Consider the following 57,209-nt stretch of genomic DNA (forward strand, 5'->3'; position numbering starts at 1 on the left):
GCAGTGGGACACCACAGTCGATTTCCTCGTCGTCGGTAGCGGCGGCGGCGGCATGTCCGCCGGCGCCACCGCCGCCGAGCTCGGACTCGACACCCTGATCATCGAGAAAGGCAAGAAGTTCGGCGGCTCGACCGCCATCTCCGGTGGCGGCATCTGGATTCCGAACTCCCCGACCCTGACCCGCAAGGGCGTGGTCGACGATCCCGCCGCGATCCGTCGCTACCTCAAGACGCTGACCGCGGGCACCGTCTCGGACGCCCGGATCGACGCCTACATCGACGCGGGCCCGAAGCTGATGCAGCTGCTCGACCGCAACAAGAACATGAAGCTGTACTGGGTGAAGGGCTACTCGGACTACCACCCCGAGGAGGACGGCGGAAGCGCCCTCGGCCGCACCATCGAGTGCCTCCCGTTCGACACCCGGAAGCTGAAGGAGGACGAGCAGTTCCAGCGTCCGAACAGCATGAAGGGCCCGCTGGGCCTGTGGGTGACGTCGAAGGACTACCACGACCTCGCGATGGTCAAGCGGACCTGGGCCGGACGCCGGGCGTCGATGGTCGCGGCGTGGCGAGTGGCGTCGAACATGGTGCGGCGCAGGCACATGGCGACCGGTGGCCGGGCGCTGGCGGCGCGACTGCGGATGGTCCTCAAGGACGCGGGTGTGCCGCTGTGGCTCCGCACGTCCATGACCGAACTGGTCACCGACAGCCGCGGCACCGTGCTGGGCGTGGTCGCCGAGCGTGAGGGTCAGGCGGTCCGGATCCGGGCGCGGCGCGGTGTGCTGCTCGCGACCGGCGGCTTCGACCACAACCAGCAGATGCGCGACCAGTACCTCCCCGAGCACGGCCGCGCGGACATCAGCGCCGGTGCCCGTGAGCTCAAGGGCGACGGCATCCGCGTCGGGCAGCAGCTCGGTGCGGCGCTCGACCTGATGGATGACGCCTGGTGGATGCCGTCGGTGCTGCACCCGATGGGTGCGGTGATCCCGCTGGTGTCGGAGCGGTGCATCCCGCCGTCGGTGATCGTCAACGCCCAGGGCGAGCGGTTCACCAACGAGTCGTCGCCGTACGTGAACTTCGTGCACGATCAGCTCGAGGGCGGCCACGTCCCGGCCTGGTTCGTGATGGACACCAAGGCCAAGAACCGCTACCCGTTCGCGCAGGTGCTGCCGAACATGCCGTTCCCGCAGGGCTTCTACGACTCCGGCGTCATCCACAAGGCGGACACGCTGCGTGAGCTGGCGGAGAAGATCGGGGTGCCCGCGGACAAGCTGACGGCGACCATCGACCGGTTCAACGGCTTCGCCCGCAACGGCAAGGACGAGGACTTCGGCCGCGGCGACAGTGCCTACGACCGCTACTACGGCGACCCGACCATGAAGAACCCCAACCTCGACGAGATCGTGAAGGGGCCCTTCTACGCGATCCGGTGCGAGGCGGGCGACCTGGGCACCAAGGGTGGTCTGGTCACCGACGAGGACGCGCGGGTGCTCCGGGAGGACGGCAGTGCGATCGCCGGACTGTACGCGACGGGCAACACCACGGCGTCGGTGATGGGCAACGAGTACGCGGGTGCGGGAGCGACGATCGGGCCGTCGATGGTCTTCGGATATCTCGCCGCGCAGCATGCCGCCGCGAATACGCTCCCACTGAGCGAGAGCACGGAGAGCGCGTCCGCCTGACGGCTGGGACGTTCACAACCAACAGGCGGACATCCGCCGGATCATCAGCAGGAGATGAGGGAAGTCATGGGAGAGGTCCTGGACCGGGTCATGCAGTTCGCGGACGAGATCCGCGAGGGCGGTATCGAGGGCGAGAAGCTCATGCGCCTGTCGGACGGCAACGCCAAGCGGCTGCGTGACGCGGGCGTCATCCGCATGCTCCAGCCGAAGGAGTTCGGCGGCCTCGAGTCGCACCCGCGGGAGTTCGCCGAGACCGCGATGGGCATCGGCGCCATCGACGGCTCCACCGGCTGGGTCTCCGGCATCGTCGGCGTGCACCCGTGGGAGATGGCGTTCTTCGATCCCAAGGCCCAGCAGGAGGTGTGGGGCGAGGACGTCGACACCTGGATCGCCTCGCCCTACGCTCCCATGGGCATGGCGGTCCCGGTCGACGGCGGCTACATCCTCAACGGCCGCTGGTCGTTCTCGACCGGCAACGACCACTGCGAGTGGGTGATGATCGGTGCCGCGGTCGGCGACAAGGACGGCAACCGCACCGGCAAGATGCTGCACGTGCTGGTCCCCAAGGCCGACTACACCGTCGACCACGAGAGCTGGGATGTCGTGGGCCTGCGTGGCACCGGCTCGAAGGACTTCACCGTCAAGGGTGCCTTCCTCCCCGAGTACCGCACGATCGACTCCGAGATCGTCCTGCAGGGCAACGGCGCCGCGCACGCGGGTCGCGACGAGACGCTGTACAAGTTCCCGTTCTCGTGCATCTTCCCGCTCGGCATCTCGTCGTCGCTGATCGGTATGGCCGAGGGCGGTCTGGGCCTGTACATCGCCATGCAGAAGGAGCGTGTCGCCGTCACGGGTGTCCCGATCAAGGACGACCCGTACGTCATGTACGCCATCGGCCAGGCCGCCGACGAGATCAACGCGTCGCGGGTGGCGATCCTCGAGACCGTCGACCGCTTCTGGGACAAGACCGAGAAGGGCCAGGAGATCACCTTCGAGGAGCGTGCGATCGGCCGCCGCACCCAGACCAACGCCGCGTGGCGCGCCGTGAGCGCCCTCGACGAGGTCTTCGCCCGCGCGGGCGGTGGTGGAATGAAGATGAAGCTGCCCCTGCAGCGCTTCTGGCGCGACGCGCACGTCGGTCTGACGCATGCGATCCACACGCCCGGTTCGATCAACCATGCGTCGGCCCTGACGCAGCTCGGTGGTGAGCCCCAGGGCATCCACCGCTCGATGATCTGACATTCGAAACAGATTGGTGCAGAACATGACCGACATCCGATCCCTCGGATATCTGCGGGTCCAGTCCCAGGACCTGCCGCGGTGGAAGGAACTGGCGGTCGACGGCCTCGGCATGGCCGTCGGTACCGGCCCCGAGGAGGACGGCCTGTACTTCCGCGTCGACGAACGCACCTCGCGCCTGCAGGTGCTGCCCGGCGACGTCGACAAGGTGCTCGCCGTCGGCTGGGAGGTGCGGGACCAGTTCGCGCTGCAGACGGTCCGTGAGCAGGTCGAGAAGGCCGGCGTCGAGGTCCGCGAGATGACGCAGGACGAGGCGGACTACCGTCGCGTCGAGCGGGCCGTCACGTTCGCGGACCCGTCCGGCACTGCGGTCGAGGTGTTCTTCGGCCCCGTGCTCGACCACAGCCCGGTCGTCACCCCGCACGGCGGCCGGTTCGTCACCGGCGCCGCCGGCCTCGGCCACGTCGTGCTGCCGACGCCGCACTTCCAGGAGACCTACGACTTCTACACGGAGGTCCTCGGGTTCCTGCCGCGCGGCGCGATCCGGCTCGGCGGCCCCGGCGCCCCCGGCCCGGCTCGGCGGGTGCGGTTCCTCGGCGTCAACCAGCGGCACCACAGCCTGGCGATCTGCCCGGCGCCTCCGACCGAGGCGCCCGGCATGGTCCACCTGATGATGGAGGTCGACACCCTCGACGCCGTCGGTCAGGCGCTGGACCGGATCAACAAGCTCGGCTTCTCGCTGTCGTCGACCCTGGGCCGGCACACCAACGACAAGATGGTGTCCTTCTACGTCCGCGCACCCGGCGGCTGGGACCTCGAGTTCGGCACCGAGGGCATGCTGGTGGACGAGAGTCACTTCACCGCGGAGGAGATCACCGCGGACAGCTACTGGGGCCACGACTGGTCGGGCTCCGAGCCGCTGGCGGCGTTCACCCCCGCGGGCTGAGCCGCAACATCCCGAAGCCCCGAATGCGGTGGTCACCGACGAGGTGACCACCGCATTCGTCGTTCTCCGGAACGGAGGGCCGCGGCGTCCGGGTGCTGTGCCCGAGCGCACATGCGCTTCTTGACGCGGGTCAAGGCGCGCCGTGCCCGTGACCGATGGAATGGCTGTGTGTCCAGGACGTCCGGTCCGGACCGGACGAAAGGAGCGACATCATGACCACCACCGCAACTCGAAGGGATGCCGACGCCTCGTGCGCCGACGCCGTCGCCGCGGCCGGCTGCGACGCCGACGCCGTTGCGGCCGTGTGCGCGGTCGACGACGACACCGCTCGCTGTGCCGCCGACGTGGTGCTGGCGCGGCGTCTCGCCGATCACCACGCCCAGATGGTGACTCGGCTCGACTGGCTGAGTGCCGCGTTGGTCGACGCCGCGACAGACGGTGACGCGGCCGCCGCGCACTCCGCACTGCGCGGGTGGGTTCGGGACGAGTTGGTTCCGCATGCCCAGGAGGAGGAGCGGACCCTCTATCCGGCGGCGGCCGAACTCGCCGAGGGTGCCCTGCTGATTCGTTCGATGATCGCGGAGCACGGCCTGATCCGAGCGACGGCGAGCGCCATGTCGGATGCGTCGGACCCGGCGGTCGCCGGTGCATACGGCCGCGCACTGTTCCACATCTTCGACGACCACCAGTGGAAGGAGAACGAGTTGATACTGCCGCTCCTCGTCGAGTCCGCGAGCGTCTCGCTCGTGGAGGTGATGAGTGCGGACGAGTGCGGATGTGGTCACCGGGACCACTGAGGAGTCGGCGCGCCGGCTGGGTTGCTCGGGGCGGAGGGGCCGGTAACGTCGGCGCAAGCGAGTGGAGGAGGCGACGGATGACGGCACGTTCGGACTCGGCTACCGCGCGCGACCACCGGTTCCGGTGCGTCGACACCGTTCCGCTCTTCGCGTCGTTGCCGGTCGGTGACCGGCAACGGATCGCGGCCATCGCCGCCACTCGCCGGCACCGGTCCGGCGAGCGTCTGTACCGGCCGGGTGACGAGGCCGGCCTCTACATCGTCCATTTCGGCCGGGTGCGGGTGTACCGGCAGTCGGCGTCCGGCGCCGAACAGCTGATCCGCATCCTCGTTCCGGGCGAGTTCCTCGGTGAAACCGCAGTGCTCGCTGATGCGCCGGTCGACCACTGTGCGGACGCCCTCGACGATTCCGAAGTGTGCTCCATCGCTCGACGTGACGTCCTCGCCCTGCTCCACGACCGTCCCACGGTGGCGATCAGGATGCTTCAGGAGCTCTCGGAGCGGCTGTCGGACGTCGAACGCAGGGTTGCCGCGCACAGCGCGGCCTCGGTCGAGCGACGACTGGCGGACCAGCTCCTGCAACTGGCCGCGGATGCGGGTTCGTCGCGATTCCTGCTGCCCACCACCAAGAAGGACCTGGCCTCGTACCTGGGCACGACACCGGAGACGCTGAGCCGCAGACTGTCCGCTCTCCAGTCGGACGGCGCGATCCGGCTCGGACCGGGACGCGCGGTGGAAATCGTCGACGCCCGCGCGCTCGGGCCCCACCCGGGCTGGTAGAGGCGGCTGCTCGGCCTGACGGGCGTCGGACACGTTTCGTCGGCCAGCGGGCTGTCGGCGGTGCGCCTATCGTGGATTCTCGGATCCACCACCACCGGAGGTGCCCGATGTCCAGCTCGTCGCTCTCGGCGCCACGGCCCGACTTCACGGGCCTGCTGGCGATGTACGTCAACTGCACGCTCAAGCGCTCACCGGAGCAAAGCAACACCCAGGGCCTGATCGACCGCAGCGTCGAGTTGATGCGTGAGCACGGGGTGGCGGTCGACCAGATCCGCGCCGTCGACCACGACATCGCGCCCGGGGTGTACCCCGACATGACCGAACACGGGTGGCCGAGCGACGAGTGGCCGCGACTGTTCGACCGGATCCTCGCCGCCGACATCCTCGTCCTTGCGGGGCCGATCTGGCTGGGCGACAACAGTTCCGTGATGAAGACGGTGATCGAGCGTCTGTACGGGTGCTCCGCGATCCTGAACGACAAGGGGCAGTACGCGTACTACGGGCGGGTCGGCGGTGCGTTGTTCACCGGCAACGAGGACGGCGTGAAGCACTGCGCGATGAACGTGCTCTACAGCCTGCAGCACCTCGGGTACGTGATTCCGCCGCAGGCAGACGCCGGCTGGATCGGGGAGGCGGGGCCGGGTCCGTCGTACCTCGACGAGGGGTCCGGCGGCCCGGAGAACGACTTCACGAACCGGAACACCACCTTCATGACGTACAACCTGATGCACCTGGCATCGATGATCAAGGGCGCCAGTGGGATTCCCGCCTACGGGAACCAGCGGTCGCAGTGGGACGCGGGCTGCAAGCCCGACTTCCCCAACCCGGACTACCGATAGAACGTTGCGCGTCGGCGCGGATTCGGGCACTCTGTGGCAAGCGTCGCGTGCCGGTGGCGGACCGCGTCAGGCATGGAGGCGCCGTACTCGAAGGAATCCTTCGTGAGCATCTCGTTCAACCACACCATCGTCGCTGCCGAGGACAAGCAGCATTCCGCGTACTTCCTCACCTGGCTGTTCGGCCTGCCCGACCCCGTCCCGGCCGGGCACTTCCTCGCCGTGCAACTCGACCACGGCGCGACACTGGACTTCGCGGAGCCGCCGCCGGGCGCCGAGATCGCGCCGCAGCACTACGCCTTCCTGGTGTCGGAGGACGACTTCGACGCCATATACGGGCGCATCACCGAGCGCGGTATCGAGCACTGGGCGGATCCGCGGCAGTCCGCGCACGGCATCAACCGCAACGACGGTGGCCGGGGAACGTACTTCCTCGACCCGTCGGGGCACTACCTGGAGATCATCACCCGGCCGTACGGGTCCGGCGGGTAGCCGGTCCGCACGGCCGAGGAACGCTGACCGCGTCAGGCAGGCAGGTCGAGCGAGCGGGCGAGCGTCGGCCAGGTGGCCGGCAGCTCGTCCTTCCAGTAGTTCCAGGCGTGGACGCCGGTGGCGTGGTACTTGAACGTCGCGGGAATTCCGAGGCTTCGCAGCTTGGATTGCAGCCGTTCGGTCGACATGCGGGAGACGGCCTCGATGGGTCCGCCGATGACGATGCGGTCGAAGAGGTTCGACTCCGGCGTCTCGTACCGCCCGGGGATGCCGGTCATGGAGGACACGTAGATGTCCATGCCGCGCAACGCCTCCGCGTTGAGGACGGTGTCGTGCGCCGTCCAGCCCGGACCGCCGATCTCGCCCCAGATGTTGGCGGCGTCGCCACCGCGTGACGAGATGGTCTGCTGGACGCACATCCGTCCCACGTCGTCGGTGGTGGAGTAGCAGCCGCTCATCACGGCGATGCCCTGGTACATACCCGGGTGCCGGTGCGCCAGCATCATCGCGCCCTGCGCGCCCATGGACAGGCCGAGCAGCGACTTGACGCCGTTGGTGTTCAGTCGGGCGTCGAGCAGCGGCGGGAGTTCCTGGGTGATGAACGTTTCCCACTTGTGCAGTCCGAGCGTGGGGTCGATGTTGTCCCAGTCGGAGTACAGGCTCGACACGCCGCCGTTGGTCATGACGACGTTGACGTTCTTGTCGGCGAAGAAGTCGGCCGCGCCGCCGCCCTTCGCCCACTCGCTCGACGACTCCGGCGCGTCCACACCCTCGAGCGCGTAGATCGACGGCCGTGGGACCGAGTTGTCCTTGGGAAGCAGGACGTCCACTCCGACCTCGCGGCGGAGGGCGGGGGAGGCGACGGTGAACCGCACCCACTGCGGCGACTTCTGCTTCACGCCGACGATTGCCGGGGTGGTGATGTCGTCGCGCAGTTCGGGGCGCGGAGGCACAGGGTCCTGGGACGAGTTGGGCACCGTCGACCCGGAGGAGACGCTGCCGCCGTCGGCGCTGCCGACGCTCTGCGCGCCGGCGGGTAGGAGCGACATCGTGCTCAGCGCGGCGACGGTCAGGGCCAGCGTCGCCGTGCGCAGGGTGCGGCGGCGGCCGGTGGATGCAGTTCTCGTCACGTGGTACTCCGGGTGTCTCGGTGGGCGCGATGACGCTATCCCGGGCGCGGGACGTTAGGGAAACGAACGAGCAAATTGGACCAAGCGACCGACCCGCCGTGCTCACCCGCCTCACCAGCAGCAGCCGTCCCACCGCGATCGCGGGAGGCGAGGAACGGATGAGGCGCGAGCGCGCTCCCTACGGCAGTCCGGGGGATTCGGGATGGAACGGCGTGGGTTCGCTGACGGGTGCGCCGAGCATGCCCGCTGCCACGTCGGTGAGGAAGTTGCCGAGTGCTTCCCATTGGGGTTCGCGGTCGCCTGCGGCGATGCTCGCCTCGTATTCGGCGCACACGTCTACCACTGTGCGGCCGAGGATCCATGCTCGACCGACGAGGACGTCACGGTCGACGTGGCAGAGGTGAGCGAATGTCCGCGCCCGCAGATCCTCCAGATTCTCGGGGACCGAGGTGGCCCGTTCCGCGAACGCCGCGGCTGCCGTGGGGTTGTGGCGTGCCTGGCTGATGAACCTGGCTCGCCATGACGGAGTCGGGAGCTCCGAAAGAACCTGGACGGCAGGAAGAATCATGCAGCGAAGGTAGTCCGGGAGTGCAGCGTCGGCGCCGATACCTCGGACCATGGCTGTGCGCAGCGCGTCGGTCTGTCGTGCGTGCCGATCGAGCAGGCCTCGAATCAATCCGTCACGGTCGCCGAAGTGATAGGCGACGGCGGAGTGGTTGGAGTTGCCCGCGAACTCCGCGATGCGCCGGCTCGACACCTGGTCGATGCCGTATCGGCCGAACAGTTCCTCCGCGGCGTCCATCAGTGCCGTCCGCGCCAGCTCGCTCTTGCGCGCCATGTCACTCCTTCGTCGTGTCGGAGCCCATCCTCCCGTGTCTCGTGGTGAGACCCACATCATGTTCGACCGCCGTCGTCATTTTAAGTCAACTGGCGTAAATTTGGTGATACGCGGGTTCCTTCCCGCCCATTTCCCGATTCACGTGAAGGAGCGCCCGGTGACGACGGATGTTCAGGCGCCGGCCGAGAAGCCGGACAACGGCGGTGGGGCACCCGACCCCGCACGCGAACGAAAGGAGAGGATCGGTCGTGTCGTCGCGGCGCTGATCTTCCCGTTCCTGATGGTGTCGATGATGGTCGGCGGATACCTGGGTGCCATGCACGCCCCGACGCCGCACGACCTGCCCGTTGCCGTCGTCGGAACGTCCCAGGGCGAGTCCGCACGGCTCGCGGAGGCACTCGAGGCCACGAACCCGTCAGCAGTCGAGGCACGAACCGCTGCCGACGCCGACGCGGCCCGTGCGCTCGTCGAGGGCCGCGACGTCGTCGGCGCGGTCGTGTTCGACGACGCCGGCGACGCGACCGTGCTCACCGCCGGTGCCGCCGGCGCGTCCCAGGCGTCCACGGTCAACCAGCTGCTGGTGCCGTTCGCAGCAGGTCAGGACGCCACGGTTCACACCGAGGACCTGGTGCCCGCCCCCTCACACGACAGCGCCGGTCTCGCGGTCATGTTCATGACGACGGCGCTCATCCTCGCCGGCTACATGCCGTTGAGTCTGGTCCTCTCGGCCGCGCCCGAACTGCTGCGCAAGCGCCGCATCGTGCCGCTGCTCGCCGGGTGGGCGGCGCTGATCGCCGGCGTGGTGTGGCTGGTCGCCGACCCGATCCTCGGGGCAGTGCAGGGACACACCGCGGCGGTCCTGGGTATCGCCTGGCTGGGCGTGTTCGCGGTGTCGATGGTGCAGCTGTTCCTCACCCGCATCGTCGGTCCGCTCGCCGTGCTCGTCGGCATGCTGTTCCTGATGGTTCTCGGGATCCCGGCGTCGAACCTGGGCATGTCCGTGCACACCATGCCCGGAATCTTCTCGTGGCTGTACACCTTCCTGCCGTCACCTGCCATCGGTGAGGCGCTTCGCTCGGTCCTCTACTTCGGTGGTGACGGTCTCGCGGGGCACGTCGTGGTGCTGGTCGTCGGGTTGGCCGCCGGATTCGGCCTGACCGCACTCATCGACACGCTCAAGAAGCGCAGGAACCCGAATCCGGCGGCACCCGAGGCGAACATCGCCTCCTTCACGGCGAAGCCGATGCAGAGCACGCGTTCCAAGTACCTCACGCTGGTGCTGTTCCCGCTCGCGATGGTCGTGATGATGCTGTCGATCATGACGGCATCGATGTACCAGCCGTCACCGCGCGAGATGCCCGCCGCGGTCGCGGCGGCGGACCCGGCGCAGGCCGAGCAGGTGGTCGCGGGGATGGAACGGAACATGCAGGGCATGTTCGACTTCCGGGTCGCGTCGCCGGAAGAGGCGGAGGGTCTGGTCGCCGACCGCAGTGTCGTCGGGGCGTACGTCCTGCCCAGCGCGGAGAGCCCGTCGGCGACGCTGTACACCGCGGGCGCGGCCGGCATGAGCCAGCAGCAGGCCGTCTCGGCGGTGTTCACGCAGACGGCTCAGCAGCAGCAGGTGCCGCTCGTGAAGCAGGACGTCACACCGCTCAGCCCGGACGACTCGATGGGTACCGTCAGCATGTACCTGTCGATCGGCTGGATGATGTCCGGTTTCCTGATCGTCATCGTGATGTCGCAGGCCGCGCCGTTCATGCTGGCGCTGCGAAAACTGTTGCCCGTCATCGCCGGCTGGGCGGTCGTCATGTCCGCGTGGATCTGGACGATCGCCGGACCGATCGTCGGTGCCGTCCACGGCAACGCCTGGCAGCTCATCGGAGTGGGTGCGATCGCCATCGCCGCGATGGCACTGTTCACCACGATGTTCGTGCGCCTGTTCGGGATGCTCGCCATCCTCCCGGTGATCCTCGTGGTCATGTTCCTCGGCGTTCCCGCATCCGGTGGTGGAGTGTCGATCTACATGGCGCCCGCGGTGTTCCGGACGCTTCACGACGTACTGCCGATGCCCGCTGCCGTCGAGTCGGTCCGCTCGATCCTCTACTTCGGAGGTGACGGCGTCGGCGGGCACATCGGCACCTTCCTCGTCTGGGGCGCGATCGCCCTGGCTCTCGTCATCGCCTTCGATGCCGTGACTGCGCGTAGGCGGAGGGCAGCCGAGCCGGTGTCCGAGACAGTCTGAGCATCCTCACCCGACACCGTTCTGCCCGGTCACCGCGTTCGGTGACCGGGCAACCACGTTTCGGGGCGGTGGATACGCGCTCAGTCGAGCGCGACCTCCGCTCGGCGCGACGGCGAACCGTGTTCGGCCGCTTCCGCGTCCGCCGCCCGCAGGAACGCCGGGGTGTCCGAGGCGCAGGCCAGGCAGATCGCCTGATGGCCTGCCGACGGATCACGGTCCATCTCGTAGGCGATGTACGAGTCACCGCACCGATGGCACTGCACGCGCGCCTCCCACGGATCGTCCACCTCGTCGCGCGGATCGAACGGCCGGTCGAGGGTGAACCAGGACGGCTTGGAGAACCCGAGCGCGATCGCGTACAGGACGGCCGCGAGCACACAGCTCACCGGAGGTGCCCACACCGTGCCGGACGTGCCGCCGAAGGCCACCATCGCGATCCCGACGACCGACGAGACACCCCAGGCGAACATTCCGGCGGGGTTCACGGCGGGCACGCGCCCGGGACGGAACTCCGCTGTCGCGAGGGCGTTGCCCTTGCCCGTGGACGTGAGCGCGATGTGCGTCATCGCGATGGCGACCCAGCTGACGATGATCACGCCCTGATAGCTCAGTGCCTGCAGGATCCAGCTCAGGACGTTGGTCAGCATCATCACGTAGACGACGACCGCGACGACCGCGAGCCAGAAGACGCGGGGGAGGGTGAGTTTGAACGCGCGGGCGAAGAAGTTCTGAAGGTTGGTCGAGGCGAGGTAGAAGTTGCCCGTGTTCACCCGCGTCTGGCTCACCACCACCCACAACAGTCCCCAGAAGCCCATCATCGCAACGATTCCCAGGATCGCGGACTCCTCGTTGAGGGCGCCCTCGATCTCGATCGTGTGTGCCAGGAACATGCCGACGACGGCGTTGACCAGAAGCGTCATGACGTAGAACGGGGTTCCGAAGGTGACCCGCCCGTTGAACTGTGCGTCCTCGGGTCGGCCGAATCGCGCGAAGTCCCACGCCATCATCGTCACCACCCACACGCCCATGTAGACAGTGAACGCGAACCACCAGCCCGGCACACCGAAGTCGACGGCCTCCGCCGGCTCGTAGGTGAGCCAGTCGTTGCTGTACCCGTACCGGGCGACGGCCCAGACCACGGAGCCGACCAGTCCGAGCAGATACAGGGGAAGCAGCAGTCCGTTGATCTTGTCGAGCCACGTGGTGACACCGCGCATCGCGAGCGGTGCCTGGTACAGCACCACGATCAGGCCGCACACCGCGATCGGGAGCGCGGGAAGGTAGGCGTGCAGTGCGCTGGCGACGATGGCGCCCTCGGCGACGACGTAGTACGTGATCGTGATGCCGAACAGCGCGGCCGCGAAGGCGGAGCCCGCCCGGCCGAACAGGGCGCGCGAGAAGAGGGACACGCTGGTGCCGGTCCGGGCGGCGTACCGAGCCGCGACGGAGTTGATGGCGCCGTACGTCACTGCGGAGAGTGCGATTCCGATGATGGTGTCCACTGTCCCCACCGAGAGCGTGACGGTGCTTCCGACGACGACCCAGAACATCGCACTCATCAGGCCGAACCAGGCCATGGACACGCCGAGGCGTCCGGTGCGCCAGGAGAGCGGGACGATGTGCAGCGAGTAGTCCTCGGCGGCGGCGCGTTCGAGGACCCTGGGATCGTCGGTGGAGGACAGTACGAGCGGGGGTACCGCGCGGGTACCCGGATGCGGCGAAACTGACATGAGTCTTCCTGTTCGATGATGTCCTTGGCGCCGTTGCCATGTGGAGATTCGGGAGGGGATCTGCACCCGGGTGCCCGCCGACGGGCACCCGGGTGCGAGGGAATCAGACGGCGGCCGGCTCCGACACCGTCAGCGTGCCCTTGACGTAGTCGATCGTCGGGTCGTCTGTCCAGTGCACGATGGTGCGTCGGCGCAGCATCGTCCGGAACTGTTCGGTGGTCTTGACGAGGACCTCACCGCTGCCCCAGTCGAGAATGACGCCGTATTGGCGCACGCAGTCCATCTCGTTGATCAGCCCGGACCGGTACTCGTCCGAGACCTCCTGCGCGTCGCGCTCCATCCAGGAGTGCCGGTTGTCGCGGATGTACGCGCGGGCCTTCTCGGTTGCGGCGAGATCCACCTCGTACTCGAAGATCTCGGGATCGACCTCACGGATGACCACGCCGTAGTCCTTCTCGGCGCGCTCGATCGAGACGTAGCCGTCGATCACGTCCTCCAGGACCGCGTCGACGTCGCGTTGGAGCGCGTCACCGAGGCCGCCTCCGCCGGCGGAGGGCCGGATGAACTCGTCGCCGGCCTTGATCGGCACCGCCGCGAAGATCGACCCGAGGTACTGCTCGTCCTCGGTGCCCTTGTTCAGCCAGACGCCGTGCGGGATCGACGGCAGACCGCCCCACAGGCCCCAGGTCACCGAGCGTTCACGGTCGCAGCAGTACGACATCACCGTGTTGCTGCTGCCCTGGAGGCGGCCGCCCTTCACCGCGCCCAGGCCGCCCCGGTGCTTGCCGGGGCCACCGGAATCGGGGAGGAGATCGTGGCAGGAGGTGAGGACGGGGGCCAGGCGTTCCTGCCCTTCGAAGGGCTGGGTGCCGTACTGGACGCCGAACACCGCGGCGGACGCGTTGTAGCCGTCGGCGCCGTTGCGGGCGCCCCAGCCACCCATCATCCAGTCGTACCACATGAAATTGGGGTTGCCGTTCTCGCGACCGTCGCGGCCACCGACGAGGAGGTACTCGAGGTTGAAGGTGCAGGCCATCGCCCGCTCGGGCAGGATGTCCGACCACACCTCGAACACCGAGCTCATGATCTTCTCGAACGGGCCCGAGCAGAAGCCCGCGCAGGGAGACGGCCAGTCGGCGTTGACGACCGACCCGAGCGGGCCGAGATCCGCTGTGACGACCCGGTAGAAGCCCGAATTCAACGGGATGTCGGGGAATTGCATCTTGGTGCCGGCGACGATACCGGCGAACGAGCCGCCGAAACCGGCGTTGAGCATCGACGAGATCGACGCGTGCGAGTCGCTCAGGTCGTAGTGCACGGTGTCGCCGGAGATCGTCATCTTCATCGTGACGGGGATCAGGCCCTCGCCGAGCGCCGGATCCTGGTCGATGTAGTCCTCGGTGTACCAGACACCGTCGGGCAGTGCGGCGATCTTCGCGCGGGTCAGCTCCTCGACGTAGTCCTGGACCTCCGCCATCGCGGTCTTGATCGTCTCGACGCCGTACTTGTCGCACAGGCGCTGGATCTCGCGTTCGGCGACCCGGGTGGCCTCGGCCTGCGCCTGCATGTCACCGATGATGTCGCGTGGGTTGCGGGTGTTCTTCGCGATGAGATACGCGACGTCCTCGAGGAATTCGTCCTTGCTCCACAACCGGGTCGGCGGGATGCGCAGACCCTCACCCATGTGGTCGAGCGCCTTGACGTTGAACGATCCGGGGGTCGCGCCTCCGACGTCGGCCCAGTGGCCGTTGGCCTGTGCGTAGCCGAGGAGTTCGCCCTGGTAGTAGATGGGCCGGATGATCCGGGTGTCGTTGAAGTGGCTTCCGCCCTCGTAGACGTCGTTGATGACGAAGACGTCTCCGGGGTGGATGTCGCCCTCGAACTGTCGGATCACGGCCTTCGCCGTGTAGTGCAGGGTGCCGACGTGCGCGGCGATGTCGCCCGTGCCCTGCATCACGGTGTTTCCCTCGGGATCGCAGATGGCCGAGGAGAAGTCGCGCGAGTAGATGACGAACGAGTAGCAGGTCCGGAGGATCTGCTCCGCCATCTGGTCGACGGTGTTGATGAACGCGTTCTTGAGGACTTCGAAGGTCACCGGGTCCAGTGATGTGGCCATGTTCCTACCCCTTGTGAATTCAGTTGCAGCCGAACGGGTTGACTTGATCTACGCCTGGTACTGGAGGATGAGATTTCCCCACTCGTCCACTCGCGCCGTGGTCTGCGGCGGGACGACCGTCGTCGAGTCCAGCTGGTCGACGATGCACGGGCCGGACAGCACGGCTCCCGGTGGAAGTTCGCCGCGGTCGTACACCGGGGTGTCGAGCCGGGCGACCTCGTCGGGGAAGAGCACCTGCCGCACCTCGGTGGGCGTGGGTGCGAAATCCGCGGGATCGATCAGCTCCGCGGGCTGTGCGTCGCGGCGGGGCGTCAGGCCGATGGCACGGACCAGGACGCGGTAGATCTCCACACCCGAGTCCTCCGACGCGAAGTTGTGTTCCCGGAGGTGGGTTTCGTGGAAGGTCGCGACGACGTCGTCGAGTGTCGTCAGGTCGGCGGTGACCGGGACCGCGATGGCGCGCCACTGTCCGAGGTACCGCATGTCGAGGTAGTACTCGAAGATCATGTCCGACTCGTCGACGTGCTCCGCCGCGAGGCGTTCGCGTCCCTGCGCCTCGAGTTCGCGGAACGACGCCGTGAGGTGGTCGAGGTCGGCCTCGGCGGAGTCGGCGAGGTACATCTTGGTGAGGTCGTGCTGGATGTCGACGAGCATGCAGCCCATGGCGGAGGTGACGCCCGGATGCGGCGGGATGATCACCGTCGGGATGCCCAGGTCCTTCGCCAGGTACGCCGCGTGCAGCGGTCCGGCGCCGCCGAAGCCCACCAGGGCGAAGTCACGCGGGTCGTGACCCTTCCGGATCGAGATCAGACGGATCGCGTCGGCCATGTTGGCGTTGGCGACCTTGATGATCGACTGCGCGGCGGTCTCGACGTCCAGACCCAGCGGTGCGGCGACCTTTTCGACGGCGGCACGCGCGAGGGTCTCGTCGAGCTCCTTCACGCCACCGGCGAGTTTCTTGCCGACGGTGCCCAGGATGAGGTTGGCGTCGGTGTTGGTCGCCAGGTCGCCGGAGGCGCCGTAGCAGGCGGGGCCCGGCTCCGAGCCGGCGGACTGCGGTCCGTTGCGGAGCGACCCGGCGTCGTCCAGCCAGGCGATGGAGCCACCGCCGGCGCCGATGGTGAGGACCTCGATGCTGGGGAAGCAGATCGGGTATCCGAACTCGACGCTCCACATGTTGGTGGTGCCGAGTACCCCGTTGTCCGTGAGGGACACGTCGGTGGAGGTGCCGCCCATGTCGAAGCCGATGGAGTTCTCGTAGCCACACATACGGGCGATGTGACGGCTGGCGATCGCCCCGGCGGCGATCCCGGACGCGGCGAGTCGTGCGCCGTACTTCTCCGCCATCGCCGGGGTCATCACGCCGCCGCCCGAGTGCAGCAGCAGCACGTCGTTCGCGTAGCCGTTCTCGGCGAGGCGTCCTTCGAGGGTCCGGGCGTACGGGCCGATGATCGGCACCAGCGCCGCGTTGGCGACGGTGGTGGAGAAGCGTTCGTACTCGAAGATCTCGGGATGCACGTCGCTGGAGGTGGTGATCGCGACGCCGGGCAGCTCCTCCGCGAGGATCTCCGCCATCCGGTTCTCGTGATCGGGATTGGTGAACGAGTTCACGAAGCACACGGCGATCGTCTCGACGCCCCGGCGACGCAGGATCCGCGCCACGTCGCGAGCCTGCTCCTCGTCCAGCGGCTCGAGGACGGTGCCGTCGTAGCCGATCCGTTCGCGCACGGTGATCCGGTGACGGCGGGGAACGAACGGCTTCGCCACCTCCTGGTAAGGATCCCAGGTCTCGCGGTCGCCGCGACGGATCTCGATGACGTCGCGGAACCCGTCGGTGGTCACCAGCGCGACCTTGGGGAAGTTGCGCGTGATGAGTGCGTTCGTCGCGATAGTCGTTCCGTGCGAGAAGAACTCGACGTCCTCCCAGCTCACTCCGGCCTGCCTCATCCCGGCCAGGACGCCCTCGATGGGGTCGGCCTGGGTGGGGTACTTCGCGGTGGTGATCCTGCCGTCCTCGTGCTGGACGAACACGTCGGTGAACGTTCCGCCGATGTCGACCGCGGTGCGGATCTTCGCCGGCCTGCTGATGGCTTCTGTCATGTCGGCCTCCTGTCGGTGTGTCGCTGACCTGGTGCCAGACAACCCGGCACGGGGACCGTCGACAATTGGCTCTTCGGACGACGACGCGGGATCGGACATTGGAGACCGATACAGGTCTTCGAGCGGCGATAGACCTCCTAGCAGGGACAACGGCCGTCCGGTCGCTCGTTACCCGGATGTGTCCGACATCCGCACGCAACCGGCGGTCACCGAACCGCAACAGTGTTCCGCGGTACCGACCCGCCGCCGCGGTACCGGCGTGTGAGGCGTTGTGGGCGGACGTAGAGTGACCTCACCGCCACGGGGAACGTCGCAGTCGAGAGGAGCGCACGTGAAGGTCGGCATGCTGTACTCGCTCACCGGCGCACTGGCCGACATGGAGAAGTCCATACTCGACGGCGCACTGGCCGCGGTGCACGAGGTCAACAGGGACGGTGGAATCCACGGCGAGCCGATGACTTTCGCGGTTTTCGACGACCGTTCCGAGGTCGCGTCGACGGCCCGCGGGATCGACCATCTGTGCCGGGAGGAATCGGTGGACGTGATCGTCGGCGGATACACCTCCGCCAGCCGGGTCGCGATGCGGCCGGCAGTCCACGCGAACCGCACGCTGCTGATGTACCCGACGTACTTCGAAGGCGAGGAGTCGGATCCGCGGGTGTTCTACTGCGGCGCATCGCCGAACCAGTACATGGTCGACTACCTGGGGTGGATCGCGCGCACACTGGGCCGCCGGATCTACGTCGTCGGTTCCGACTACATCTATCCCCGGGTCCTCGGGGAATCGATCGACCGGATGGGTGAGCACTGGGGCGTCGAGACCGTCGGGAGCTGGTATGCCCCGCTCGGAGAGACGTCCTTCGGGTCCGTCCTCGCGGACATCGGCCGCAAGAACCCGTCCGTTGTGGTCTGCAACCTGGTCGGGCGCGAGTCGACGACCAGCTTCTACACCCAGTTCCACCAGGCGGGCCACACGGCGGACAGCCTGCCGATCGCCGCGACCGTCACGACCGCGATCGACCTCGCCCACATGCCGGCCGAGGTCAGCGACGGCCACTACATGGTGGGGACGTACTTCTCACGGATCGAGTCGGAGCACAACGCGGCGTACCGACGGTCGCTGCTCGACATCCGTGGACAGGAACGAACGCATGCGGCGCAGGTCGGTGCGTACAACGCCGTCCACGCCCTCGCTCTCGCGGCCGAGCAGTCGCCGTCGCTGGACCCGGACGATCTCGCGGAGGCACTCCTGCGGGTGCGCTTCGACGGGAACCCCGAGGGACTGCCGTTCTACTTCCGGAGCAACCACTACAGCGCCCACCCGTCGTACGTGGGCCGGGCGTCGGGCGGGGACTACGAGGTGATCGCCGAGTTCCCGCCCCGGCTTCCGGAGCCGTGGTGGGAGGGGCGGGTGCCCCTAACGTCGTTCTCCTGACTCGTACAGGGTGAGCGCGAGGTAGAAGTCGGTTCGGTCGGCAGTGGCGTGCACCCCGCGCCCCGTCAGCCGCTCGATGCGGCCCAGGCGGTACCGCAACGTGTTGATGTGGATACCCAGTTCGGACGCCGCCGAACCCCAGTGTCCGTCGAGCGCAAGGAATGTCCGAAGGGTGTGCAGGTACTGCGAACCCTTCTGGGTGTCGTAGTCGATCACCGGCTGGAGCAGCGCCCGCTGCAGGACGGTGACGAGTGTCGGCTCCGAGGCGAGCAGCGTCGCCGCCAGCGGTGCCGGGAGCGGCACGGATCCGTCGTCCCTGGCCGACGTGCGGGCCTGGCGCTCGGCCAGCTGGCGCGCGCTGATCAGCCCGCGAACGAGGTCGTCGCTTCCGTGCAGGACGCACGAACTGGCGCCGACCGCCGGGCGGAACCCGCACTGCCGCTCCACGAGCCCGCGCAGGACGTCGAGGTCGTCCTCGAAGCTGGGGTTCTCGTCCGGATCGCCGGAGATCGTGATGAGCGCGTAGGCGTTCCCGCCGTGCGTTCCCGCGACACAGGGCTGCCCGCTGAGGAGTCCGAGATCGCGTAGTGCCGCGGCGATCTCGTCGAGCTGCGCCCCGACCGAGTCGGGTGGCACCAGGCACACCGCGCGGATGCGGATGCCCGTTGTCAGGCCGAGTGAACTCGCCCAGGGGTCGAGCGCCTCCGACGGGACCGTCGCCGTGATGAGTTCCCGGATCAGTGCGTACTCCGACTGCTGGCGGGCGGTCCGGGCCACCTCGACGGCCTGTGCGTAGGCGTCGAGTTGCTCGGCGAGCGCACGAACCCGACGTGAATCCCACGGTGTCCGCTGTGGATTCACCAGTGCCATCGTGCGCCCCGAGCGCGGGAGGGTCGTGGTGACGACAGCCGGAGCCGCGGCGATCCGGTCCAGTGTGACGGGGTTGCGTGCAAGGACCTTCCGCAGACGATCCGTGGTGGGTGCGGGCCTCCGGGAACCACCGACCACGCATCCCCGCATCACCAGCCAGGCATCGATCTCGCTCGAACCGACGAACGAGTCGACGACGTCGCGTATCCGGCCGGCACCCGCCGATCGCTCGGCCGGGTGTCCGGGTTCCGGTGGCCGGATCACCGCCGCGACGCGGTCCAACCCCTGGTCCGACGGGAGCAGGAAGACGGGAAACGACTGCCGCACACACTCGGAGAGGAATTCCGGTGGGAGATTGACGTCGTTGTTGTCGACGATCACCGCGACACCACCGGCCGACCGCAGGGTGGCCGTCAGCGCCCCTGGCGCGGGGAGCCGCGGCCACGCCGTGGACGGTACGTACAGCGCGCTGTTCTCGGGCAGGTCCGCGGGCGGTCCGCCGTCCACGCGGTGCACGGCGTCGATCCGGGTCCGCCGCGTCCGCACGAGTGCGTCGGGCGTGAGGGAACGCAGGCCCGCGTGATCGGCGAGATCACCTATCGTGGCCAACCGTCACTCCCTCTCGGCGCGGAATCGTGAGCCGATTATGTCGCCCCGCGGGGATCCTCTCGACTCGTGGCGGGAATGCCGGCAACGACAGGAGGGCCGGACCTCGCGGTCCGACCCTCCGGCTTCCGATTCACCTGACGGGTGTCAGCGGTTCATCAGCTTGCGCATCATCTCCGCGGCACCCTTGACCATCTTGTCCCGGGGGAAGCCGCTGCGCTTCTGGGCGCCGACGTAGTTGCCGCCTGCCACCCACACCGGGCCGTCGGCGAGGTGTTCGAGGCCCTCGCGTGCGGCGTCCTCCGGCTCCTGCACGATCATCCCGGGGACGTCGAAGTTCAGGCCTGCGCGGATCATCGCGGGGGTGCGGGTCACACCGAGCACCAGTTCGACGACGTCCACACCGAACGGTGCCAGTTCGAGCCACAGGCTCTCCGCGAACACCCGGCTGAACGCCTTCGACGCGGCGTAGATGCTCTGGTGCTCCGAACCCATGTACCCGGCGAGCGAGCCGAGCAGCATGATGCCGCCGCGCCCGCGGTCGCGCATGAGCGCGCCGAAGTGGTGCGACAGCTCCAGCTGACGGGTGATGTTCAGGTCGATGACGCCGGCGAACCCGGCGAGGTCACCGGTGACGAACTCGTGCCCGTACGAGTTGGCGCCCGCGTTGAAGATGAGCAGGCCCACCTCGACGTCGGCGGTGGCGGTACGGATTCGGTCGACCGCGTCAGTGGCGAGCAGGTCCAGGGCGAGCGTGCGGACCTCCACGCCGTGCGAGCGGACCTTGTCGGCCGTCTCCTCCAGCGGACCCGGCTTGCGGGCTATGAGCACGAGATTGAAACCGGCGGAGGCGAGTTCGTCGGCGAAGGCCGAACCGACGCCCTCGGAGCCGCCTGCGATGACGGCCCACGGACCGTACTTCGCGATGTCGATCACGGGTGTTCCTTTCGATCAGGTCTGCGCAGGTGACGTCAGTGCGCCACTTGCGGTGTCGGGACGGGATCCTCGCTGGTGATGTCGATCCGCCCGTCGAGTGCGGCGCGGTGGATCGACGCGGACAGCGACTCGCAGCGCATCACCGGCGCCCCGGGCCGGCCTTCACGGCCGGTCCAGGTGTCGATCTCCCGGCAGGTCCGCTGCGACGTCTCGTCCCACTGGACGGCCGTGTGTTCCCAACTGTGCTTGAGCACCCGAACACACGCACCGCAGGCGTCACACTCCAGCGGCTGCATTCTCACGCGCCTTCTCGAGGTTGATCTCGACCTCCTTCTGCCAGGCGGCCACGGCCTTGGTGGTGTCCATCTCGTGTTCGAAACGGTCGACCATCTCCGGGGTGACGTCGGCGCGGTCCACGTAGAACTGGTCGTACCAGCGGCGCAGCTGGTAGACCGGGCCGTCCTCCTCGCAGAGCAGCGGGTTCTCGATCCGGGTCTTGTTCTTCCAGATCTCGACGTCCTGCTCGAAGCCCTTGGCGATGAAGGTGCCGAACGCGTTCGCCATCTTCTCGGCGGCGTCACCCTGGAACTGCTCGGACTTCTTGACGATGATCCCGTACATCAGGACGAACTTGTCCGGAGAGACCGGGTAGTGGCAGTTGATCAGCACCGACTCCACGTCGTACCCCTCGTACTGGTAGACGAGGTCGTCGATCATGAACGACGGACCGAAGTACGAGGCGTCGGACCGGCTGCCGAGCATCTTCGGGGTGTTCGAGGCGTGCGGCCGCATGTCCTCGCGGGCCTGGCCGCGCATGAACTGGCTGGCCACCTGACCCTCGAAGACGTTCTTGAAGAACACCGGGAACGAGTAGTGCACGTAGAAGAAGTGCGCCATGTCGACGATGTTGTCGACGATCTCGCGGCAGTTCGTGTCGACCTCGGTGGTGTACCAGACCCAGTCCGACCACTCGTCGGACAGGGCGCCCTCGATGCGCGGGATGTACATGTCCTCCTCGCCCGGCGCGCGACCCTCGGGGTCGTGCCAGACGAACAGCATCCCGTCCTGCTCCAGGGTCGTCCAGGCGCGGGTCCGGGCCAGCGGGGGCACGCGGCGTGCGTAGGGGATGGAGGTGCACTTGCCCTTGCCGCCCCAGCGCCAGTCGTGGAACGGGCAGGCCACCGAGTCGCCCTTGACCGTGCCCTGCGACAGGTCACCGCCCATGTGCCGGCAGTATGCGTCGAGGATGTTGAGCTTGCCCTCGCTGTCCGCGAACACGACCAGCTTGGTGCCGAAGGCCTCGACGCTGTGCGGCGTGCCGTCGCGGAACGGCTCGGAGAGGCCGAGGCAGTGCCAGCCCCGCGCGAACCTCGTGGGCGCGGCGCCCGCCTCGATCACGCGAACTTCGTCCTGGGTGCTGGTCACGGTCGTTCCTTCCCGTCGAACGGTGCCGACACGGGCGGCATGGTTGATGCTTCGGACGCTAACGGCGCAGGTGACGGGCAAGTCCGGTGATCTCACTGGGCGGGACCCTGCGGGGCTACCGGGCCGCCGAGCGCCGCCGATACCATCGGACAGATGAGCAACGAGGTCCTCGGTCGTGTGCGTGAACTGCTGCCGTCCATCGCGGAACGTGCGAAGGAGACCGAGCTGGCCCGCCGGGTCCCGGACGAGACGATCCGCGCGCTCGTCGACACCGGGGTGTTCCGGATGCTGCAGCCGACGCGCCACGGCGGACTCGAATCCGATCCGGTGCACTTCTACGAGACGGTCCGCGCGATCGCCGCGGCCTGCGGTTCCACCGGCTGGGTGACGGCCGTCCTCGGTGTCCATCCGTGGCACCTGGCCCTGTTCGACGACGCCGCCCAGTCCGAGGTCTGGGGAGCGGACCCCGACGTGCTCGTGGCGTCGTCGTACGCCCCGGTCGGGACGATGGTGCGGGTCGAGGGCGGCTACGAGCTGATGGGCGCCTGGCGGTTCTCCTCCGGCGTCGACCACTGCGGCTGGGCACTGCTCGGCGGACTGCTCGTCGACGACCGCGGCGACGCCGTCGACACCACCACCCTCCTCGTTCCCCGTTCCGACTACCAGATCCGTGACGTGTGGGAGAGCGTCGGACTGCGGGGCACCGGCAGCAACGAGATCGTCGTCGAGCGGGCGTTCGTTCCCGACCACCGGGTGATGCGCAACTACGAGTTCTCCCAGTTGCGCGGTCCGGGGCAGAAGGTGAATCCCGGTCCGCTGTACCGGATCCCGTTCGCCACCGTGTTCAGCTCCGCAATCGCTGCCCCGGTCCTCGGCGTCGTCACCGGCTGCTACGAACACTTCCTGGGGCGGATGCGTGACCGCGTCCGCCTCAGCCTCGGCGGCGGACGGTTCGCGGACGACCCGTTCGCGCAAGTGGCCGTCGCGCGGGCGTCGTCGGAGATCGACGCCGCGATCCTGCAGATGGACCGCAACGTGCGGTCGCTGATGGACGTCGCGTCCGAGGGTGCGGAGATTCCGATGCAGATGCGCCTGCGGGCGCGGCGCGACCAGGTTCTGGGTACCGAGCGTGCGCTGGGCGCGATCGACACCCTGTTCAAGATGTCCGGCGGCAATTCCCTCGACGCGGGCAACCCCATCGAGCGCGGGTGGCGTGACGCCCACGCCGGCGGGATGCACGTCGCGAACGACGTGGAGCGTGCCCTCGCCCTCTACGGGCGTGGCGCGTTCGGGTTGCCGGTCGAGGACAACATGATCTGACTCCGGTGACGACCCGGCTGGGGTCAGTCCGCCGCCTGGTTTCCGGTGAACCTGCGGGCCAGGTTCGGTTCGGTGGATGCGCCCGGCTCCCACGACGCGATCCACGGCCCGGTGCCCTCGCTCTGGTCGAGCACCCCGTCCTCGAGCCAGGAGTGCTCGCCGCCGAGCACCTGACCGGCGAGTCGGTGGTCGACGTCGTCGGTGTTCTCCCACAGGGCGGCGAAGTGCCGGTCCACCCGCAGTCGGGCCTGCCTGCTGAAGGCGTCCGCCAGCGCGATCCCGCTGGCGCCGTGGTCGGAGTCGCGCTCGGCGTGGGCGCGCACGCAGGACGCCGCGATCGCGAACAGTTCGGCGCCGATGTCGACGACGTGGCCGAGGAACATCTGGTGCTTCTCCATGCCCGCCTGCCAGCGCGCCATCCCGTAGAACGTGGACCGGGCCAACTTGCGCGAATTGCGTTCGACGAACCTCAGATGTGTTGCCAACGAGCCGAATTCGCCGTACGAGTTCGGGAGCTGCCCCTTGCCCGCGGCGAGGTGCGGCAGCCACCTGGCGTAGAAACCGCTCGCGCCGAGCGCCGCCTTCGCCTTGTGCGCCGCGTCCGCCTTCGGGTCGGCGAGGTCGCCTGCGGCGCTCAGATGCGCGTCGACGGCCTCACGTGCGATGAGCAGTCGCATGATCTCGCTCGACCCTTCGAAGATGCGGTTGATCCGCAGGTCGCGGAGTTGCTGCTCGACGGGCACCGCTCGCTCGCCGCGGGCGGCGAGGGAGTCGGCGGTCTCGTAGCCGCGCCCGCCGCGGATCTGGACCAGGTCGTCGGCAATGCGGCACGCCATCTCACTGGCCCACAGCTTCGCCAGCGCGGCCTCGATGCGGATGTCGTTGCGGTCCTCGTCGGCCATCTGTCCGGACAGTTCCAGGACCGCTTCGAGGGCGTAGGTGGTGGCCGCGATGAACGAGAGCTTCGCGGCGACCGCGCCGTGTTCACCGACCGGGCGGCCCCACTGCACCCGTTCGGCCGACCATTCGCGCGCGATCTTCAGCGACCATTTGCCTGCCGCCGCACACATCGCGGGCAGCGCGAGGCGTCCGGCGTTGAGGGTGGTCAGCGCGATCTTCAGGCCGTCGCCCTCGCGTCCGATCAAGTTCTCGGCGGGGACCCGCACCTGGTGCATGCGGGTGACACCGTTCTCGATGCCGCGCAGACCCATGAACGCGTTGCGCCGTTCGACCGTGATGCCGGGGGAATCCGCCTCGACCACGAAGGCGCTGATGCCGCCGCGGTGCGTATCGCTCTTCGGGACACGTGCCATGACCACGAGGAGCTCGGCGACGACACCGTTGGTGGTCCACAGCTTCACCCCGTCGAGCAGATATGCGCTGCCGTCGTCGGTGGGGACGGCCGTCGACGCCAGGCGTGCCGGGTCGGACCCGACGTCCGGCTCGGTGAGCAGGAACGCCGAGATCGCACCCGCCGCGCAGCGCGGTAGGAATGCGCGTTTCTGCTCGTCCGTCCCGGCGAGCTTGAGCGGTTCGGGGACGCCGATCGACTGGTGCGCCGACAGCAGCGCGCCGAGGCTCGGGCTGACCGACCCGACGAGCATCAGCACCCGGTTGTACGCGACCTGGGACAGTCCGAGACCGCCGTACTCCTCGGGGATCTTGAGGCCGAAGCAGCCGAGTTCGGCGAGTCCGCGAACGTAGTCGTCCGGGATGGTCGCGTCGCGTTCGATCACCGAGCCGTCGAGGGTCGCGCAGTACTCGCGCAGTGTCGCGAGAAACCGCTCGGTGCGCGCGGCGTCCTCGGCGCCGGGCCTCGGGAACGGGTGCACGAGTTCGAGTGGGAACCGCCCGAGGAAGAGCTCCTTCGCGAACGACGGTTTCTCCCAACCGGTTTCGCGGGCCTCCTCGGCGACCGCTCGGGCCTGCTCCTCCGTGACATGGGTCGGTGCAACCATGATCCGCCTCCAGACGGTGCCTCGACGCTGAAGCTACTCGTGAGTATTCGCTTCGGTCACGGCTTCCGAAAGGTCTCGCCCGACTCCGAGACCCGGCTGCAACACTCGAGGGTCTCAGGTCACGGGCGCACGGTGAGGATCTGCGAGGAAGCACCGACCGGGCCGTGCGTGTCGTGGAGGACGCTGTGCGTCAGACCCACTCCGGACTCGCCGATACTCACAGTTGTGTCGAATCCGGTCCAGTCACCGGACGGTTCCCGGAACAGGTGCAGGGTCAGGTCGAGGTTCGGGAAGGCGACCTCGGCGGGCGCGACCCGGACTGTCATCCCGTTGGCGATGTCGATCAGGCCCGCGACCCGCGCCACCTCCCCGATCTTCTCGCCCTCGAGCAGCGGCAGGGGGCTGCGTACCCAGAACCGGGCGCGCCCCGGCTCCTCCTGGGCACGCCGCACCTCGGCACTCGCGATGAATCCGCCTGCCCACACCGTCGTCGGATCCCATTCGGCCAGATCCTCGGGCGCGGGGATCGGGGTGAACGAGGTGCCCTCGATCGAGCCGGTGTCGTAGCCGCGCATCAACCAGGCACGTGCCACCACTGCGTCGCGGCCGCCGTGCCCGAGCCGGGCCTCGACGAGTTCGATGGTCCGGCCCGGCCGCAGTACCTGCACCGATGTCTCCACCTCCCCGATCGGGAGGGTGCCGAGGATGTCGTAGGAGATCCGCCCGACGCGCAGCGCGTCCTGCCCACGCCGGTCCCGATCGGTCTCGACGACGTGGGCGAGGAGGCCGAGCGCGGGTGCGATGTGCTGCTCGGTCGTGTTCCACGCACCGCCGGTGTGCTCGGTGGCGCGGAAGATCGACTCGGAAAGTCGTTCGAAGTAGGGCACGCTCGCTCCTCGCTCGCGATCCGGGTGGCCGGACGGTCGTCAGTAGCGTTCGACGCTACTGACGGGGCGGAGCGTCCGATACCCCCGATGGTGGGTATCCGATCGCACCGCGTGGCGACGGTCACCGAACCTCGCTGCCATCCGGTGCGAGAATCGTGATGGAGGTGGAGATGACGAGCTCGGCGAGACCGCCGGCGTACACCATGCGGCAACTGTTCGTGTTCGTCGCGGTGGCGGAGACCGGCACCATCCGGGCGGCGGCCGATCGACTGCACGTCTCCCAGTCCGCGGTCTCCCTCGCACTCACCGAACTCGAACGCGGCTTGCGAACGCAACTGTGTGTGCGGCGCCGCGCCCACGGCGTCCAGCTCACCCCCACCGGCGAACGGGTGCTGCTGCGGGCCCGGGCACTGCTGGAACAGGCCGGAGACCTCGCCGCGGCAGCGGCCGGTGCGGAAGGCGAACTCACCGGGCCGCTGGCGATCGGCTGCTACTCCTCGCTCGGCCCCACACTGCTGCCCCGGCTGCTCTACGAGTTCAACGAACTGCATCCGCGGGTGACCGTCGGCTTCGTGGAGGACACCCAGGACCGGCTCGAACAGCGGCTCTTGTCGGGCGAGTTGGACCTCGCGATCGTCTACGACCTCGACCTCTCCCCGGAACTGCGGCGCGCCCGGATGGACACCCGCCAGCCGGCCATCCTCCTGCCGCCCGATCACCGGCTCGTCGACGCGCCGGTCGTCGACCTCGCCGAACTCGCGAGCGAACCGATGGTGCTGCTCGACGCCCCTCCCAGCTCCTTCCACGCGTTGCAGATGTGCAGCCAGGCGGGATTCACCCCACACATCCGCTTTCGGCCGCGGAACTTCGAGACGGCCCGCGCCCTGGTGGGTCGGGGGTTCGGCTGGACGTTGCTGATCCAGCGGCCGAGACTCGACGTCACCTACGAGGGCCTCGACGTCGTCGTGCGCACCGAGGTGGAGCCGCCGATCCCGGAGGTCGACATCCTGCTGGTGTGGTCCCAGGACGCGTTCCTCAGCAGGGTGGCTCGCGCGTTCGTCGAGTTCGCGGTGGACGGCGACTCCGTTCCGTTCTGACCCGAGCCCCTGCCAACCACGGAATTCCTGGGTTTCCATCCCGGATTCTTGCGCTTTTCATGCGTTGTGATCCAGGTCAAGATGGCCTGCAAGCCGGTTCTCGGCGCGCGCGCAGGTGGGTCTGCCCTGCTCGCTTCCAGAGTGGAAAGGCACCGAACCATGACGGCAACCATGGCTGCGGCTCCGCCGCAGGAGCTGCACCGCAAGGCCCGCAGGGCCGCACTGGGCAGCTTCGTCGGCACCGCGATCGAGTGGTACGACTTCTTCATCTACGGCACCGCCGCCGCTCTGGTGCTCGGCAAGCAGTTCTTCCCGGGAACGTCGGAGCTGGCCGGAACCCTGGCCGCGTTCGCGACCCTCGCGGTCGGGTTCGTCGCCCGCCCCATCGGTGGCATCGTGATGGGCCACTTCGGCGACCGGGTCGGACGCAAGTCGATGCTCGTCGCGTCGCTGCTTCTCATGGGCTGCGCGACGGTCGGTATCGGCCTGCTGCCGAACTACGACGCGATCGGTGCGCTCGCCCCGATCCTGCTGGTCGCCCTGCGCTTCGTCCAGGGCCTCGGCGTCGGCGGCGAGTGGGGAGGCGCGGTGCTGGTCGCCACCGAGAACGCGCCGGAGGGGCGCAAGGGTCTCTACGGTGCTGCGCCTCAGATCGGTGTCCCCGCAGGTGTTCTCGTCGCGAACCTCGTGTTCCTGCCGCTCACCGCCTTCATGAGTGAGGACGCGTTCACCTCGTGGGGCTGGCGAATCCCGTTCCTGCTCAGCGCAATCCTCGTGCTGGTCGCGATGTGGATTCGACTCGGCCTCGAGGAGAGCGACGAGTTCGAGGCGACCAAGGACCAGGAACAGTCGAACAAGCTGCCGATCGCGGAGGTCCTGACCAAGCACTGGAGGACTGTCCTCCTGGCGGGCGGAACGTTCATCGCCACCAACGGCATCGCGTACGCCTACATGGTCTACGTGCTCAAGTACGGCGAGACCGAGCTCGGGTTCGACAAGACCACCATGCTGTTCCTGCTGATCGGGTCGTGCCCGTTCTGGATGGCAGGCATGGCGCTGGCCGCGTGGAAGTCCGACACCCTCGGGCGCCGCACCGTCTACGTGCGCAGCTCCGTCGCCCTCGTGGTCGTCGCCGCGGTGTTCTTCCCGCTGATGGACACCGCCGTGCTGCCCGTCATGGCCGCGGCGATGATCGCACTCGGCTTCGTCCTCGGCTGCTGCGCGGGGCCGCAGTCGGCACTGTTCGCCGAGCTGTTCCCGCCGGCGATCCGCTACTCGGGCGCCTCCCTCGGCTACCAGGTCGGCGCCATCCTCGGCGGTGGACTGGCCCCGATCGTCGCCACCGCGCTGTACGCGAGGTTCGAGACGTCGCTCGCGATCACCGGCTACTTCGTGTTGATCGCCCTGGTCAGCCTCGCCAGCATCCTCGTGCTGACGGTGCCCGGAACCACGTCCTCCCGTCCGAACGATAAGGAAGCGGTGTAGCTCGTGTCGAACTACTACCAGCCGCCGAAGTACCCGGCGTCGACATTCGAATCGATGTCTGCCACCGAGGACGCCCTCCCGGTCGTCGTCGTGGGAGCCGGGCCCGTCGGCATGGCCGTGGCCCTCGGTCTCGCGCACCGGGGGATCCCGGTCACCGTTCTCGAAGCGGCGGATCAGGTGTCATTCGGCAGCCGCGCGATCTGCATCTCGCGGCACAGCCTCGAGGTCGCGGCCCGTCTCGGATTCGGCGCCGACCTGGAGAAGATCGTCCTGCCGTGGGTGGGTGGCCGCAGCTTCTACCGCGACCAGGAGGTGCTGCACTTCCGGATGCGCAACGCCGACCACGACGTCCGGCCGCCGATGGTCAACGTCTCGCAGTCCGAGTTCGAACAGGTCATGGTCGACGCCATCGACGCGAACCCGCTCGTCACGCTGCACTGGTCCGCGAGCATCGCCGGTGTGCTGCGCGCGAACGACAACGAGGTGACCCTCGAGATCGACACCGCGTCGGGCACACGGCACCTGCGTGCCCGCTGGGTCGTGGCCGCGGACGGCGGCCGCAGTCGCATGCGCGAGCTCGCCGGGATCCGCATGCAGGGCACCAACTACGACGGCCGCTACGTGATCGCCGACATCCACTGGGAGTCGGAGCTGCCGGCCGAGCGCATGGTCTGGTTCGACCCACCGAGCAACCCGGGATCGACGATCATCATGCACAAGCAGCCGAAGGACATCTGGCGCATCGACTACCAGCTCGACCCGTCGGAGGACGCCGAGTTGGAGACCCGCGAGGATCGCATCCGGGACCGGATCACCCGTCACCTGGAGTGGCTGCAGAACGAATTGCCCTGGACGCTCGAATGGCACGGCTTCTACAGCGCCCGCGCCCTCGCGCTGCCGGACTTCACCCAGGGGCGCGTCCTGTTCGCCGGCGACGCCGCGCACCTCGTCCCGATCTTCGGTGTCCGTGGTCTCAACTCGGGGATGGAGGACGCCGAGACCCTGGCCTGGCAGCTGGCGGCGGTGATCCACGGCAACGCGGACACCGCACTGCTGCAGTCGTACTCGATCGAGCGCCACGACGCGTGGCAGCAGAACGTCGCCAACGCCGGCAAGAGCACCCTGATCATGTCCCCGGGCAGCCACGGGTACCGGACGACGCGGGACGCGATCCTGGCGCTGTCGGTGACGCGGCCCGAGTTCGCTCACCTGATCAACCCGCGTCAGTCCAGCGCGACCAACGCGCGGATCTCCCCGCTCACCTGGCCCGATCCGGACGACATCGCGGGTGTCGCTGCGGGTGACCCGGTGGACGACCGTCGCGTCGTGACCGCCGACGGCACCGTCACCTCGCTGGGTACGTTGCGCGGCAACGGGTTCGCGGTACTCGGTGTGAACGTCGACCCCGCCGAGGTGGCTACCGCGACCGCCACCCTCGCCGGTGCACTGGCCCCGGAGTCGGTGCGCGCCATCCTGATCGGCGACGACACGCCCGACGCCTCCGTGTCGGTCGTGCCGGACTCCGACGGCGCCCTCGTCGCCGCGCTGGGTGCCCGTGCCGGTGATGTGTTCGTCATCCGGCCCGACGGTGTGCTGTTGTGCCGCATGGACGGAGTCGCGCTGATCGAGGACGTGGTCCGGCACCTGTCGCTCGGCACCGCGCCGTCCGGTGCGCCGTCCGTGGTCGCGGGCGGGCCGTCGATCGATCCGGCCGAGCTGCGCCGCGAGAACGTGTGGATGGGCCTGTCGGAGGCGCTCGATCAGGCCGCCGAGCACGACCGTGAGGGCTTCCTCACCCGGCTTGCGCTCGTGCTGGGGTCGCGGGCGGGGCAGCGCGAGTTCGAGGAGGCGATCGCGGTCGCCTCGGACCCGACCCTCACCGTGCCGGTGGACGCGAGCGACGCCACCGCCGTCCCGAAGTGACGGCACCGCTGTAGCGGTAGGCGCCCGAACGCTCTGCGCCCGGGTTCACGGTTGTGCGTGAACCCGGGCGCAGTGTCGTTGAAGCGCTGCGCATCAGCGCAGCAGCAGCGCTCCCAGTCGCCTAGCCGCAGCCATGACGGCCTCTCCCAGCTTCTGTTCCTCCGACGAGTCGAACACCGAGACGCCGATGCTGACGAGGTCCGCCGGTCGGCGGTTGGGTAGCGCCGCCGAGATGCCGGTGACCGAATGAGTGACCTCGCCCGACGTCACCGCGAACCCGCGTTCGCGTGCGCGGGTGACCTCGGGACGCTCTCCCTCTCGCGGCGGTAGCGCCGCGAGCATCGCCAGGCCGGCCGACCCGCGGTTGATCGGGTCGACCTGGCCGGCGTCGAAGCCGACGTGGGCGCGCGAGTTCCGCGGCTCGATGACCATCAGTGCGCGGACCGCGTCCTCGCCTTCCCGCACCGCGAGGTGGGCGGTGGCCTCGACGGTTTCCGCGAGTTCCTCGAGCACGGGCCGCGCGAGTTCCCGCAGGTCCTGTTCCACCGCGCTCGCGAGCGAGACGAGTCCCGAGCCGAGCAGGATGCGCTTGTTCTCGGTGCGCCGGCACAGGCGGTGCGCGTCGAGAGTGCGCACGAGACGGTCCGCGACCGTCCGGTGGACGCCGATTCCGTCCGCGATCTCGGTGATGGTGAGCCCGTACTTGTGCTGGGTGAGCAGTTCGAGGATCTCCAGCCCGTTGTGCAGGGTTTTCGACATTCGCGAATCGAGTTGAACGCCGCTCGGACTGCCCGAGCTCTCGTGCTCTTTCTCATCGGATCGGACCGACGGCATGGATCCCTCCCTTGACGTGTGTGAGGCGAGCCACCTACAGTTCACCTTAATCGCACTATGCGTTCGATTATCGCACACATTGCGAGGCGGTGCAATCCCGACCGGGAAGCGCCGGACAGTGACCGAGGAGTTCGTTTCATGACCGGTACCGAGGGTGCTGCGGACGTCACCGCCACCGCCGTGGCGGAGATCCATCAGCTCTACGGCCGTCAGAGCCACCTCATCGACGAGGGGCACGCGGCGCAGTGGGCGGCCACCTTCACCACCGAGGGCGAGTTCCACTCGCCCAGCTATCCGGCACCTGTCGTCGGGACGGCTGCGCTCACCCACTTCGCGGACGCGTTCGTCGCGAACGCGGCGGCCGCGGGCGAGGTGCATCGCCACGTGCTCACCAACATCGACGTCGAGTCCGTCGGACCCGACGAACTTGCCGTCCGGGCCTACCTGCAGATCGTCGCGACGCGGATCGGCGGCGATTCCCGCCTCGTGCGCTTCACCACCGTCACCGATCGGGTGGTGCGCGAGAGCGGCCGGTGGCGGATCGCGCGCCGGGCCGTGCGGCGCGACGACCGGCCCGTGCCGGCCTGACCGGCTCACACGCCTGAGGCCCCCGGGCCTCGAAACCTTGTTGTAGAAGATCGTTTTGGAGGATTCACAGATGACCGACAACGCCGACACCCAGAACCCCGGACGTACCGACGCCACGCAGATGCTGGCGCTGTACCCGGAGATGGCGGGCAAGGTCGCAGTCGTCACCGGCGCGGCCCGCGGAATGGGGGCCGCCTTCACCGCCGGTCTCGCGACCCGCGGCGTCAACGTCGTCGGTGCCGACATCAACGCGGACCAGATGGCCGCGACCGCGGAGGAGATCAACACCGCGCTGGCCCAGAACTCACTCGCGGACAGGCCGGGACGAGTCGTCGGATCCAGCGTGGACGTCACCAAGGCCGCCGACCACGAGGCTCTCGCGCAGGCCGCGCTGAAGGAGTTCGGCCGCATCGACTTCTGGATAAACAACGCGGGCATCTTCCCGTTCGCCCTCGTCGAGGACATTTCCCCCGAGCAGATCTCCGCGGTGCTCGACGTCAACGTCGAGGGCGTGCTCTTCGGGGCACAGGCTGCGGCGCGGCACATGGCGCCCGGAGGCGCGATCGTGAACATGTCGTCGGTCTCCGCCGTCCGCAACCGCCGTGGCCGCGGCGCCTACTGCACGTCCAAGGCAGCCGTCGCGCACCTCACCCAGTCGCTCGCGGTCGAGCTCGGTGACAAGGGAATCCGCGTCAACGCCATCGCCCCCGGCTACATCGACACCGAGATGACCCGCTGGGTCCAGGACGACCCCGTCGCGCTGGCGAACGCCCTCGACGCGGTGCCGCTGCACCGGATCGGCTCACCCGAAGAGGTGTTCGGGCCGATGCTGTTCCTGCTCTCGGACAGTGCCCGCTACGTCACCGGCCACTCCATCGCCGTCGACGGTGGTTCGCGCCATGTCTGAGTCTGTTTCGTACCCCGCCGTCGTCCTGGTCACCGGCGCCGCAGGTGGCATGGGCGCCAACCATGCGAAAGCGCTCGCCGCGCGCGGGGTGCACGTGTGCGTCGCCGACGTCGCGGACACCTCCGCGGTGATCACGGAGATCGAGGCGGCTGGTGGCAGCGCGTCGGCACACGAACTCGACGTCGCCGACTCCGCCGCGTGGACCCGGGTGATCGACGAGATCCGTTCCACCAAGGGTGAACTCGGTGGTCTGGTCAACAACGCAGGCATCAGCCGTCGGCGCGAGTTCATGGACACCCCGGACGACGTCTGGGAACTGACCATGCGGATCAACCTGTTCGGCCCGTTCTACGGGATGAAGGCGGTCGCACCGCTGATGCGGGACAGCGGTGGCGGATCGATCGTCAACATCTCGTCGATCTCCGGTCAGGTCGGCTACTTCTCGCCCGCATACGCGTCGAGCAAGTGGGGACTGACGGGGCTGTCGAAGTCGGCGGCCGGCCAGTTCGCGCAGTGGGGCATCCGGGTGAACTCCGTGCATCCCGGGCTCGTGGGGACTGCGCTCGTCGGGGGCGCGGACGCCTTCGTCGCGGCCTCGCTGGAGAGCATTCCGGCCGGGCGCATGGGCACCGTCGACGAGATCACCGACGCCGTGCTGTTCCTGCTGTCCGACAGATCCACGTACATGAACGGCAGCGAGGTGACGGTCGACGGCGGCCTGGTGTCCAACGGGCTGTACCACCGCATCCTCGCCGAAACGGGAGGAGTCCTCTCATGAGCGAAGACAACTGGGACGTCGTCGTCATCGGTGGCGGCGGAGCGGGACTCGCGGCCGCGGTGTCCGCGGCCGAGCAGGGCGCGTCGGTGCTGTTGTTCGAATCCGAATCCGAGCTGGGAGGCTCGACGCAGCTGTCGGCGGGGCTGTTCACCGCCGCGGGCACCAGCGTCCAGCGGGGCCTCGGCATCGAGGACACCCCCGAGAAGTTCTTCCAGCACTACATGGATCTCAACCACTGGATGCTCAAGCCGGGTCTGGTTCGCGCGTTCTGCGAGAACGCAGGTCCGACGCTCGAGTGGCTGATCGGTCTGGGCGTGGAGATCCCCGCCCGCGAGTCGGCGAACGCGCACATGCCGGGCCTGGCTCAGGCCGGTGTCGAGGACGTCTGGCGCGGCCACGTGCCGAAGGACCAGGGCTACGGCCTGGTTCAGGTGCTGGACAAGGCCCGCCGCGAACACGGTGTCGAGGCGATCCTGAACACCCGCGTCCAGTCGCTGCTCGTCGAGAACGGCCGGGTCGCCGGTGTCGTCGCCGACGACATCGAGGTCCGTGCATCGGCTGTCGTGATCGCGAGCGGTGGCTTCGCGCAGAACAAGGAGCTGGTCGACAAGCTCTATCCGTTCGCGAACCGGGGTGGGGACTCCCTTTTCGTCGTGGCGGCCCCGGGCAGCCAGGGGGACCACCTCGCCTTCGGCAAGCAGGTCGACGCGGCCGTCGCCGGTGAGGGGTGGGGCCTGATGCTCCCGACCGCGTACTTTCAGCGGTTCCACCACTGGCAGTCCGGCTTCCCGCCCAAGTCGCGGATCTACGTCAACGGCGACGGTCGCCGGTTCATGGACGAGGACGCGTCGTATGCGGTCTCCACCGGCATCATCGACGCACAGCCGGACGGCGCCTGGGTCGTGTTCGACGACAGGGCTCGTACGAATCTTCCTGTGGGATATACTGATTGGGCTCCGGAGCGGATTCTCGACGAGGCCGAATCCGGGCGGACACTCCGAGCCGACTCGCTCCCGGAACTCGCCGGGGCGATGGGCGTGCCGGCCGACGCGCTCGTGGCGGCCGTTGCGCGATGGAACGACCAACTCCCGAACGGTGTCGACGACGACTTCCTTCGTCACCGCACCCTCGCGAACAAGGGGTCCACCGCTCATCCCGATCCGATCGACGAGGGCCCGTTCTATGCGGCCCGACTGTTGCCCGCAGAACTCGTCTGCACCCATGCGGGTGTCGAGATCGACGGCAACGCGTCCGTGCTGGATCGGGCGGGACGGGTGATCGACGGACTGTTCGCGGCCGGTGAGGCCGGGGCGGGAATCCTCGGCCTCAGGTACGTGGGCGGCGGGAACGCTGTGGCGAACGCCCTCACGATGGGCCGCGTCGCGGGAACCAACGCCGCGCGCACCGCACGCGGTGAATCAACGACATCGACGGCATCGACAGCACTGACAACTGCAGGAATCTGACACCGAGCGTGTTGCGTACCAGACACTCACAAAGGACCATCCATGACAACGAACGACATTGTGGAGCCCGCGGTTCGTAACTCCGGGCCCGCCCGAGGACCGGATCCCGTGCAGACCGAGGCCAAGCCGAAGCAGTCCACCGTCAAGGTGGTGCGCGCTGCCATCGTGGGCACCGTCGTCGAGTACTACGACTTCGGTATCTACGGCTACATGGCGACGATCATCGCGTCGCTGTTCTTCGTGTCGGAGAACGACACGGCTGCCCTGCTCGGCACGTTCGCGACCTTCGCCGTCGCGTTCTTCCTGCGGGTACCCGGTGGCATCTTCTTCGGCCACATCGGCGACAAGTACGGCCGTAAGAACGCCCTGTCCTGGACGATTCTGCTGATGGTCGTCGCGACGGCAGCGATGGGCATGATGCCCACCTACGTGACCCTCGGCGTGTGGGCGACGGCGATCCTGGTGCTGGCCCGCTGCCTGCAGGGCTTCGCGGCCGGCGGCGAGCTGGGTGGCGCCAACGCCTTCGTGTCGGAGTCCGCTCCGGCCAGGTGGCGCGCGTTCCAGACGTCGATGGTCAACTCGGGCACCTACCTCGGTTCGCTCGTTGCGTCGCTGACCGCACTCGCGCTGACCTCGGTGTTCACGCACGACCAGATCATGTCGTGGGCGTGGCGGATCCCGTTCCTGCTCAGCGTCGTGATCGGTGTGGTCGGCATCTGGATCCGTAACCACATGGAGGACACTCCGCAGTTCAAGGAGCTCGAGGACAAGGGCGAGACGGCGAAGGTCCCGGTCAAGGAACTGCTCACCAGTTCCGGTCCGGCCCTGGTGAAGATCATCTTCCTGGGTGCGCTCATCACCGGCGGCTACTACATCGCCTCGGTCTACGCCGCGACGTACCTGCAGAAGGCCGGTGGGCAGTCGTCCACCGTCGCGTTCCTGTCCACGTCGCTGGCACTGGTCCTCGGTGTGATCACCCTGCCGATCGCGGGCTACATGGCCGACAAGTACGGGCGTAAGCCGGTGCTCTTCGCCGGCACCGTCGCCGCCGTCGTCCTGGGCGTCCCGATGTTCATGCTCATGGCGGGCGGCAGCGTCTGGCAGGCGGTCGTCGGACAGTCGGTCCTCTTCATCGCGGTATCGGTGGTCAACGGTGCCTCCTACGTGACCTACGTCGAGATGCTCAAGGCATCGGTCCGCTACAGCGGACTCGCCCTCGGCAACAACATCACCAACATGGCGCTCGGTGGCACCGCCCCGTTCATCGCGACGTGGCTGATCGACATCACCGGCAACAACCTCGCGCCCGCGTTCTACTTCGTGTTCTGTGCACTGCTCACCCTCGGTGCGATCTTCTTCGTCAAGGAGACCAAGGGCATCGAACTGCGCGTCGACTGACAGGCGTCGACCCGAAGACACGGACCGATGACGGGCTCCGGCGACAACGACGTCGCCGGAGCCCGTTCGTACGAGAGGAGAGGCGCATGTCGCTCGTCGACAAGCAGGAGATCACCGAGGTCCTGTACCGCTACGCGAGGGCGGTGGACCGCAAGGACTTCGACCGCGTCGCCGACTGCTACTTCCCGGACGCGATCGACAACCACGGAGGCTACGTCGGCACCGTGGACGGCCTGATCGAGGACATGAGATTACGGCACGCCACCATCGACTCGTCGCTGCACTACGTCACCAACGTGCTGATCGACCTCGACGGTGACACGGCGAACGTCGAGTCGTACTGCCTGTGCCACCTGCGTCAGATGCCGCAGGTGCCCGGTGGACCGCAGTCGCGCGCGACGATCAAGTGCCGCTACGTCGACCGCTTCGAGCGGCGCGACGGGCAGTGGCGCATCGCGGACCGGATCGTCGTGTTCGACGAGTCGGTGACCGAGGAAGTCGTCGACGGACTCGATCCGTCGTGGGTTCGGTCCAGCCGGTCGCCCGAGGATCCGGTGTTCACCGGAAAGCCCTGATCGGCATCAGCTTCGGGGCGGTCGGCCCTACTCCTTCGAGTAGTCCGTGCTCAACCACTTCTGAGGCCGCATCCGGATCAGGATCGATCGTGGCGTGACGTTCTGTGCCGCGAACGCCAGACCCTCCTCCTCGCCGAGATATCGCACCGCGATGGCGGTGGCCTGATCGGCGGTGATCGGTTCGATCGCGGTGATCGGGCCCTCCGCGGTGGCGTACTTGTACGGCGCCTGCTCCACCTGCGCGGTGAGGGCGAACCGTCCGGCGGCCTTCAGCAGGTCGTGCTTGACGGTGTCGGTCTCGGTCCACAGCAGGACCTCGCCGCCCGGTTCGTACCCGTACCAGATGGGCACCGCGAGCGGCGCCCGATCGGGTCTCTCGACCGCGATCACTCCGACGTGCGGCTCGGCGAGGAAAGCCTGGCGTTCAGCGGTGGTCATCGTCGGCATCGCACGATCCTTTCGGTGGGGGCCGTCTCTGGCGACAACGAGGGGCGTGGCCGAGGTGTTCCCGGCCACGCCCCTCGTCCTGTGGTTCAGGCCCGCACGACGGCGGACGTCGTCACGCGACCTCGTCGAGGTCGACGCCCTTCGTCTCCTTGCTGAACAGCAGTGCGGTCACGGTGATCGCCATGGTGACCACCAGGTATCCGATAACCGTGCCGACACCGAAGTTCTCGATCAGCCACACCGCGATGAACGGAGCGGGTGCGCCGGCGATGATCGACGAGCCCTGGAAGACCAGCGACGAGCCCGCGTAGCGGTACCGGGTGGGGAACAGTTCGGTGATCCAGGCGGCCTCCGGTCCGGCGAGCATGCCGTGGAAGAAGGCGCCGACGCAGACGCCGACCCAGAGCATCGTCAGGCTCTGCTGCTGGACAAGCCAGAAGAACACGGGCGCCCACACGACGAGGATCACCGCGGGCACGAGCATCGCGGTCCGGCGGCCCACCCGGTCGGACCAGGCGCCGCCGCCGATCATACCGACGAACTGGAACAGCGAGGCGAAGGTGACGGCCAGGATGACGTCACCGCGGTGGAAGTCGTGGTACGTCGTGGCGTACGCGATCACGAAGACCGTGTAGACGTAGAAGGCGATGTTCTCACCGAGTCGCATGCCCAGGCCGATCAGCACCGGGCGCGGGCGGGAGAGTGCCTCGAGGATGCTCGACCGCTCGTGCGTCTCGGGGGTCTTCGCCGCCTGCTCCTGCGCGGCCTTGAAGACGGGGGACTCCTCGACGCCGCGCCGCACCCAGTATCCGACGATCAGCAGCGGGATCGCGAACAGGAATGCGACGCGCCAGCCCCACTGGTCGAACGCCTGGTCGCTGAGGAACAAACCAAGAACCGACACCACGACCGTCGCGAGGACCGTGCCCATCGGGGCACCGGCCTGCGGCCACGACGCCCAGAAGCCGCGCCTGCGCGGTTCGCCGTACTCACTGACGAGCAGCACCGCAGCCCCGAACTCTCCGCCGAGCGCGAACCCCTGGATCATGCGCAGCACGACGAGCGCGACCGTCGCCCAGATGCCGATCTGGTCGTAGGTCGGGAGCAGGCCGATCGCCGCGGTCGCGATGCCCAGCATCGAGAACGTCGCCACCAGCATGGGTTTGCGACCGAACTTGTCGCCGAGGTGACCGAACACGATGCCGCCCAACGGGCGGGCGACGAACCCGAGACCCTGCGTGGCGAGGGCGAGCAGCAGCTTCGCGACGCCGCTGTCACCGGGGAAGAACAGTGGGCCGAGCACCGTCGCGGCGAGAATGCCGTAGATCGCGAAGTCGTACCACTCGAGCACGGCGCCTGCCATGCTGCCGGTCAGTACGCGCTTGAAGCTCGAACGGGTGGGGGTGCCGGTGTCGGCCGCGCCGGCGGGTGGGGAGAGGGTGGGTGATCCCATGACGGATCCTTTCGGGTGCTGGAAGTGTGTGGGCGCGCGGCTCAGAGCGCGAGGGTGAGCTTCGATCCGCAGGCGCGCGAGCAGCAGGTCATCATCGACTTGTTCTGAGCGCGTTCGGTTTTGGTCAGGACGACGTCGCGGTGATCGACCTCGCCGTCGAGGACGGGCGCTTCGCACGATCCGCACAGCCCCTCCTCGCAGTCGCTCTGGATGTCGATGTTCGACGCCCGCAGCGCGTCGAGCACCGTCTGGTCCGCGGCCACCGTGACCGTCAGGCCGGAATCACGCAGCTCGACCTCGAACGAGTGCTCGTTCGCCGGATCGAGCGTGGTCAGGTTCGACGTGAAGTGTTCGACGTGCAGGGAGTCCTCCGGCCAGTGCGCGGTGGCCTCCTCCAGCGCGGCGAGCAGCCGCTCCGGGCCGCACGAGTAGATCTGGGTGCCCGCGACCGGCTCGGCGAGCAGCGCCGGGATGTCGAGGCGGTTGCCTGCCGCGCTCGAGTGCACGACGAGCCGGTCCCCGTGGTCCGTACCGACCCGATCGAGCAGCGCCATCGTCGTGACATCGCGTCCGCAGTAGTGGATCTCGTAGTCCTTGCCGGCCGACTTGACATGGTCGGCCATAGCGAGGACGGGGGTGATGCCGATTCCGCCTGCCACGAAGACGTAGCGCTCGGCATCGGCGTCGAGCCGGAAGTGGTTGCGCGGGCCGCGCATGGTCAGGGTGTCCCCGGCCTGCAGGGTGTGGTGCACGTACCGGGACCCGCCACGACTCTCCGGTTCCTCGAGGACGGCGATCTCGTAGACCGACAGGTCGTTCGGGTCGCCGCAGAGGGAGTACTGCCGCGACAGCTCCCCGAGGTCGACGTCGATGTGCGAGCCCGGAGTCCACCGCGGCAGCGGTCGTCCCGACGGATCGGACAGCGTCACCCGCACCACGCCGTCGGCGGCCGGGGTGATCGCGTCGACGGTCACGGTGCGGGACACGGCGGCCTTGGAGGGTTCGCCGATCGTGACCGGGTGCCGCTTGCCGAGCAGGGCGGGGTCGCGGCGCTCCGGGTTCTCGGCCGGATCCCAGTGCACCCACACGTGATCCGGACCGCGGAACGACGTGTTGGGCAGGTAGGTGAACTCCTGATCCGGGACCAGTTCGAGATGCGGCAGCCGGGTGGTGAGCTCCTCGAGGAAGATCTGCATCTCCATCCGGGCGAGGTTCTTGCCCAGGCACTGATGGCCACCGAACCCGAATGTCAGGTGGTCGCTGGCGTTCTCGCGGCGGATGTCGAAGTCGTCCGCTCCCTCGAAGTGGCGGTCGTCGCGGTTCGCCGACGACGTCGCGATCAGCAGCTTCGAACCGGCCGGGATGTCGACGCCGCCGATCGTGGTGTCCGCGGTGACCAGCCGTCGCCAGGCCGCGACGGAACCGGAGTGCCGCAGGCACTCCTCGACGGCTCCGGAGATGAGACCCGGATCGGCGCAGAGTTCCTCCCACACGCTGCGGTTCTCCAGCAGCAACCGGAAGGCGTTCGCCGATGCGTTGGCCGTGGTCTCGTGTGCCGCAACGATTCCCGCCATCATCATCGAGTGCAGGTAGGAGTCGGTGACCACCTCCGGCTGTTCCTGCTGCACCCGGATGCCGTACGGCATCCAGCCGTGACCGGACGGGTCCTGCCGCATCTTCTCCAGCACCTGGCCGGCGTACTGCCAGAACTTGCCGACCGCCTCGGCGACCGCGACCTGCTCCTCCGGGGCGGGTCGCCCCCAGGTGTTCACGGTGTGCGCGATCGAGTACTCGCGCATCGTGTCCATGTCCTCCTCCGGGACCCCGAGGAAGTGCAGCGCCACGGTGAGCGGGACCTCCCACAGCATCTCGTCCACGAGGTCGACGCGGCCGGTGTCGACGAACCGGTCCACGTACTCCCGAGTCAGGCGGCGGACCATCGGCTCGTGGTGGACCAGCTCCTTCGGGGTGAAGGGGTCCATCAGCACGCGTCGTCGCGGCATGTGCGCGGGCTCGTCCTCGTTCACCAGGGTGCGCGCCATCGCGTAGTCGTACTTCGCGAGCGTCGCCGTCGCCTCGTCGGAGACCGGCGTGATCTTCTCCAGCGCGATCGACGGCGAGAACAGGATGTTGTCGCGGAAGACGGCCTTGACGTCCTCGTACCGGGTCACCACCCAGTAGCCGATCTCCGGGCTGTAGAACACCGGCTCCTCGTCACGCGACCAGCGCAGCGACGCCGCCGGGTCCACCTGGTAGGAGCCCCCGAACGGGTCGAACGCGGCCGCTCGTGCCGACACCGGGCAGCCGTTCGGCTGCAGGGCGCGGTGATCGACCGGACATCCGGTCAGAGTCTGTGACATGTGATTTACCACCTGAACTGCGAAGTTACTAATAACGCACACATTGTTGCTGTGAGCGAACTTCGGTCAGGGTAAGCGCCGTCACAATCGAGGTCAAGAAGGTGTCGACGCACAGGACCACAGGGTTGCCCCGAATGGCCCATGCGGTCGGTTCAACCGACCGCATGGGCCATTCGGGAAGAGCAGGAGTGCGCCGGAACGGCTCAGGCGGTGACGAGACCCTCGAGGGCTCGGGCGGCACGAATCACGGCCTCCGCTGCACGCTCGGTGTCGAGGCCGTCGATCGCGACGACGCCGACACTGCGCTCCAGGCCGGCGGCCACCGTGTCGGGAAGGGCGACGCCGGTGGCGATCCCGACGGCTCCGTGCTCCAGCTGGCCGCGGGTGAGGCTGTAGCCGTCGCGGCGTGCCACTCGCACGGACTCGGGGTCCCCGGGCTGTTCGGGGCGCAGGGCCAGGATCGCGATACCCGCCGCTCCCGTGTCGAGCGGGTGGCGGCTGCCCACCCGGTATCCGACCCGCAGCAGGGCGCCCTCGGGCTCGGCGACCATGATCACGACGCAATCGGTGCCCTGGGCGGCCGAGACGAAGGCGGTGGCGCCGGTGGTGTCGGCCAGCTCCTGAAGCAGCGGTTGCACGTCGCGGGCCAGTTGGGGTTCGAAACGTGATGCGAGGACCGGGATTGCGACGCCGAGCCGGATGCGGCCGTCCTCGGTGCGGGCCACCAGTGCGTGGGCCTCGAGGGTGGCGACGATCCGGTAGCAGATCGCGCGATGGACATCGAGTTCGCGAGCCAGGTCCGCGACCGTGATGCCGTTCGAGGAGCGGGCGACGACGTCGAGCGCACGAAGGCCACGGTCGAGTGTCTGCAGGGTGCTCATCGAAGGTTCCTCGCGCGGTCTCGTCGGTCTTCGGCGGTGGATCGCGCCGAGCACCGACCCTACTTGGCGTCGAGTGGGGGAGTGGCCGCGCGCGGTGGGTCGAGCGAGTCGTTCCCGCGCGAGATATGATTCACGAATGTATTAATTTCCTCCTGGTTGCGGGTTGCAGCCCGTCGACGCGGGGCGAACGGCGGTTAGGGTTGCGACATGACAGGGCAGGGTTCGCGGACGGTGCGCGACGAATCGGATCCGGAACCCGGGCCACTGGACTTCTGGTCGTTCATCGAGCTGGCGAATCGCCGCCTGAGCACCGAGTACGGGTCCTCGCACCAGCTCGCCACGCAGGTGCTGCTCACCCTGAACCGGGCCGCGAACGTCGTCACCTACGACCTGGAGGCCTCGGTGCACCGGCCGCGTGGTCTGTCGTGGTCGGCGTTCCGGTTGCTCTTCGTGACCTGGCTGGCCGGCCCGATCGAGTCCAAGACCGCGGCCGAGCTCACCGGGATGAGCCGGGCCGCCGTCTCGAACCTGACGAAGTCCCTGGTTGCAGCCGGATTGTTGGACCGGGCTCCGGACGCGCGTGACGGCCGGTCGGTGCAGCTGTCGCTCACCGAGCGTGGGCGCAGCGAGATGGCCGACACCTACCGTGAGCACAACGAACGCGAGTACGCGTGGGCGAGCGTGCTCACCGAGGCCGAGCAGCACGTGCTGGTCATGCTGCTCGACAAGCTCGTCACCAACCGCAGTCAGTTCGACGTCCGCGGCCGGAACTGACGCCCCTCCCTCGTCGAGGGTTGCCTTGTCGCCCGAAAATTAGTTAATGTGTTTACTAACGTCTTCTCGTGAGCCGCGGCCCAGGCCGTGCAGCGCTCCGTCGGACGTCGACAAGGCAGGCCGGTGACCGCCACAGTGAAGAGGCGAGCGTGACACCGGGAGAACTCAACGAGGAGGCCGGTCATGGCGTTCTACCGACAACTCGGCAACGTCCCGCCGAAGCGGCACACCCAGCACCGCGACGAGAGCGGGCGGTTGTACTTCGAGGAACTGATGGGTGAGGAGGGTTTCTCCTCCGACTCGTCGCTGCTCTATCACCGCGAGATCCCGTCGGCGATCGTCGACTCGACCGTGTGGGAGCTTCGTGACCAGTCGACCACCCCGAACCACCCACTCAAGCCACGGCACCTCAAGCTCCACGACCTGTTCCCCGAGCAGGCGTGGGCCGAGACCGACGTCGTCACCGGCCGGCGACTGATCCTCGGCAACGCCGACGTCCGCATCTCCTACGTGGTCGCATCGAAGGAATCGCCGTTGTACCGCAACGCGATCGGCGACGAGATGGTGTACGTCGAGTCCGGCGAGGCGATCGTCGAGACGGTCTTCGGCACCCTGCGCGCCAGTCAGGGCGACTACGTCCTGCTGCCGATGTCCACGACCCACCGCTGGCTTCCGCAGGGGTCGGAACCGTTGCGCGCGTACGCGATCGAGGCGAACAGTCACATCGTGCCGCCGAAGCGGTACCTGTCCCGGTTCGGTCAGCTCCTCGAACACGCACCGTACTGCGAGCGCGACCTGCACGGGCCGACCGAGCCGCTGCTCGAGGAGGGCACCGACGTCGAGGTGCTGGTCAAGCACCGCACGTCGCACGGCATCGTCGGCACTCGGATGGTCTACCCGACGCACCCGTTCGACGTCGTCGGCTGGGACGGCTGCCTGTACCCGTACACCTTCAACATCTCCGACTACGAGCCCATCACGGGCCGCGTTCACCAGCCGCCGCCGGCGCACCAGGCGTTCGAGGGCAACAACTTCGTCATCTGCAATTTCGTGCCCCGCAAGGTGGACTACCACCCGCTGTCGATTCCGGTGCCGTACTACCACTCGAACGTGGACTCCGACGAGATCATGTTCTACTGCGGCGGCGACTACGAGGCGCGCAAGGGCTCCGGCATCGGCCAGGGCTCCATCTCCATCCACCCCGGCGGTCACGCCCACGGTCCGCAGCCGGGCGCGTACGAACGCAGCATCGGTGTCGAGTTCTTCGACGAACTCGCCGTCATGGTGGACACCTTCCGCCCGCTCGAGCTCGGCGAGGGCGCGTTGGCCTGCGAGGACGACGCCTACGCGTGGTCCTGGGCGGGGCGGGGTCCGGCGCAGACGGGAGAGGAGGCGAAGTGAGCACGATCTCGCCCCTCCTGACCGGGCTCTGCGACGACGCCGCACTGTTTCCTCCGGGCAACGCTCCCCTCGAGTCCGCGGTGCCCGCGCACTTCGCGCACACCGACAGCGCGCACGCCGACCTGGTGGGACCGTTCGTTTTTCCCGAGACGCGACTCGCCGAGTTGCCGCCCGTGCTCGCGGACCGCGGCGACCGCACGTTGCCGCTCAGCCTGACGGTGCCCGGCGGCACGGACTCCGTCCCGCAGGCTCTCGACAAGGTGCGTGCCGTCGACGGTGTGCGCCTGGTGGCACTGGAGATCGCCGTGCCGATCGACCAGTCCGTCCCGGACCTGTTCGCGGCACTGGAGGAGATCGCCGCCGCCGCACCGGGAGTGGACATCTACGTCGAGGTGCCGCGCGACGACAGACGGCCCGACATCCTCGCGTCGCTGCCCGGTGCCGGGTACCGGGCGAAGTTCCGCACCGGCGGCGTCGTCGCCGACGCGTACCCCGACGAGGCCGAGCTGGCCGCCGCCATCGAAGCAGCGGTGTCGCGGAACGTCCCGTTCAAGGCGACCGCCGGGCTGCACCACGCGGTACGGAACACGGACCCTGACACGGGATTCGAACAGCACGGGTTCCTGAACCTGATGCTCGCCACCCACCTGGCCGGTGCGGGCGCGGGCACGGATGCCGTCGTCGCGGCGCTCGCCGACCGGGACGGTGCCCGCCTCGCCGCCACCCTCGGAGCGCTCCCCGGGGACGCCGTCGCCGCGCTGCGCGACCGCTTCCGGTCGTACGGCACCTGCAGCATCGGTGACCCGCTCTCGGACCTGACCGCACTCGGCCTCCTGTCCGGCCACGAATCCTCAGCAGTCGACGAAGGAACCCACGCATGACCGTCATTCCGATCCCCGACGACTCCCTCTTCGGTGTCGACAACCTTCCGTACGGCGTCTTCTCCACTGCCGGAACCGATCCGCGGGTCGGTGTGCGGGTCGGTGACCACGTGGTGGACCTCGCCAGGGCACTCGGTGACGACGTGTTCGCGCAACCGACCCTCAACGCGTTCATGGCGCAGGGCCGAGGACGCTGGGTCGAGGTTCGCACCCGGGTCACCGAACTGGTGTCCGGCGAGATCGCGGACGACGCGGTGCACACCGTCGACGACGTGACGATGCACCTGCCGATCGCGGTCGCCGACTACGTGGACTTCTACGCGTCCGAGAACCACGCCTCCAACCTCGGTCGACTCTTCCGCCCGCAGAATCCCGACCCGCTGATGCCGAACTGGAAGCACCTGCCGGTCGGCTACCACGGCCGCTCGTCCACCGTCGTGGCCTCCGGTGTCGACATCGTCCGCCCCAGTGGTCAGCGAAAGGGGCCGAACGACGAGATGCCCGTCTTCGGGCCGTCCGTCCGCCTCGACATCGAGGCGGAGATGGGCTTCGTCGTCGGCGTCGGCTCGCCGATGGGCAGCTCGATCACCCCGGATCGCTTCGCCGAGCACTGCTTCGGCGCGGTGATCCTCAACGACTGGTCCGCGCGGGACATCCAGGCGTGGGAGTACGTCCCGCTCGGCCCGAACCTCGGCAAGAGTTTCGCCACCTCCATCTCCCCGTGGGTGGTCCCTCTGCTCGCGCTGGAGGCCGCCCGCATCGACACCCCGGTGCAGGATCCGACGCCGCTCCCGTACCTGCAGGGCGACGAGAAGTGGGGTCTGGACATCGATCTCGCCGTCGAATGGAACGGCGAGGTCGTCACCCGGCCGCCGTACGCGCAGATGTACTGGTCTCCGGCACAGATGCTGGCGCACACCACCGTCAACGGTGCCGCCGCGTCCACGGGTGACCTCTTCGGTTCCGGCACCATCTCCGGTCCGGAGAAGAACCAGCGCGGCGCCTTCATCGAGTTGACCTGGGGTGGACAGGAACCGGTCACCGTCGCAGGCGAGGAACGCACGTTCCTGCAGGACGGTGACGAGGTGGCGATCTCCGCGACCGCCCCCGGCGCGAACGGCGGACGCATCGGATTCGGCGAGGTGCGGGCCCGTATCCTGCCCGCCGTCTGAACGTACCGCAGTCGCGGATCCGACTGCGGGACAAGCGAACGACCCCGCCGACCTACACGGTCGAGCGGGGTCGTTTCGGTGTCGGCGGAGACGGTTGTCAGCCGGCCATGTGGAGAGCGGCGCGGTAGGAGAACGTCATGGCGGTGCCGAGGGGCACACCCGGTCCCGGGTAGAACTGCCCGCTCAGGGACGCGGAGGTGTTGCCCGCGGCGTACAGCCCGTCGATCGCGGATCCGTCGGCGCGCAGCACCCGTCCGTCCACGTCGGTCACCAGACCGCCCTTGCAGCCGAGGTCCGACAGCACGATCCGGGCCGCGAAGAACGGTCCGTTCTCGATCGCGGTCAGCGCACTGTTGGCACCGCCGTTCGGCGGGCAGAAGAACGCGTCGTAGGGATCCTCGCCGCGATGGAACGACTCGTCGACGCCGGTCTTGGCGAACCCGTTGAAGGATTCGACGCTCGCACGGAGCGCTTCCGCGGGAAGTCCGGTGGCGGCAGCGAGACCCTCGATGGTGTCGGCCTGCAGCCAGGTTCCCGCGGCGAGGTGGTCGGCCGGGGCCGTGTTCGGGATGCTGATGCCCGGAAGTCCGCCGCCCTCACGGGAATCGAAGATCATCCAGGCGCCGGAGTCGGACTCGTCGTGGGCGTGCATCGCCCGGCCGAACTGGTCGTAGGGGAGGGACTCGTTGAGGAAGCGCTCACCGGCGGCGTCGACGACGATGCCGCCGCGGATGCCCACGAGGAACGCGGCGGTCCCGTCCGGCTGCGCGACGCCGGGGCAGAACCACGCCTGGTCGAGGAGCGCGGTGGCGCCGCCGGCCGCGACACCCGCCGCGATGGCGTCACCGGTGTTGGCGCCGATCGGGCCCATCGACCAGTCCGCGCGGCCCGGGGTGCCGTGTTCGGCGCGAGCGGCGTCGTTGGCCTCGATGCCGCCCGCGGCCATCAGCACGCCCCGGTTCGCCTTGATCCGGACCGTGTTCCCGTTGTGGGTCGCCACCACACCGACAACCCGCCCGTCCTCGACGACGACCTCGGTCACGTCGGTGTTCGGTCGCAGGTCGGCGTTGCCGGTGCCCGTGACGGCGGCGAGCAGTCGTCCGATCAGGGCTCGGCCGCCGATCAGGGTGCCGGGAGCGTGGCCTTTGCCGCGGCGGTCCTGGTCCAGCTCCGGGCGGACCAGGTCGGCGAGCTCACCGATGTCCGCCGGGTCGAGGTCGAGGGGGTTGATCGAACGGCCGGTGTCGAGGCGTCCCTCGGCCTTGTAGTAGTCGGGGAACGCCCGGAAGGCGAACTCGAGGTTCGGGTTCTGCTCGAGGAACGCGACGAGCGCGGGCGTGGTGTCGACGTAGGCGTCCTGACGTTCGGCCTCGGCGTCGCCGAGCAGGGCACGCAGATAGGTGCGGGCGAGTTCGGTGGAGTCGGGCAGTCTCGCCCGCTCCTGCACCTGAGTTCCGGGCAGCCAGATGGAGGCACCCGAGTACGACGAGGTGCCACCGAACAGGCCGGTCTTCTCCAACACCACCGTCCGCAGGCCGTTCGCAGCCGCCGTGTAGGCACCCGTGAGGGCGCCACCTCCAGACCCGACCACGACCACGTCGTATTCGTCAGTCCACTCCGTCATGTGTCCTCCATCGCATCGAATGTGCTGACAGGCAATCGCAGGGCGTGTAGGGAAGGCAGATGCGCTCCCACTGAGCGGAACATCGCCCCGGGCCACCGGTGCGGGTGACAGGATCTACGCTCGATGTAACCGTGGGAACGAACTGGGGGACCGACATGCCGAGACTGGCGGAGGCGCGTGACGCCGCCGAACCGAGTTCGGTCGAACAGCGCGCACGGCACGGTCGCATCCTGAAGGTCGCCGCCCAACTCGGTTCCGAGAAGGAACTCGAACGGGTCCAGATGCAGGAGGTCGCGAAGCTCGCCGGCGTCGCGATCGGCACGCTGTACCGCTACTTCCCGTCCAAGTCGCATCTGTTCGTTGCCGTCATGGTGGATCAGATCGACCGGATGGGAGCGGTGCTCGCCCGGAACCCGCGTTCGAGCGCGGCGCCGGCCGATGCCGTTCACGACGCCCTGCAGCACGCCACCCGGGCGCTGCTGCGGACCCCGCTGCTCGCGACAGCGATGATCCAGTCGAACGCGACCTCGAACGCCGCCACGATCCCCGACGTCGCGAAGATCGACCGGCACTTCGACAACCTGCTCCTGGGGGCCGCCGGGATCGATGAGCCGACGGTGCGGCAGGCGACGGTCATCCGACTGGTCGTCTCGCTGTGGTTCGGCCTGATCCAGGCCGGGCTGAACAACCGCAGTTCCATCCCGGACATCGATTCGGACCTGCGCATCGCCTGCGACCTGCTGCTCGGCGAACTCTAGGACTCTTCAGAACGTCCGGTCCCGCTCGGTGGGACATCGCCGGACACGGCTCTCCACAGAAATAGAATACGTTTCAGAAACGTAGCTGGCAGGAGAGCCAAACATGAGCAATGTCGTCATCGTCGAAGCCGCCCGGACACCGATCGGCAAGCGCCGTGGGCAGCTGTCCGGACTGCACCCCGCGGTCCTGCTCGGCGCCGCGCAGCAGGCGGTCCTCGACCGCACCGGGCTGCCCGCCGACCAGGTCGGACAGCTCGTCGGTGGCGTCGTCACCCAGGCCGGTGAGCAGTCCAACAACGTCACCCGCCAGGCCTGGCTGCACGCAGGCCTGCCCTATACGACCGCCGCGACCACCATCGACTGCGCGTGCGGCTCCTCGCAGCAAGCCGTCCACATGGTCGCCGGCCTCATCGCGTCCGGGCAGACAGACGCTGGCATCGGCTGCGGCGTCGAGGTGATGAGCCGGGTGTTCCTCGGCCAGGCCAACGCCCCCGGCACCGGCAACCCCTACCCGGACGACTGGACCATCGACATGGGTGACCAGTTCACGTCCGCCGAGCGGATCGCCGAGAAGCGCGGCATCAAGCGCGGCGACGCCGATGCGTTCGGCCTCGAATCGCAGCGCCGCGCCGCCGTCGCGTGGGCGGAAGGGCGCTTCGACCGCGAGATTGTTCCCGTGCAGGCACCCGTCGTCACCAAGGAAGGCGAGCCGACCGGCGAGATCGCCACCGTCACCCGCGACGGCGGCCTCCGCGAGACCACCGCCGAGGCCCTGGCGGGGCTGAACCCCGTGATCGAGGGCGGTATCCACACCGCGGGCAACGCGTCGCAGATCAGCGACGGCGCCGCCGCCGTGCTGCTGATGAGCGAGGAGAAGGCCCGCGAGGCCGGGCTCCGCCCGCGTGCTCGGATCGTCGCGTCCACACTCGTCGGCGCCGACCCGTACTACCACCTCGACGGCCCCATCGACTCCACCCGCGCCGTCCTCGGCCGCGCAGGCATGACCCTGGACGACATCGACCTCGTCGAGATCAACGAGGCGTTCGCGTCCGTCGCGCTGTCCTGGGCGCAGGTCCTCGGCGCCGACCTGTCGAAGGTCAACGTGAACGGCGGCGCCATCGCGCTCGGCCACCCCGTCGGCTCCACCGGCGCCCGGCTGATCACCACCGCGCTCCACGAACTCGAGCGCTCGGACCGGAGCACCGCCCTGGTCACCATGTGCGCCGGCGGCGCCCTCTCCACCGCCACCATCCTCGAACGCGTATAGGCGCCTTCGGCGCCTGTGCGCACTTTTGGTAGTTCCCGCTACCAGAAGTGCGCACAGGCGCGGAGCGCAGGAAAGGAACCCTCATGACCATCGGATTGACCGACGAGGACCGCGAACTCCGCGACTCCGTCCGCGGCTGGGCTGCCCGCCACGCCACCCCCGAGGTGATTCGGAACGCCGTCGAGGCGAAGTCCGAGACCCGACCCGAGTACTGGGCCTCCCTCGCCGAGCTCGGCGTCCTCGGCCTGCACCTGCCGGAGGAGTTCGGCGGCGCCGACTGCGGACTCCTCGAAACCGCCGTCGTTGCAGAGGAACTCGGCCGCGCGATGGTGCCCGGGCCCTTCCTCCCGACTGTCGTCGTCTCTGCCGTCCTGCACGAGGCCGGCCGCACCGCGGAGCTGTCCGGCCTCGCCGACGGCACCGTGTTCGGCGCGGTCGCGCTCCAGGCGGGTGGGTTGGCGATCACCCGCGACGGTGACAGCGCCACCCTCACCGGCACCTCCGGCGTGGCGCTCGGCGGTCACGTCGGCGACGTCTTCCTGCTTCCCGCCGACGACGCGGGCGTCACCCGGTTCGTCGTCGTCGAGCGGGACCGCCTCGAGATCACCGAACTCCCCAGCCACGACGTCGTGCGCCGCAACGCCGAGGTCACCGCCGTCGGCGTCACCCTCGCCGCGGGCGACGTCCTCGCCCTCGACGCCCAGCGCGTCATCGACATCGCCGCCACCCTGTTTGCGGCGGAGGCGTCGGGCCTCGCGGACTGGGCGACGACGACGGCCGCCGACTACGCGCGGGTGCGCCAGCAGTTCGGCCGCGTCATCGGTCAGTTCCAGGGCGTCAAGCACACGGTCGCCCGCATGCTGAGCCTGTCCGAGCAGGCCCGCGTCGCCGCTTGGGACGCGGCGCGCGCGCTGCGCGAGGACGTCGATCCCGCCGAGTCGTCGCTGGCGGCCGCGGTGGCCGGTGCGGTCGCGCTGGAGTCGGCGTTCCGGGTCACCCGCGAGTGCATTCAGGTCCTCGGCGGCATCGGGTTCACCTGGGAGCACGACGCGCACCTCTACCTGCGTCGCGCCCACTCCCTGCGAATCCTGCTGGGCTCCACCGCAACCTGGCGGCGACGCGTCGCGCAACTGACCCTCGACGGGGCACGCCGCGTCCTCAGCGTCGAGCTGCCCCCCGAGGCGGATCAGATCCGCGCCGACGTGCGGGCCGAGCTCGCCCCGGCCACCGCGCTGGACGGCGCCGACCGCACGGCGTACCTCGCCGAACACGGATACACCTCGCCGCACCTGCCCGCGCCGTGGGGCAAGGGCGCCGACGCCGTCACCCAATTGGTGATCGCCGAAGAGCTGCGCGCCGCCGAGCTGGAACCGCACGACATGATCATCGGCAACTGGGTGGTCCCCACCCTGATCGCGCACGGCAACGCCGAGCAGGTCGAGCGGTACCTCCCGCAGTCGCTGCGCGGCGACCTGGTGTGGTGCCAGCTGTTCTCGGAACCCGGTGCCGGATCCGATCTCGCCGCGCTGTCCACCAAGGCGACGAAGGTCGACGGCGGCTGGAAGCTGAACGGCCAGAAGGTGTGGACGTCGATGGCCCGCGACGCGCACTGGGGCATCTGCCTCGCCCGCACCGACGGCGACGTCGCGAAGCACAAGGGCCTGTCCTACTTCCTGATCGACGTCCGCAACTCCGAGGGCCTCGACATCCGCCCGCTGCGTGAGATCACCGGCGAGTCGCTGTTCAACGAGGTGTTCTTCGACGACGTCTTCGTCCCCGACGAGTGCCTGGTCGGCGAGCCCGGCGACGGCTGGAAGCTGGCCCGCACCACCCTCGCCAACGAGCGGGTGTCGCTGTCGCACGACTCGTCGCTCGGATCAGGCGGCGAGGCGCTGCTCACGCTCGCCGGGACGATCCCCGGTGGCCTGGACGACGAGCAGCTCACCGTCCTCGGCAAGGTGCTCTGCGACGCGCAGTCCGGCGGGCTGATGGGCCTGCGCACCACGCTGCGGTCCCTCAGTGGTGCGCAGCCGGGTGCCGAGTCGTCGATCGCGAAGCTCCTCGGCGTCGAGCATATCCAGCAGGTCTGGGAGCTCGCGATGGAATGGGCGGGCACCGCGTCCCTGCTCGGTGACCGGAAGCGCAAGTCCGCGACACAAATGTTCCTGAGTTTGCAGTCCATGTCGATCGCAGGTGGTACGACGAATGTTCAGTTGAACATCATCGGCGAGCGGATCCTCGGTCTGCCTCGCGATCCTGAACCTGGAAAGTGAGCATCACAGCATGAATCGCACCTTCGTCGTCGGCGTCGGCATGACCAAGTTCGAGAAGATCGAATCCCGGGACTGGGAGTACCCGGACATGGTCACCGAAGCCGTCGGCAAGGCTCTCGCGGACGCCGGCATCGAGTACTCGCAGGTCCAGCGCGCCGCCGCCGGCTACGTGTTCGGCGCGTCGACGGCCGGTCAGCGGGCTCTGTACGAGACCGGACTGACGGGCATCCCGATCGTCAACGTCAACAACAACTGCGCCACCGGATCCACGGCGCTGCTCATGGCCCGGGAGTGGGTGCAGGCAGGCTTCGTGGACTGCGCGCTCGCCGTCGGCTTCGAGAAGATGACGAAGACCTCGATGACCGGCACCGGCGAGATGCCGAAGGTCACCACCCTCGACGACCAGTTGAAGGTGATGGTCGGCAAGCACGGGTGGGCGAAGGGCCCGATGACGGCGCAGCTGTTCGGCAACGCCGCCGTCGAGCACATGGAGAAGTACGGCACGACCGCCGAGCAGATCGCCGCCGTCGCGGTGAAGAACCACAAGCACTCGGTGAACAACCCGTACGCCCAGTTCCAGGACGAATACACCCTGGAGCAGGTGTTGGGCGACAAGATGATCCACGCGCCGCTCACCCGGTCGCAGTGCTCCCCGACGTCGGACGGCGCGGGTGCCGCGATCGTCGTCAGCGAGAAGTTCGTCCGCGAGCACGGGCTCGAGGACCGGGCGATCGAGATCGTCGCCCAGGCGCTGACCACGGACACCACCGAGGCGTTCGCGGACAAGTCGATGATCGACGTCGTCGGCGCGCCGATGACACGCGCCGCGGCCGAGCAGGTGTTCGCGCAGTCCGGCCTCACCATCGACGACGTCGACGTGATCGAACTGCACGACTGCTTCGCGATCAACGAGATCATCACCTATGAGGGCCTCGGCCTGTGCGCCCCCGGTGAGGGCGGCAAGCTGGTCGAGTCCGGCGCCACCACCTACGCCGGGCGCTGGGTCGTCAACCCCTCCGGCGGCCTCATCTCCAAGGGTCATCCCCTCGGCGCCACCGGCCTCGCGCAGTGCGCGGAGCTGACGTGGCAGCTGCGCGGACAGGCCGATGCCCGACAGGTCGACGGGGCAACCGTTGGCCTGCAACACAACCTGGGACTCGGTGGGGCGTGCGTCGTCACGCTGTACCGGTCCGGAACCCTCTCCAAGGAGTCGTAACGACATGCCGATCGACGTGAAGGCCGCGCTGTCGGCCGCACCCACCGTCCGCGTCGCCGCGTGGACCGAACGTGACGTGATCCTGTACCACCTGGGTCTGGGTGCGGGCGTGCACTCGCTGGACCCGGCCGAACTCGGCTGGGTCTACGAGAAGGGCCTGCGGGTCCTGCCGACCTTCGCGATGGTCGCCGGGCAGGGCGTCTCGGCCGGCGCGACGGCGCCGGCCGGGATGGCCATGCCCGGCATCGACGTCGACCTGCGCAAGATCCTGCACGGCGGGCAGTTGTTGACGCTGCACGCGCCCATCCCCGCGTCGGGGACCGCGACGGTGTCGTCGCGGGTCGCCGACGTGTGGGACAAGGGCAAGGCCGCGGTGATCGTGCTGGAGCAGTCGGCGGTCGACGAGGGTGGAAATCCGTTGTGGACCAGTGCAATGCAGATCTGGGCCCGCGGTGAGGGCGGCTTCGGCGGCGACGCCGGACCGGAGGTGTCCGCGGCGGCGCCGGAGCGCGAGCCCGACAAGGTGCTGGTGTCGGCGACGTCGACGCAGCAGGCGCTCGTGTACCGGCTCAGCGGCGACCTCAACCCGCTGCACGCCGACCCCGCGTTCGCGAAGATGGCCGGGTTCGACCAGCCGATCCTGCACGGGCTCGCGTCCTACGGTGTCGTCTGCAAGGCGGTCGTCGACGGCGTACTCGACGGGGATCCCACTCGTGTGCAGTCGTTCTCGGTTCGGTTCGCCGGTTCGCTGTACCCGGGGGAGACCATCGAGACCGCTGTCTGGCGGGACGGGGACACGCTGACGCTGCTCGCCACCTGCCCCGAGCGGGACGGTCAGCCGGTGCTCACCCACGCGAGCATGGAGATCCGCTCGTGAACGACGGCAATCACCCCACCGTCCGCACCCACCCGCATCGCACGGTGCTGACGTCGGCTCCGCAGGACGCGCCGGTCGACCGTGCCACCGCCGCGGCTCGGCGGGTGATCGATGCGATGCTGCGCACCGATCGCGGCAACGCGAACCTGGACCGGGTCGCGGAGGAGCTCAACAGCATCGCCGATCACCTCGAAGAGCATGCTCCCGAGGTTGCCGAACGACTGGTCGACATGTGGAGCGGAGAGGGGGTCACCCGGCACGATCCGATCACCGGGCCGGAGAACGCCATCGCGCCCCCACTGGTGATCGAGGGACTCGACGACGGCTCGGTGCAGGGCGTCGTCGCGCTGACCCTGCCGTACCAGGGGCCGCCCGGCTGTGTGCACGGCGGCGTCTCGGCACTGATCCTTGACCACGTACTCGGTGTCGCCAACGCCTGGGGCGGCAAGGCGGGTATGACCGCGCAACTGAACACGCGGTACCACAGGCCGACCCCGCTGTTCGAGCCTCTGACGATCTCCGGCAAGCAGATCTCGGTGGACGGCCGCAAGATCCGCACGGTCGGCGACATCAAGGACGCCGCCGGCCAGGTGTGTGTCTCCGTCGAGGGCCTGTTCGTCGACGCCACGGTCCCCCGCCCCCGCTGACGGGGCACCAGGGCCGATCCACACACACCGGCTGAACGGCACTTTCACGCGGTCTGACCGCGTGAAAGTGCCGTTCAGCCGCGCAGGAGATGGAGTGAGAATGGGAAAGCTGGACGGACGGGTCGCCGTTGTCACCGGCGCCGGGATGGGCATCGGCCGCGGCGTCTCGGGTGCACTCGCGCGGGAGGGGGCGAGCGTCCTCGTCGCCGAGATCGACGAGGCGGCGGGAGCCGACACCGCGAAGTGGCTGACCGACGAGTGGGGCGTGCGGGCGAGCTTCGTGCGGACCGACGTCACCGACCGCGAGCAGGTGCACGCCATGATCGACGCCGCGACCGACGAGTTCGGCCGGCTCGACGTCCTCGTCAACAACGCGTGGCGTCCACTGGGTTACGCCCGGTTCGAGGCGACCGCGGAGGAGAACATGCGATCCGGCTTCGACATGGGCGTGATGTCGGCGTTCTGGGCGATGCAGCGCGCGTACCCCGCGCTCGCCGAGCACGGCACGGGCCGGGTGATCAACATGTGCAGCCTCAACGGCGTCAACGCACACATGTACTCGGTGTACTACAACGCAGCCAAGGAAGCCCTGCGCAGCATGACGCGCACTGCCGCTAGGGAGTGGGCGCCGAAGCAGGTGTGCTGCAACGTGATCTGCCCCGGCGCGCAGAGCGCCGCCTACAAGAGGGTTGCCGAAGCCAACCCACAGATGGCGGCGGCGCAGGAGGCCGCGAACCCGATGGGCCGGATCGGCGACCCCCTCGACGACATCGGCAGCGTCGCCGCCTTCCTCGCGAGTGACGACTCCCGTTACCTGACCGGCAACACCCTCTTCGTCGACGGAGGTGGCCACATCAACGGCGTGCAGTGGGCGCCGAACGTGGACTGACCTCGTCTGCCGAGGCCCGGCGCGGCCGGCCGGATCGGTCAGTTGCTGCCGACCGTCGCGTCCCCGGAACCGATCGTCGCGTCACCCGAGCCGACCTCGCCCGACCCCACCGTGCTGCCCCCGGCACTGCCGAGGCTCCCGGTGTCGATGCCGAGCAGGTCGAGTACCGCGGCCAGTGCGCCCGGGGTTTCGACCACGGCGCTGCCGAGGTCGAGGACGGCCGAGCCGACCTCGATGGTGCCGCCGACGAAGACCGGTTCGAAGTCGACCGACGGGTTGGTGATGTTCGGGTTGATGCAGAACCCGACCGCGACGTAGACCCCGGAGGGGATCTCGCCGAGCTCGTACGTCCGTTCCCGGGTCGCGGCGTTCGTGGTGAGCAGCGACGGACCCCACTCGAAGACAGCGGGATCGATCTCGCTGATCGGAGGCAGAGTGCCCGCGGCGATCGCGGGTAGGAGGTTGACGCCCTTGACGGGGTTGACCAGTGCGGCCGTGCACGCCGTGAGAAGGTGCGAGATACCCCTGTTCGGATCGACCAGGTCGATCGTCACGTCGTTGCCCTCGACAGTGGTGGTGATGCTCGGCGGTTCCGGCGGTGGAATCTGAGCAGATGCGGCGGGCGCGGTGATCAGGGTGAATGCGGATGCGAGGCCGAGCGCTCCGGCGAGCGCCGCGGCTGTTCTCCCCGAGCGCGTGGTCGTGCGTACCACTGGTCACCAGCCCTTCGAGTTGGTCGGCCTGTAACGGACTCTGAGGTCTGATGGTGCCCGACGTGGTCGGTCGAACGTGGGATGTGGCGTGTGACACGGCGATGATCGGCGGGTCTGCCGCGGCTCGCAGCCCTTCCGTATGGTCGACGGCGATGTTGTACG

The 57,209-nt window shown here is 68.5% G+C and carries 49 protein-coding genes (2 of these 49 cut by a window edge); 31 read left to right on the forward strand and 18 right to left on the reverse strand.

The window, feature by feature from the left end:
* The 7 genes from ACFSJG_RS10720 to ACFSJG_RS10750 form a co-directional block, all read left to right on the forward strand.
* Positions 1–1,681 carry the 3' portion of an FAD-binding protein gene (locus tag ACFSJG_RS10720; RefSeq protein WP_378485187.1) on the forward strand. Its footprint begins 32 nt before the window's first position, so only the last 1,681 of its 1,713 coding nucleotides appear in the window; the start codon falls outside the window, past its left edge; its stop codon occupies positions 1,679–1,681.
* 66 nt (positions 1,682–1,747) lie between these two features.
* Positions 1,748–2,920: an acyl-CoA dehydrogenase family protein gene (locus tag ACFSJG_RS10725; protein ID WP_378485188.1), complete on the forward strand. Its 1,173-nt coding sequence runs from the start codon at positions 1,748–1,750 to the stop codon at positions 2,918–2,920.
* 25 nt (positions 2,921–2,945) lie between these two features.
* A complete protein-coding gene (locus ACFSJG_RS10730; protein WP_378485189.1) occupies positions 2,946–3,866 on the forward strand; it encodes a VOC family protein in 921 nt (306 codons plus the stop codon).
* Between the two features lie 212 nt (positions 3,867–4,078).
* Positions 4,079–4,663, forward strand: coding sequence for a hemerythrin domain-containing protein (locus ACFSJG_RS10735; protein WP_378485190.1), 585 nt, complete (start codon positions 4,079–4,081; stop codon positions 4,661–4,663).
* A gap of 77 nt (positions 4,664–4,740) precedes the next feature.
* Positions 4,741–5,442, forward strand: a complete 702-nt coding sequence (locus ACFSJG_RS10740; RefSeq protein ID WP_378485191.1) for a Crp/Fnr family transcriptional regulator — start codon at positions 4,741–4,743, stop codon at positions 5,440–5,442.
* 107 nt (positions 5,443–5,549) lie between these two features.
* Complete coding sequence (locus tag ACFSJG_RS10745) at positions 5,550–6,281, forward strand: flavodoxin family protein (protein WP_378485192.1); 732 nt, start codon at positions 5,550–5,552, stop codon at positions 6,279–6,281.
* A 72-nt stretch (positions 6,282–6,353) separates the two neighbouring features.
* Positions 6,354–6,770, forward strand: a complete 417-nt coding sequence (locus ACFSJG_RS10750) for a VOC family protein (protein WP_378485193.1) — start codon at positions 6,354–6,356, stop codon at positions 6,768–6,770.
* A 32-nt stretch (positions 6,771–6,802) separates the two neighbouring features.
* On the opposite strand, the gene ACFSJG_RS10755 is transcribed toward ACFSJG_RS10750, so the two are convergent.
* Complete coding sequence (locus tag ACFSJG_RS10755; RefSeq protein WP_378485271.1) at positions 6,803–7,819, reverse strand: alpha/beta hydrolase; 1,017 nt, start codon at positions 7,817–7,819, stop codon at positions 6,803–6,805.
* 259 nt (positions 7,820–8,078) lie between these two features.
* Positions 8,079–8,738, reverse strand: a complete 660-nt coding sequence (locus tag ACFSJG_RS10760; RefSeq protein WP_378485194.1) for a TetR/AcrR family transcriptional regulator — start codon at positions 8,736–8,738, stop codon at positions 8,079–8,081.
* Positions 8,739–8,895: 157 nt separating this feature from the next.
* On the opposite strand from ACFSJG_RS10760, the gene ACFSJG_RS10765 reads away from it, so the two are divergent.
* Positions 8,896–10,980: an ABC transporter permease gene (locus tag ACFSJG_RS10765; protein WP_378485195.1), complete on the forward strand. Its 2,085-nt coding sequence runs from the start codon at positions 8,896–8,898 to the stop codon at positions 10,978–10,980.
* A gap of 80 nt (positions 10,981–11,060) precedes the next feature.
* Here the strand turns inward: ACFSJG_RS10765 and ACFSJG_RS10770 are convergent, their stop codons facing one another.
* From ACFSJG_RS10770 to ACFSJG_RS10780, 3 genes are all read right to left on the reverse strand, one after another.
* A complete protein-coding gene (locus ACFSJG_RS10770) occupies positions 11,061–12,710 on the reverse strand; it encodes a purine-cytosine permease family protein (protein ID WP_378485196.1) in 1,650 nt (549 codons plus the stop codon).
* A gap of 103 nt (positions 12,711–12,813) precedes the next feature.
* Positions 12,814–14,826 carry a hydantoinase B/oxoprolinase family protein gene (locus ACFSJG_RS10775; RefSeq protein WP_378485197.1) on the reverse strand — a complete coding sequence of 671 codons (2,013 nt, stop codon included), beginning with the start codon at positions 14,824–14,826 and terminating at the stop codon, positions 12,814–12,816.
* A gap of 48 nt (positions 14,827–14,874) precedes the next feature.
* Positions 14,875–16,926 carry a hydantoinase/oxoprolinase family protein gene (locus tag ACFSJG_RS10780; RefSeq protein ID WP_378485198.1) on the reverse strand — a complete coding sequence of 684 codons (2,052 nt, stop codon included), beginning with the start codon at positions 16,924–16,926 and terminating at the stop codon, positions 14,875–14,877.
* A gap of 331 nt (positions 16,927–17,257) precedes the next feature.
* Here ACFSJG_RS10780 and ACFSJG_RS10785 point away from each other — a divergent pair, with 331 nt between their 5' ends.
* Positions 17,258–18,361 (forward strand): transporter substrate-binding protein, encoded by a 1,104-nt coding sequence (locus tag ACFSJG_RS10785; RefSeq protein WP_378485199.1) that lies wholly within the window; start codon positions 17,258–17,260, stop codon positions 18,359–18,361.
* On the opposite strand, the gene ACFSJG_RS10790 is transcribed toward ACFSJG_RS10785, so the two are convergent.
* The 4 genes from ACFSJG_RS10790 to ACFSJG_RS10805 all read right to left on the reverse strand — a co-directional run bounded on the left by ACFSJG_RS10790 (position 18,344) and on the right by ACFSJG_RS10805 (position 22,198).
* The gene (locus tag ACFSJG_RS10790; RefSeq protein WP_378485200.1) at positions 18,344–19,840 is read right to left on the reverse strand and encodes a PucR family transcriptional regulator; all 1,497 of its coding nucleotides are present in this window, start codon (positions 19,838–19,840) and stop codon (positions 18,344–18,346) included. The genes ACFSJG_RS10785 and ACFSJG_RS10790 overlap by 18 nt on opposite strands.
* Positions 19,841–19,984: 144 nt before the next feature.
* Complete coding sequence (locus ACFSJG_RS10795; protein ID WP_378485201.1) at positions 19,985–20,773, reverse strand: SDR family NAD(P)-dependent oxidoreductase; 789 nt, start codon at positions 20,771–20,773, stop codon at positions 19,985–19,987.
* Between the two features lie 35 nt (positions 20,774–20,808).
* Positions 20,809–21,069 (reverse strand): hypothetical protein, encoded by a 261-nt coding sequence (locus ACFSJG_RS10800; protein ID WP_378485202.1) that lies wholly within the window; start codon positions 21,067–21,069, stop codon positions 20,809–20,811.
* The gene (locus ACFSJG_RS10805) at positions 21,050–22,198 is read right to left on the reverse strand and encodes a Rieske 2Fe-2S domain-containing protein (RefSeq protein ID WP_378485203.1); all 1,149 of its coding nucleotides are present in this window, start codon (positions 22,196–22,198) and stop codon (positions 21,050–21,052) included. Before ACFSJG_RS10805 ends, ACFSJG_RS10800 begins: the two co-directional genes overlap by 20 nt.
* 153 nt (positions 22,199–22,351) lie before the next feature.
* Between ACFSJG_RS10805 and hsaA the strand changes: the two genes are divergently transcribed.
* Positions 22,352–23,518, forward strand: coding sequence for a 3-hydroxy-9,10-secoandrosta-1,3,5(10)-triene-9,17-dione monooxygenase oxygenase subunit (hsaA, locus tag ACFSJG_RS10810; protein ID WP_378485204.1), 1,167 nt, complete (start codon positions 22,352–22,354; stop codon positions 23,516–23,518).
* Positions 23,519–23,541: 23 nt separating this feature from the next.
* Here hsaA and ACFSJG_RS10815 read toward each other — a convergent pair whose 3' ends face one another.
* Complete coding sequence (locus tag ACFSJG_RS10815) at positions 23,542–25,476, reverse strand: acyl-CoA dehydrogenase family protein (protein WP_378485205.1); 1,935 nt, start codon at positions 25,474–25,476, stop codon at positions 23,542–23,544.
* A 119-nt stretch (positions 25,477–25,595) separates the two neighbouring features.
* Positions 25,596–26,363, reverse strand: a complete 768-nt coding sequence (locus ACFSJG_RS10820; RefSeq protein ID WP_378485206.1) for a thioesterase family protein — start codon at positions 26,361–26,363, stop codon at positions 25,596–25,598.
* Positions 26,364–26,533: 170 nt separating this feature from the next.
* Here ACFSJG_RS10820 and ACFSJG_RS10825 point away from each other — a divergent pair, with 170 nt between their 5' ends.
* The 3 genes from ACFSJG_RS10825 to ACFSJG_RS10835 all read left to right on the forward strand — a co-directional run bounded on the left by ACFSJG_RS10825 (position 26,534) and on the right by ACFSJG_RS10835 (position 30,868).
* Positions 26,534–27,460, forward strand: a complete 927-nt coding sequence (locus tag ACFSJG_RS10825) for a LysR substrate-binding domain-containing protein (RefSeq protein ID WP_378485207.1) — start codon at positions 26,534–26,536, stop codon at positions 27,458–27,460.
* Positions 27,461–27,619: 159 nt separating this feature from the next.
* Complete coding sequence (locus ACFSJG_RS10830) at positions 27,620–28,945, forward strand: MFS transporter (RefSeq protein WP_378485208.1); 1,326 nt, start codon at positions 27,620–27,622, stop codon at positions 28,943–28,945.
* Positions 28,946–28,948: 3 nt separating this feature from the next.
* Positions 28,949–30,868, forward strand: coding sequence for an FAD-dependent monooxygenase (locus tag ACFSJG_RS10835; protein ID WP_378485209.1), 1,920 nt, complete (start codon positions 28,949–28,951; stop codon positions 30,866–30,868).
* Between the two features lie 93 nt (positions 30,869–30,961).
* Here the strand turns inward: ACFSJG_RS10835 and ACFSJG_RS10840 are convergent, their stop codons facing one another.
* A complete protein-coding gene (locus tag ACFSJG_RS10840; RefSeq protein WP_378485210.1) occupies positions 30,962–31,627 on the reverse strand; it encodes an IclR family transcriptional regulator in 666 nt (221 codons plus the stop codon).
* A gap of 213 nt (positions 31,628–31,840) precedes the next feature.
* On the opposite strand from ACFSJG_RS10840, the gene ACFSJG_RS10845 reads away from it, so the two are divergent.
* The 6 genes from ACFSJG_RS10845 to ACFSJG_RS10870 all read left to right on the forward strand — a co-directional run bounded on the left by ACFSJG_RS10845 (position 31,841) and on the right by ACFSJG_RS10870 (position 37,414).
* Positions 31,841–32,290 carry a nuclear transport factor 2 family protein gene (locus tag ACFSJG_RS10845; RefSeq protein WP_378485211.1) on the forward strand — a complete coding sequence of 150 codons (450 nt, stop codon included), beginning with the start codon at positions 31,841–31,843 and terminating at the stop codon, positions 32,288–32,290.
* Positions 32,291–32,360: 70 nt separating this feature from the next.
* Entirely contained in the window at positions 32,361–33,197 is an 837-nt protein-coding gene (locus ACFSJG_RS10850) for an SDR family NAD(P)-dependent oxidoreductase (protein ID WP_378485212.1), read from the forward strand.
* Positions 33,190–33,975: an SDR family NAD(P)-dependent oxidoreductase gene (locus ACFSJG_RS10855; RefSeq protein WP_378485213.1), complete on the forward strand. Its 786-nt coding sequence runs from the start codon at positions 33,190–33,192 to the stop codon at positions 33,973–33,975. Before ACFSJG_RS10850 ends, ACFSJG_RS10855 begins: the two co-directional genes overlap by 8 nt.
* Positions 33,972–35,441, forward strand: a complete 1,470-nt coding sequence (locus ACFSJG_RS10860) for an FAD-dependent oxidoreductase (protein WP_378485214.1) — start codon at positions 33,972–33,974, stop codon at positions 35,439–35,441. Before ACFSJG_RS10855 ends, ACFSJG_RS10860 begins: the two co-directional genes overlap by 4 nt.
* Positions 35,442–35,483: 42 nt before the next feature.
* Positions 35,484–36,839 carry an MFS transporter gene (locus ACFSJG_RS10865; RefSeq protein WP_378485215.1) on the forward strand — a complete coding sequence of 452 codons (1,356 nt, stop codon included), beginning with the start codon at positions 35,484–35,486 and terminating at the stop codon, positions 36,837–36,839.
* Positions 36,840–36,925: 86 nt separating this feature from the next.
* Entirely contained in the window at positions 36,926–37,414 is a 489-nt protein-coding gene (locus ACFSJG_RS10870) for a nuclear transport factor 2 family protein (protein ID WP_378485216.1), read from the forward strand.
* 27 nt (positions 37,415–37,441) lie between these two features.
* On the opposite strand, the gene ACFSJG_RS10875 is transcribed toward ACFSJG_RS10870, so the two are convergent.
* From ACFSJG_RS10875 to ACFSJG_RS10890, 4 genes are all read right to left on the reverse strand, one after another.
* The gene (locus tag ACFSJG_RS10875; RefSeq protein WP_378485217.1) at positions 37,442–37,861 is read right to left on the reverse strand and encodes a pyridoxamine 5'-phosphate oxidase family protein; all 420 of its coding nucleotides are present in this window, start codon (positions 37,859–37,861) and stop codon (positions 37,442–37,444) included.
* Positions 37,862–37,973: 112 nt separating this feature from the next.
* Positions 37,974–39,314 (reverse strand): MFS transporter, encoded by a 1,341-nt coding sequence (locus ACFSJG_RS10880; RefSeq protein ID WP_378485218.1) that lies wholly within the window; start codon positions 39,312–39,314, stop codon positions 37,974–37,976.
* Positions 39,315–39,355: 41 nt separating this feature from the next.
* Positions 39,356–41,674 carry a cytochrome P450/oxidoreductase gene (locus tag ACFSJG_RS10885; RefSeq protein ID WP_378485219.1) on the reverse strand — a complete coding sequence of 773 codons (2,319 nt, stop codon included), beginning with the start codon at positions 41,672–41,674 and terminating at the stop codon, positions 39,356–39,358.
* Positions 41,675–41,877: 203 nt separating this feature from the next.
* Positions 41,878–42,555 carry an IclR family transcriptional regulator gene (locus ACFSJG_RS10890; protein WP_378485220.1) on the reverse strand — a complete coding sequence of 226 codons (678 nt, stop codon included), beginning with the start codon at positions 42,553–42,555 and terminating at the stop codon, positions 41,878–41,880.
* Between the two features lie 207 nt (positions 42,556–42,762).
* On the opposite strand from ACFSJG_RS10890, the gene ACFSJG_RS10895 reads away from it, so the two are divergent.
* The 4 genes from ACFSJG_RS10895 (at position 42,763) to fahA (ending at position 46,783) form a co-directional block, all read left to right on the forward strand.
* A complete protein-coding gene (locus tag ACFSJG_RS10895) occupies positions 42,763–43,329 on the forward strand; it encodes a MarR family winged helix-turn-helix transcriptional regulator (protein ID WP_378485221.1) in 567 nt (188 codons plus the stop codon).
* 183 nt (positions 43,330–43,512) lie between these two features.
* Complete coding sequence (locus ACFSJG_RS10900) at positions 43,513–44,730, forward strand: homogentisate 1,2-dioxygenase (RefSeq protein ID WP_378485222.1); 1,218 nt, start codon at positions 43,513–43,515, stop codon at positions 44,728–44,730.
* Positions 44,727–45,611: a hypothetical protein gene (locus tag ACFSJG_RS10905; protein WP_378485223.1), complete on the forward strand. Its 885-nt coding sequence runs from the start codon at positions 44,727–44,729 to the stop codon at positions 45,609–45,611. Before ACFSJG_RS10900 ends, ACFSJG_RS10905 begins: the two co-directional genes overlap by 4 nt.
* Entirely contained in the window at positions 45,608–46,783 is a 1,176-nt protein-coding gene (gene fahA, locus ACFSJG_RS10910) for a fumarylacetoacetase (protein ID WP_378485224.1), read from the forward strand. Before ACFSJG_RS10905 ends, fahA begins: the two co-directional genes overlap by 4 nt.
* A 97-nt stretch (positions 46,784–46,880) precedes the next feature.
* Here the strand turns inward: fahA and ACFSJG_RS10915 are convergent, their stop codons facing one another.
* A complete protein-coding gene (locus ACFSJG_RS10915; protein ID WP_378485225.1) occupies positions 46,881–48,407 on the reverse strand; it encodes an FAD-dependent oxidoreductase in 1,527 nt (508 codons plus the stop codon).
* 155 nt (positions 48,408–48,562) lie between these two features.
* Here ACFSJG_RS10915 and ACFSJG_RS10920 point away from each other — a divergent pair, with 155 nt between their 5' ends.
* The 7 genes from ACFSJG_RS10920 to ACFSJG_RS10950 all read left to right on the forward strand — a co-directional run bounded on the left by ACFSJG_RS10920 (position 48,563) and on the right by ACFSJG_RS10950 (position 56,334).
* Positions 48,563–49,165, forward strand: a complete 603-nt coding sequence (locus ACFSJG_RS10920; protein WP_378485226.1) for a TetR/AcrR family transcriptional regulator — start codon at positions 48,563–48,565, stop codon at positions 49,163–49,165.
* Between the two features lie 103 nt (positions 49,166–49,268).
* Positions 49,269–50,432, forward strand: coding sequence for a steroid 3-ketoacyl-CoA thiolase (locus tag ACFSJG_RS10925; protein ID WP_378485227.1), 1,164 nt, complete (start codon positions 49,269–49,271; stop codon positions 50,430–50,432).
* Between the two features lie 83 nt (positions 50,433–50,515).
* Complete coding sequence (locus tag ACFSJG_RS10930) at positions 50,516–52,705, forward strand: acyl-CoA dehydrogenase (protein WP_378485228.1); 2,190 nt, start codon at positions 50,516–50,518, stop codon at positions 52,703–52,705.
* A gap of 10 nt (positions 52,706–52,715) precedes the next feature.
* A complete protein-coding gene (locus ACFSJG_RS10935) occupies positions 52,716–53,921 on the forward strand; it encodes a lipid-transfer protein (protein WP_378485229.1) in 1,206 nt (401 codons plus the stop codon).
* A gap of 4 nt (positions 53,922–53,925) precedes the next feature.
* The gene (locus tag ACFSJG_RS10940) at positions 53,926–54,798 is read left to right on the forward strand and encodes a MaoC/PaaZ C-terminal domain-containing protein (protein ID WP_378485230.1); all 873 of its coding nucleotides are present in this window, start codon (positions 53,926–53,928) and stop codon (positions 54,796–54,798) included.
* Positions 54,795–55,445 (forward strand): PaaI family thioesterase, encoded by a 651-nt coding sequence (locus ACFSJG_RS10945; RefSeq protein ID WP_378485231.1) that lies wholly within the window; start codon positions 54,795–54,797, stop codon positions 55,443–55,445. The genes ACFSJG_RS10940 and ACFSJG_RS10945 overlap by 4 nt, the downstream gene beginning before the upstream one ends.
* A 100-nt stretch (positions 55,446–55,545) precedes the next feature.
* A complete protein-coding gene (locus tag ACFSJG_RS10950; protein WP_378485232.1) occupies positions 55,546–56,334 on the forward strand; it encodes an SDR family NAD(P)-dependent oxidoreductase in 789 nt (262 codons plus the stop codon).
* A 38-nt stretch (positions 56,335–56,372) separates the two neighbouring features.
* On the opposite strand, the gene ACFSJG_RS10955 is transcribed toward ACFSJG_RS10950, so the two are convergent.
* Positions 56,373–57,047: a hypothetical protein gene (locus ACFSJG_RS10955; protein ID WP_378485233.1), complete on the reverse strand. Its 675-nt coding sequence runs from the start codon at positions 57,045–57,047 to the stop codon at positions 56,373–56,375.
* A 152-nt stretch (positions 57,048–57,199) separates the two neighbouring features.
* Here ACFSJG_RS10955 and ACFSJG_RS10960 point away from each other — a divergent pair, with 152 nt between their 5' ends.
* On the forward strand, positions 57,200–57,209 hold the beginning of the coding sequence (locus ACFSJG_RS10960) for a mechanosensitive ion channel family protein (RefSeq protein ID WP_378485234.1). It continues 896 nt past the right edge of the window; the window shows 10 of its 906 coding nt (coding positions 1–10); it begins with the start codon at positions 57,200–57,202; its stop codon lies beyond the right edge, outside the window.

This window comes from Rhodococcus gannanensis, from assembly GCF_042681175.1.
GTDB classification, from domain to species: domain Bacteria; phylum Actinomycetota; class Actinomycetes; order Mycobacteriales; family Mycobacteriaceae; genus Rhodococcus_G; species Rhodococcus_G gannanensis.

Excerpts from the sequence above, each read along its gene's own strand:
- fahA (WP_378485224.1), top strand. The coding sequence starts at position 45,608 with ATGACCGTCATTCCGATCCCCGACGACTCCCTCTTCGGTGTCGACAAC.
- ACFSJG_RS10775 (WP_378485197.1), bottom strand. The coding sequence starts at position 14,826 with ATGGCCACATCACTGGACCCGGTGACCTTCGAAGTCCTCAAGAACGCG.
- ACFSJG_RS10800 (WP_378485202.1), bottom strand. The coding sequence starts at position 21,069 with ATGCAGCCGCTGGAGTGTGACGCCTGCGGTGCGTGTGTTCGGGTGCTC.
- ACFSJG_RS10830 (WP_378485208.1), top strand. The coding sequence starts at position 27,620 with ATGACGGCAACCATGGCTGCGGCTCCGCCGCAGGAGCTGCACCGCAAG.
- ACFSJG_RS10760 (WP_378485194.1), bottom strand. The coding sequence starts at position 8,738 with ATGGCGCGCAAGAGCGAGCTGGCGCGGACGGCACTGATGGACGCCGCG.
- hsaA (WP_378485204.1), top strand. The coding sequence starts at position 22,352 with ATGAGCAACGAGGTCCTCGGTCGTGTGCGTGAACTGCTGCCGTCCATC.
- ACFSJG_RS10865 (WP_378485215.1), top strand. The coding sequence starts at position 35,484 with ATGACAACGAACGACATTGTGGAGCCCGCGGTTCGTAACTCCGGGCCC.
- ACFSJG_RS10730 (WP_378485189.1), top strand. The coding sequence starts at position 2,946 with ATGACCGACATCCGATCCCTCGGATATCTGCGGGTCCAGTCCCAGGAC.
- ACFSJG_RS10855 (WP_378485213.1), top strand. The coding sequence starts at position 33,190 with ATGTCTGAGTCTGTTTCGTACCCCGCCGTCGTCCTGGTCACCGGCGCC.
- ACFSJG_RS10950 (WP_378485232.1), top strand. The coding sequence starts at position 55,546 with ATGGGAAAGCTGGACGGACGGGTCGCCGTTGTCACCGGCGCCGGGATG.
- ACFSJG_RS10780 (WP_378485198.1), bottom strand. The coding sequence starts at position 16,926 with ATGACAGAAGCCATCAGCAGGCCGGCGAAGATCCGCACCGCGGTCGAC.
- ACFSJG_RS10850 (WP_378485212.1), top strand. The coding sequence starts at position 32,361 with ATGACCGACAACGCCGACACCCAGAACCCCGGACGTACCGACGCCACG.
- ACFSJG_RS10935 (WP_378485229.1), top strand. The coding sequence starts at position 52,716 with ATGAATCGCACCTTCGTCGTCGGCGTCGGCATGACCAAGTTCGAGAAG.
- ACFSJG_RS10815 (WP_378485205.1), bottom strand. The coding sequence starts at position 25,476 with ATGGTTGCACCGACCCATGTCACGGAGGAGCAGGCCCGAGCGGTCGCC.
- ACFSJG_RS10925 (WP_378485227.1), top strand. The coding sequence starts at position 49,269 with ATGAGCAATGTCGTCATCGTCGAAGCCGCCCGGACACCGATCGGCAAG.
- ACFSJG_RS10740 (WP_378485191.1), top strand. The coding sequence starts at position 4,741 with ATGACGGCACGTTCGGACTCGGCTACCGCGCGCGACCACCGGTTCCGG.
- ACFSJG_RS10875 (WP_378485217.1), bottom strand. The coding sequence starts at position 37,861 with ATGCCGACGATGACCACCGCTGAACGCCAGGCTTTCCTCGCCGAGCCG.
- ACFSJG_RS10840 (WP_378485210.1), bottom strand. The coding sequence starts at position 31,627 with ATGTCGAAAACCCTGCACAACGGGCTGGAGATCCTCGAACTGCTCACC.
- ACFSJG_RS10920 (WP_378485226.1), top strand. The coding sequence starts at position 48,563 with ATGCCGAGACTGGCGGAGGCGCGTGACGCCGCCGAACCGAGTTCGGTC.
- ACFSJG_RS10725 (WP_378485188.1), top strand. The coding sequence starts at position 1,748 with ATGGGAGAGGTCCTGGACCGGGTCATGCAGTTCGCGGACGAGATCCGC.
- ACFSJG_RS10745 (WP_378485192.1), top strand. The coding sequence starts at position 5,550 with ATGTCCAGCTCGTCGCTCTCGGCGCCACGGCCCGACTTCACGGGCCTG.
- ACFSJG_RS10890 (WP_378485220.1), bottom strand. The coding sequence starts at position 42,555 with ATGAGCACCCTGCAGACACTCGACCGTGGCCTTCGTGCGCTCGACGTC.
- ACFSJG_RS10735 (WP_378485190.1), top strand. The coding sequence starts at position 4,079 with ATGACCACCACCGCAACTCGAAGGGATGCCGACGCCTCGTGCGCCGAC.
- ACFSJG_RS10755 (WP_378485271.1), bottom strand. The coding sequence starts at position 7,819 with ATGTCGCTCCTACCCGCCGGCGCGCAGAGCGTCGGCAGCGCCGACGGC.
- ACFSJG_RS10870 (WP_378485216.1), top strand. The coding sequence starts at position 36,926 with ATGTCGCTCGTCGACAAGCAGGAGATCACCGAGGTCCTGTACCGCTAC.
- ACFSJG_RS10895 (WP_378485221.1), top strand. The coding sequence starts at position 42,763 with ATGACAGGGCAGGGTTCGCGGACGGTGCGCGACGAATCGGATCCGGAA.
- ACFSJG_RS10915 (WP_378485225.1), bottom strand. The coding sequence starts at position 48,407 with ATGACGGAGTGGACTGACGAATACGACGTGGTCGTGGTCGGGTCTGGA.
- ACFSJG_RS10770 (WP_378485196.1), bottom strand. The coding sequence starts at position 12,710 with ATGTCAGTTTCGCCGCATCCGGGTACCCGCGCGGTACCCCCGCTCGTA.
- ACFSJG_RS10900 (WP_378485222.1), top strand. The coding sequence starts at position 43,513 with ATGGCGTTCTACCGACAACTCGGCAACGTCCCGCCGAAGCGGCACACC.
- ACFSJG_RS10940 (WP_378485230.1), top strand. The coding sequence starts at position 53,926 with ATGCCGATCGACGTGAAGGCCGCGCTGTCGGCCGCACCCACCGTCCGC.
- ACFSJG_RS10880 (WP_378485218.1), bottom strand. The coding sequence starts at position 39,314 with ATGGGATCACCCACCCTCTCCCCACCCGCCGGCGCGGCCGACACCGGC.
- ACFSJG_RS10930 (WP_378485228.1), top strand. The coding sequence starts at position 50,516 with ATGACCATCGGATTGACCGACGAGGACCGCGAACTCCGCGACTCCGTC.
- ACFSJG_RS10825 (WP_378485207.1), top strand. The coding sequence starts at position 26,534 with ATGACGAGCTCGGCGAGACCGCCGGCGTACACCATGCGGCAACTGTTC.
- ACFSJG_RS10750 (WP_378485193.1), top strand. The coding sequence starts at position 6,354 with ATGGAGGCGCCGTACTCGAAGGAATCCTTCGTGAGCATCTCGTTCAAC.
- ACFSJG_RS10860 (WP_378485214.1), top strand. The coding sequence starts at position 33,972 with ATGAGCGAAGACAACTGGGACGTCGTCGTCATCGGTGGCGGCGGAGCG.
- ACFSJG_RS10845 (WP_378485211.1), top strand. The coding sequence starts at position 31,841 with ATGACCGGTACCGAGGGTGCTGCGGACGTCACCGCCACCGCCGTGGCG.
- ACFSJG_RS10885 (WP_378485219.1), bottom strand. The coding sequence starts at position 41,674 with ATGTCACAGACTCTGACCGGATGTCCGGTCGATCACCGCGCCCTGCAG.